The sequence below is a fragment of the Streptomyces sp. NPDC059524 genome, assembly GCF_042749255.1.
Lineage (GTDB): Bacteria > Actinomycetota > Actinomycetes > Streptomycetales > Streptomycetaceae > Streptomyces > Streptomyces xanthii.
On sequence record NZ_JBHYTK010000013.1, the window covers coordinates 26,740 to 79,439 of the forward strand.

General features: G+C 73.9%; 50 protein-coding genes, 1 pseudogene and 1 riboswitch. Of the genes and pseudogenes, 24 read left to right on the forward strand and 27 right to left on the reverse strand.

Annotated elements, in window-relative coordinates:
• The first annotated feature begins 383 nt into the window (after nucleotides 1-383).
• Nucleotides 384-1,097 (forward strand): DUF305 domain-containing protein, encoded by a 714-nt coding sequence (locus ACFW9D_RS06135; protein ID WP_384618440.1) that lies wholly within the window; start codon nucleotides 384-386, stop codon nucleotides 1,095-1,097.
• 72 nt (nucleotides 1,098-1,169) lie between these two features.
• Here ACFW9D_RS06135 and ACFW9D_RS06140 read toward each other — a convergent pair whose 3' ends face one another.
• The gene (locus ACFW9D_RS06140; RefSeq protein WP_384618441.1) at nucleotides 1,170-2,705 is read right to left on the reverse strand and encodes an MFS transporter; all 1,536 of its coding nucleotides are present in this window, start codon (nucleotides 2,703-2,705) and stop codon (nucleotides 1,170-1,172) included.
• 108 nt (nucleotides 2,706-2,813) lie between these two features.
• Between ACFW9D_RS06140 and ACFW9D_RS06145 the strand changes: the two genes are divergently transcribed.
• From ACFW9D_RS06145 to ACFW9D_RS06155, 3 genes are all read left to right on the forward strand, one after another.
• Complete coding sequence (locus ACFW9D_RS06145) at nucleotides 2,814-3,173, forward strand: ArsR/SmtB family transcription factor (protein WP_384618444.1); 360 nt, start codon at nucleotides 2,814-2,816, stop codon at nucleotides 3,171-3,173.
• A 191-nt stretch (nucleotides 3,174-3,364) separates the two neighbouring features.
• Nucleotides 3,365-4,030, forward strand: coding sequence for a class I SAM-dependent methyltransferase (locus ACFW9D_RS06150; protein ID WP_384618445.1), 666 nt, complete (start codon nucleotides 3,365-3,367; stop codon nucleotides 4,028-4,030).
• Between the two features lie 53 nt (nucleotides 4,031-4,083).
• Entirely contained in the window at nucleotides 4,084-4,938 is an 855-nt protein-coding gene (locus ACFW9D_RS06155; protein WP_384618448.1) for a universal stress protein, read from the forward strand.
• A gap of 43 nt (nucleotides 4,939-4,981) precedes the next feature.
• Here ACFW9D_RS06155 and ACFW9D_RS06160 read toward each other — a convergent pair whose 3' ends face one another.
• The gene (locus tag ACFW9D_RS06160; RefSeq protein WP_384618451.1) at nucleotides 4,982-5,593 is read right to left on the reverse strand and encodes a TetR/AcrR family transcriptional regulator; all 612 of its coding nucleotides are present in this window, start codon (nucleotides 5,591-5,593) and stop codon (nucleotides 4,982-4,984) included.
• Between the two features lie 67 nt (nucleotides 5,594-5,660).
• Here ACFW9D_RS06160 and ACFW9D_RS06165 point away from each other — a divergent pair, with 67 nt between their 5' ends.
• From ACFW9D_RS06165 to ACFW9D_RS06175, 3 genes are read left to right on the forward strand one after another with little or no spacing between them, the layout of a single operon-like run.
• Nucleotides 5,661-7,163, forward strand: coding sequence for a DHA2 family efflux MFS transporter permease subunit (locus ACFW9D_RS06165; protein WP_384618453.1), 1,503 nt, complete (start codon nucleotides 5,661-5,663; stop codon nucleotides 7,161-7,163).
• Entirely contained in the window at nucleotides 7,160-7,903 is a 744-nt protein-coding gene (locus tag ACFW9D_RS06170; protein WP_384618455.1) for an SGNH/GDSL hydrolase family protein, read from the forward strand. The genes ACFW9D_RS06165 and ACFW9D_RS06170 overlap by 4 nt, the downstream gene beginning before the upstream one ends.
• A gap of 10 nt (nucleotides 7,904-7,913) precedes the next feature.
• Nucleotides 7,914-8,189, forward strand: coding sequence for a hypothetical protein (locus tag ACFW9D_RS06175; protein ID WP_384618458.1), 276 nt, complete (start codon nucleotides 7,914-7,916; stop codon nucleotides 8,187-8,189).
• Between the two features lie 14 nt (nucleotides 8,190-8,203).
• Here ACFW9D_RS06175 and ACFW9D_RS06180 read toward each other — a convergent pair whose 3' ends face one another.
• On the reverse strand, nucleotides 8,204-9,250 hold the full coding sequence (locus ACFW9D_RS06180; protein WP_384618460.1) for a S66 peptidase family protein: 1,047 nt from the start codon (nucleotides 9,248-9,250) through the stop codon (nucleotides 8,204-8,206).
• Nucleotides 9,251-9,313: 63 nt separating this feature from the next.
• Nucleotides 9,314-10,432, reverse strand: coding sequence for a PP2C family protein-serine/threonine phosphatase (locus ACFW9D_RS06185; protein WP_384618463.1), 1,119 nt, complete (start codon nucleotides 10,430-10,432; stop codon nucleotides 9,314-9,316).
• A gap of 158 nt (nucleotides 10,433-10,590) precedes the next feature.
• On the opposite strand from ACFW9D_RS06185, the gene ACFW9D_RS06190 reads away from it, so the two are divergent.
• Nucleotides 10,591-11,400 carry a VOC family protein gene (locus ACFW9D_RS06190; protein ID WP_188335743.1) on the forward strand — a complete coding sequence of 270 codons (810 nt, stop codon included), beginning with the start codon at nucleotides 10,591-10,593 and terminating at the stop codon, nucleotides 11,398-11,400.
• Between the two features lie 48 nt (nucleotides 11,401-11,448).
• Here ACFW9D_RS06190 and ACFW9D_RS06195 read toward each other — a convergent pair whose 3' ends face one another.
• Entirely contained in the window at nucleotides 11,449-11,832 is a 384-nt protein-coding gene (locus tag ACFW9D_RS06195; protein WP_223205856.1) for a recombinase family protein, read from the reverse strand.
• A gap of 694 nt (nucleotides 11,833-12,526) precedes the next feature.
• Nucleotides 12,527-12,979, reverse strand: coding sequence for an ATP-binding protein (locus ACFW9D_RS06200; RefSeq protein ID WP_384618468.1), 453 nt, complete (start codon nucleotides 12,977-12,979; stop codon nucleotides 12,527-12,529).
• 316 nt (nucleotides 12,980-13,295) lie between these two features.
• On the opposite strand from ACFW9D_RS06200, the gene ACFW9D_RS06205 reads away from it, so the two are divergent.
• From ACFW9D_RS06205 to ACFW9D_RS06225, 5 genes are all read left to right on the forward strand, one after another.
• Nucleotides 13,296-14,162: a helix-turn-helix domain-containing protein gene (locus ACFW9D_RS06205; RefSeq protein ID WP_384618471.1), complete on the forward strand. Its 867-nt coding sequence runs from the start codon at nucleotides 13,296-13,298 to the stop codon at nucleotides 14,160-14,162.
• Nucleotides 14,159-14,410 (forward strand): DUF397 domain-containing protein, encoded by a 252-nt coding sequence (locus ACFW9D_RS06210; RefSeq protein ID WP_188335745.1) that lies wholly within the window; start codon nucleotides 14,159-14,161, stop codon nucleotides 14,408-14,410. Before ACFW9D_RS06205 ends, ACFW9D_RS06210 begins: the two co-directional genes overlap by 4 nt.
• Nucleotides 14,411-14,513: 103 nt before the next feature.
• Nucleotides 14,514-15,329 (forward strand): SAM-dependent methyltransferase, encoded by an 816-nt coding sequence (locus tag ACFW9D_RS06215; RefSeq protein WP_384618474.1) that lies wholly within the window; start codon nucleotides 14,514-14,516, stop codon nucleotides 15,327-15,329.
• Nucleotides 15,330-15,427: 98 nt separating this feature from the next.
• Nucleotides 15,428-15,970 carry a type 1 glutamine amidotransferase domain-containing protein gene (locus tag ACFW9D_RS06220; protein WP_188335747.1) on the forward strand — a complete coding sequence of 181 codons (543 nt, stop codon included), beginning with the start codon at nucleotides 15,428-15,430 and terminating at the stop codon, nucleotides 15,968-15,970.
• 41 nt (nucleotides 15,971-16,011) lie between these two features.
• Nucleotides 16,012-16,587, forward strand: a complete 576-nt coding sequence (locus tag ACFW9D_RS06225; protein WP_384618477.1) for a S1 RNA-binding domain-containing protein — start codon at nucleotides 16,012-16,014, stop codon at nucleotides 16,585-16,587.
• On the opposite strand, the gene ACFW9D_RS06230 is transcribed toward ACFW9D_RS06225, so the two are convergent.
• Both ACFW9D_RS06230 and ACFW9D_RS06235 read right to left on the reverse strand, forming a co-directional pair.
• Nucleotides 16,572-17,435: a hypothetical protein gene (locus ACFW9D_RS06230; protein WP_384618480.1), complete on the reverse strand. Its 864-nt coding sequence runs from the start codon at nucleotides 17,433-17,435 to the stop codon at nucleotides 16,572-16,574. The genes ACFW9D_RS06225 and ACFW9D_RS06230 overlap by 16 nt on opposite strands.
• A 24-nt stretch (nucleotides 17,436-17,459) precedes the next feature.
• A complete protein-coding gene (locus ACFW9D_RS06235) occupies nucleotides 17,460-18,338 on the reverse strand; it encodes a LysR substrate-binding domain-containing protein (RefSeq protein ID WP_384618483.1) in 879 nt (292 codons plus the stop codon).
• A gap of 212 nt (nucleotides 18,339-18,550) precedes the next feature.
• Here ACFW9D_RS06235 and ACFW9D_RS06240 point away from each other — a divergent pair, with 212 nt between their 5' ends.
• The 4 genes from ACFW9D_RS06240 (at nucleotide 18,551) to ACFW9D_RS06255 (ending at nucleotide 24,315) form a co-directional block, all read left to right on the forward strand.
• Nucleotides 18,551-19,732, forward strand: a complete 1,182-nt coding sequence (locus tag ACFW9D_RS06240) for a mandelate racemase/muconate lactonizing enzyme family protein (protein WP_384618485.1) — start codon at nucleotides 18,551-18,553, stop codon at nucleotides 19,730-19,732.
• A gap of 100 nt (nucleotides 19,733-19,832) precedes the next feature.
• Entirely contained in the window at nucleotides 19,833-20,759 is a 927-nt protein-coding gene (gene kdgD, locus ACFW9D_RS06245) for a 5-dehydro-4-deoxyglucarate dehydratase (RefSeq protein ID WP_384618488.1), read from the forward strand.
• A 49-nt stretch (nucleotides 20,760-20,808) separates the two neighbouring features.
• Nucleotides 20,809-22,440, forward strand: coding sequence for an aldehyde dehydrogenase (NADP(+)) (locus ACFW9D_RS06250; protein WP_384618491.1), 1,632 nt, complete (start codon nucleotides 20,809-20,811; stop codon nucleotides 22,438-22,440).
• A 126-nt stretch (nucleotides 22,441-22,566) separates the two neighbouring features.
• Nucleotides 22,567-24,315 (forward strand): serine/threonine-protein kinase, encoded by a 1,749-nt coding sequence (locus tag ACFW9D_RS06255; RefSeq protein WP_384618494.1) that lies wholly within the window; start codon nucleotides 22,567-22,569, stop codon nucleotides 24,313-24,315.
• Nucleotides 24,316-24,321: 6 nt separating this feature from the next.
• On the opposite strand, the gene ACFW9D_RS06260 is transcribed toward ACFW9D_RS06255, so the two are convergent.
• The 4 genes from ACFW9D_RS06260 to lpdA form a co-directional block, all read right to left on the reverse strand.
• Nucleotides 24,322-25,437, reverse strand: a complete 1,116-nt coding sequence (locus ACFW9D_RS06260; RefSeq protein ID WP_384618497.1) for an LCP family protein — start codon at nucleotides 25,435-25,437, stop codon at nucleotides 24,322-24,324.
• Between the two features lie 74 nt (nucleotides 25,438-25,511).
• A complete protein-coding gene (locus ACFW9D_RS06265) occupies nucleotides 25,512-26,024 on the reverse strand; it encodes a transglycosylase SLT domain-containing protein (protein ID WP_188335755.1) in 513 nt (170 codons plus the stop codon).
• 351 nt (nucleotides 26,025-26,375) lie between these two features.
• On the reverse strand, nucleotides 26,376-27,773 hold the full coding sequence (locus ACFW9D_RS06270; protein WP_384618500.1) for a purine-cytosine permease family protein: 1,398 nt from the start codon (nucleotides 27,771-27,773) through the stop codon (nucleotides 26,376-26,378).
• Nucleotides 27,765-27,865, reverse strand: a riboswitch (TPP riboswitch). Its footprint overlaps the gene before it by 9 nt.
• Nucleotides 27,866-27,961: 96 nt before the next feature.
• On the reverse strand, nucleotides 27,962-29,374 hold the full coding sequence (gene lpdA, locus ACFW9D_RS06275; RefSeq protein WP_384618553.1) for a dihydrolipoyl dehydrogenase: 1,413 nt from the start codon (nucleotides 29,372-29,374) through the stop codon (nucleotides 27,962-27,964).
• Between the two features lie 176 nt (nucleotides 29,375-29,550).
• Here lpdA and ACFW9D_RS06280 point away from each other — a divergent pair, with 176 nt between their 5' ends.
• A complete protein-coding gene (locus ACFW9D_RS06280) occupies nucleotides 29,551-30,453 on the forward strand; it encodes an endonuclease/exonuclease/phosphatase family protein (RefSeq protein ID WP_384618502.1) in 903 nt (300 codons plus the stop codon).
• Here ACFW9D_RS06280 and ACFW9D_RS06285 read toward each other — a convergent pair.
• The 13 genes from ACFW9D_RS06285 to ACFW9D_RS06345 all read right to left on the reverse strand — a co-directional run bounded on the left by ACFW9D_RS06285 (nucleotide 30,418) and on the right by ACFW9D_RS06345 (nucleotide 44,951).
• Entirely contained in the window at nucleotides 30,418-31,251 is an 834-nt protein-coding gene (locus ACFW9D_RS06285; protein ID WP_384618504.1) for a MaoC/PaaZ C-terminal domain-containing protein, read from the reverse strand. The genes ACFW9D_RS06280 and ACFW9D_RS06285 overlap by 36 nt on opposite strands.
• Nucleotides 31,248-32,432 carry a lipid-transfer protein gene (locus tag ACFW9D_RS06290; RefSeq protein ID WP_384618507.1) on the reverse strand — a complete coding sequence of 395 codons (1,185 nt, stop codon included), beginning with the start codon at nucleotides 32,430-32,432 and terminating at the stop codon, nucleotides 31,248-31,250. The genes ACFW9D_RS06285 and ACFW9D_RS06290 overlap by 4 nt, the downstream gene beginning before the upstream one ends.
• Nucleotides 32,429-32,869, reverse strand: coding sequence for a MaoC family dehydratase (locus ACFW9D_RS06295; protein WP_384618510.1), 441 nt, complete (start codon nucleotides 32,867-32,869; stop codon nucleotides 32,429-32,431). The genes ACFW9D_RS06290 and ACFW9D_RS06295 overlap by 4 nt, the downstream gene beginning before the upstream one ends.
• Complete coding sequence (locus ACFW9D_RS06300) at nucleotides 32,866-33,966, reverse strand: acyl-CoA dehydrogenase family protein (protein ID WP_384618513.1); 1,101 nt, start codon at nucleotides 33,964-33,966, stop codon at nucleotides 32,866-32,868. The genes ACFW9D_RS06295 and ACFW9D_RS06300 overlap by 4 nt, the downstream gene beginning before the upstream one ends.
• Nucleotides 33,966-34,928, reverse strand: a complete 963-nt coding sequence (locus ACFW9D_RS06305) for a bifunctional MaoC family dehydratase N-terminal/OB-fold nucleic acid binding domain-containing protein (protein WP_384618515.1) — start codon at nucleotides 34,926-34,928, stop codon at nucleotides 33,966-33,968. Before ACFW9D_RS06305 ends, ACFW9D_RS06300 begins: the two co-directional genes overlap by 1 nt.
• Entirely contained in the window at nucleotides 34,925-36,091 is a 1,167-nt protein-coding gene (locus ACFW9D_RS06310; RefSeq protein WP_384618554.1) for an acyl-CoA dehydrogenase family protein, read from the reverse strand. The genes ACFW9D_RS06305 and ACFW9D_RS06310 overlap by 4 nt, the downstream gene beginning before the upstream one ends.
• A gap of 29 nt (nucleotides 36,092-36,120) precedes the next feature.
• A complete protein-coding gene (locus tag ACFW9D_RS06315) occupies nucleotides 36,121-37,776 on the reverse strand; it encodes an AMP-binding protein (protein WP_384618519.1) in 1,656 nt (551 codons plus the stop codon).
• 15 nt (nucleotides 37,777-37,791) lie between these two features.
• Complete coding sequence (locus tag ACFW9D_RS06320; protein ID WP_188335763.1) at nucleotides 37,792-38,976, reverse strand: acyl-CoA dehydrogenase family protein; 1,185 nt, start codon at nucleotides 38,974-38,976, stop codon at nucleotides 37,792-37,794.
• A gap of 109 nt (nucleotides 38,977-39,085) precedes the next feature.
• On the reverse strand, nucleotides 39,086-39,952 hold the full coding sequence (locus ACFW9D_RS06325; RefSeq protein ID WP_188335764.1) for an alpha/beta fold hydrolase: 867 nt from the start codon (nucleotides 39,950-39,952) through the stop codon (nucleotides 39,086-39,088).
• 81 nt (nucleotides 39,953-40,033) lie between these two features.
• A complete protein-coding gene (locus ACFW9D_RS06330; RefSeq protein ID WP_384618522.1) occupies nucleotides 40,034-40,858 on the reverse strand; it encodes an IclR family transcriptional regulator in 825 nt (274 codons plus the stop codon).
• Nucleotides 40,859-41,014: 156 nt separating this feature from the next.
• On the reverse strand, nucleotides 41,015-41,719 hold the full coding sequence (locus ACFW9D_RS06335; protein WP_188335766.1) for a TetR/AcrR family transcriptional regulator: 705 nt from the start codon (nucleotides 41,717-41,719) through the stop codon (nucleotides 41,015-41,017).
• Nucleotides 41,720-41,768: 49 nt separating this feature from the next.
• Nucleotides 41,769-42,977 carry a serine hydrolase domain-containing protein gene (locus ACFW9D_RS06340; RefSeq protein WP_384618525.1) on the reverse strand — a complete coding sequence of 403 codons (1,209 nt, stop codon included), beginning with the start codon at nucleotides 42,975-42,977 and terminating at the stop codon, nucleotides 41,769-41,771.
• 30 nt (nucleotides 42,978-43,007) lie between these two features.
• On the reverse strand, nucleotides 43,008-44,951 hold the full coding sequence (locus ACFW9D_RS06345) for an ABC transporter ATP-binding protein (RefSeq protein ID WP_384618528.1): 1,944 nt from the start codon (nucleotides 44,949-44,951) through the stop codon (nucleotides 43,008-43,010).
• A gap of 350 nt (nucleotides 44,952-45,301) precedes the next feature.
• Between ACFW9D_RS06345 and ACFW9D_RS06350 the strand changes: the two genes are divergently transcribed.
• Both ACFW9D_RS06350 and ACFW9D_RS06355 read left to right on the forward strand, forming a co-directional pair.
• On the forward strand, nucleotides 45,302-47,422 hold the full coding sequence (locus tag ACFW9D_RS06350) for a glycoside hydrolase family 3 N-terminal domain-containing protein (protein WP_384618556.1): 2,121 nt from the start codon (nucleotides 45,302-45,304) through the stop codon (nucleotides 47,420-47,422).
• A 41-nt stretch (nucleotides 47,423-47,463) separates the two neighbouring features.
• Nucleotides 47,464-48,291: a crotonase/enoyl-CoA hydratase family protein gene (locus ACFW9D_RS06355; RefSeq protein ID WP_384618530.1), complete on the forward strand. Its 828-nt coding sequence runs from the start codon at nucleotides 47,464-47,466 to the stop codon at nucleotides 48,289-48,291.
• Here the strand turns inward: ACFW9D_RS06355 and ACFW9D_RS06360 are convergent.
• Complete coding sequence (locus tag ACFW9D_RS06360) at nucleotides 48,274-49,122, reverse strand: GNAT family N-acetyltransferase (RefSeq protein ID WP_384618533.1); 849 nt, start codon at nucleotides 49,120-49,122, stop codon at nucleotides 48,274-48,276. The genes ACFW9D_RS06355 and ACFW9D_RS06360 overlap by 18 nt on opposite strands.
• Before the next feature lie 160 nt (nucleotides 49,123-49,282).
• On the opposite strand from ACFW9D_RS06360, the gene ACFW9D_RS06365 reads away from it, so the two are divergent.
• A complete protein-coding gene (locus ACFW9D_RS06365; protein WP_188335771.1) occupies nucleotides 49,283-50,092 on the forward strand; it encodes an SAM-dependent methyltransferase in 810 nt (269 codons plus the stop codon).
• A gap of 116 nt (nucleotides 50,093-50,208) precedes the next feature.
• Nucleotides 50,209-50,385 (forward strand): hypothetical protein, encoded by a 177-nt coding sequence (locus tag ACFW9D_RS06370; RefSeq protein ID WP_188335772.1) that lies wholly within the window; start codon nucleotides 50,209-50,211, stop codon nucleotides 50,383-50,385.
• A 61-nt stretch (nucleotides 50,386-50,446) separates the two neighbouring features.
• Here ACFW9D_RS06370 and ACFW9D_RS06375 read toward each other — a convergent pair whose 3' ends face one another.
• Nucleotides 50,447-50,524: a 50S ribosomal protein bL37 gene (locus tag ACFW9D_RS06375; RefSeq protein ID WP_375256634.1), complete on the reverse strand. Its 78-nt coding sequence runs from the start codon at nucleotides 50,522-50,524 to the stop codon at nucleotides 50,447-50,449.
• A gap of 233 nt (nucleotides 50,525-50,757) precedes the next feature.
• Between ACFW9D_RS06375 and ACFW9D_RS06380 the strand changes: the two genes are divergently transcribed.
• Both ACFW9D_RS06380 and ACFW9D_RS06385 read left to right on the forward strand, forming a co-directional pair.
• Complete coding sequence (locus ACFW9D_RS06380; RefSeq protein WP_384618537.1) at nucleotides 50,758-51,963, forward strand: hypothetical protein; 1,206 nt, start codon at nucleotides 50,758-50,760, stop codon at nucleotides 51,961-51,963.
• Nucleotides 51,960-52,700: pseudogene (locus tag ACFW9D_RS06385) on the forward strand (hypothetical protein); the annotation flags it as partial. The gene ACFW9D_RS06380 and the pseudogene ACFW9D_RS06385, both read left to right, overlap by 4 nt.

Below are 52,700 nucleotides of genomic sequence, written 5' to 3' on the forward strand. Positions count from 1 at the left end.
TTTGGCGGCCCCCGGCGGCCCCGGCGCGCCCCGCCCCGCCCGCCCCGCGGGGGGGCCGCGGGGCGGGGGAACGGGGCGTCCCCCCCCCCCCCCCCCCCCGCCTGCCGCTGCCGTCGGCGGACACGGTTCTGGTGTTCGGCCTGGCTGCCCTGTTCATGACCTGGCTGATCGGGTGCCGGCCCGGCGCGGCCGGCCGGGCCTATCGCGGGCCGCCGTGGGGCGGCCGAGGGCTCCTGATCCAGGTGTGTGTCGCGCGGACGTGACGAGCGCCCGCCGCTCCCCCTCCCAGCCCTGCCCCAGGGCTTCCGGACGGGGACGGCGACCGCGTCATGCCCGTTCCCGCGCGCCCGCACCCGGGTGCGCCCACCCGAAAGACACCCACCATGCCCGTGAAGAACCCCTTCACCCCCGCCACCCCCCTGACTCCCGTCACCCGAACCACTCCCGTCACTCCCGTACGCCGCCGGGCCCTCGCGACCGCCGCGGCCACCGCCGTGCTCGCCCTCGCCCTCGCGGCCTGCGGCTCGTCGGAGGACTCCGGGTCCGGCCACACGTCGATGCCCGGGATGGACCACAGCGCCTCGGCCGCACCGGGCGGCGCCTTCAACGACGCGGACGTGACGTTCGCGCAGCAGATGATCCCGCACCACCGGCAGGCCCTGGAGATGGCGAAGCTCGCCGACGGCCGCGCCGCCGACCCCGAGGTGAAGAGCCTCGCCGCCGCCGTCGAGAAGGCCCAGGATCCCGAGATCAGCACGATGAACGGCTGGCTCAGCGCCTGGGGCGAGCCCCGTCCGACGGCCGGCTCCTCGCAGCACGAGGGCGGCGACATGCCCGGCATGGACCACTCGGGTGGCTCGGGCACGGCCGGGATGATGTCCGACCAGGACATGGACGACCTCGAGGCCGCCCGGGGCAAGGACTTCGACAAGAAGTTCGCCCGGCTGATGACCGCCCACCACGAAGGGGCGATCGCCATGGCCGAGGACGAGCGGAAGCACGGCGAGAACGCCGACGCGAAGAAGCTCGCCGCTGACGTGATCAAGGGGCAGAGCGCCGAGATCACCCGGATGAAGAAGATCCTCGACCGGCTCTGATCCGCCGGCCGACGCACGACGGCGGCCGGTTCCGGCACCCCGGGGAGCCACCCCGGCCCGGAACCGGCCGCTTCACCCGCCCGCCCCGCCCACCGACCGGCCCGTTGCCGTCCGCCCCCGAGGAGACGCGCCCATGGACGCCGCACTGCACGCCGTACTGCACGCCCTGGAGATCGCCGGCGCGATGACCTGGGAGGTCACCTGGGCCCTGATCCTCGGCTTCGCGCGCTTCGTCGGCACCGGCGGCCTGGGGATGCTGCGCATGATGGGCGGCGCGCCGGACGACGCGTCTACGCCCCCCGGACGGGCGTCGATCGGACCCGTGACGCGGTGGTGGGGGTGGCCGGGCGCGAGGCCGCGGCGCTCGTGATCGACGGCCGGGTGCCGGTCCCGCGCCGCCGGTTGCGCCGACGCCGGCCACAGCCGTACCGCCGTCAGGCCCGCGCCCGCCGCGAGGGCGCCGAGCGCGGCGACGGCCCAGCCGAGTCCGGCCGTGGCGCCGAGCCGGCCCGCGAGCGGATAAGTGAGCAGCCAGCACGCGTGGGACAGCGAGAACTGGGCCGCGAACGCCGCCGTCCGGTCCGCCGGGGGTGCCGAGCGCCGGATCAGGCGGCCGGTCGGCGTGAGCACCATCGAACACGCCGCGCCGAACACCGCCCACGCCGCCAGCAGGGCCGGCCACCGCCAGCTCCCGTCCCGCCCGGCCGTGACGGCGCCGGTCCCCGCGAAGGCGACCGTCAGCAGCAGGGCGCCGCCGAGCGTGACCCGACGGTCCGGCACCCGGTCCAGGACGCGCGGCACGAGCAGCGCGACGGCCATCGACCCGGCTCCGTAGCAGCCCAGGGCGAGGGAGAGGGAACCGGCGGACAGGCCGAAGACGCCCTTGACGTACACGACGGAGTTCACGGTGACCAGGGCGCTCGCGCAGGCCACGGCCAGGTTGAGCGCGAGCAGGGCGCGCAGTTGCGGGAGGCGGAGGAAGAGGCGGGCGCCCGCGGTGGCCTTCGGGCGGGCGGAGCCGGCGGCCGGCGCGGCGGCCGGCTTGGGCAGGGTGACGGAGACGACCAGGGCGGCCGAGGCCAGAAAGCCGAGGACGGTGCCGGTGAACAGCCGGTCGTACGTCACCAGGGTCAGCAGCAGCCCGGCGAGCGCGGGACTGAAGAGGCTCTCCAGGTCGTAGGCGAGCCGGGACAGCGACAGGGCCCGGGTGTAGTCGCGCTCCTCGGGCAGCACGTCCGGGATCGCCGCCTGGAAGACCGGGGTGAACGCGGCCGAGGCCGACTGCAGCAGGAAGATCAGGACGTAGACCTGCCAGACCTGGTCGACGAGGGGCAGGCACAGGGCGACCGCCGCCCGGGTCAGGTCGGCGCCCACCAGCAGGGTCCGGCGCGGCAGCCGGGCGGCGAACGCGCCGAGGGCCGGGGCGACGAGCACGTACGCCACCATCTTGATCGCCAGCGCGGTGCCGAGGACCCGGCCCGCGCCGTTGCCCGCGATGTCGTACGCGAGCAGGCTCAGCGCCACCGTCGCGAGGCCGGTGCCGGTGAGGGCGACGGCCTGCGCTGCGAACAGACGGCGGTAGGTGCGATCACGCAGGACGGACAGCATGCGGCGGCTCCCCGGGCGTCGGCGACCCCCTGAGCATAACCATCATGTGCGCATCTGCGCACATGATGGTTATGGGCATATGACGGTCCCGGGCTCTAGGGTTGCCGCATGCCCGAACGCGAACCAGTCCCAGCTGCGGCAGGTGCGCATCTGCGCGAGCCCGACGCCGCCCGGCTCACCGAGGCGACGCGCGTGTTCGCGCTGCTGTCCGACGCGACGCGACTGCACCTGCTGTGGCTCCTCGCGCTGGAGGAGTCGGACGTGAGCACGCTGACCGAGCGGTGCGCCGTGTCGCGCACGGCCGTCAGTCAGCATCTGGCCAAGCTGCGGCTCGCGGGCCTCGTCGAGACGCGCCGCGAGGGCCGGTACGTCCACTACCGGCTGACCGACGGGCACTTGAGGCGGCTGGTCATGGAGGCGCTCAGCCACGCCGACCACCGCGTCAGCGGTCAGGCGCCGCACGACTGACGGACTGTCAGGCCGTCGGGTCCCAGAGGCCGCCGGCCGCGCCTCGCTCGAGATGCTCGGTGACCGGAGCGACGCCGATCACCCGCTGAGACAACGGGAATTGGCCGGGAGCAGTCGCCGAAGCGCGGGGAATCACCCGGGAACACCTCAACGGCCGGAACGGCCCGGCCCCGCGAACTAGAGTCCCCGGCATGCCCGACCTCTCCCATCTCGCCGCCGTCCAGGAGTCCTACGACCGGGTCGCGTCCGCCTACGTCGAGCGGGTCAAGACCCCGGCGGAGCTGGATCCGCTGTCGCGAGGGATGCTCGACGTGTTCGCGGAGACGACGCGGACGGCGGGGCTCGGGCCCGTCGGGGACCTGGGGTGCGGACCGGGCAGGGTCACGGCCTATCTGGCGGAGCGGAACGTGCCGGCGTTCGGCATCGACCTCTCCCCCGCCATGGCCGGTCTGGCCCGCGCCGCCCATCCGGACCTGTGGTTCGGCGTCGGCTCGATGACCTCGCTGCCGATCAGGGACGACGCGCTCGGCGGCGTCCTCGCGTACTACTCCACGCACCACACCCCACCGGAGTCGCTGCCGCTGCTGTTCGGCGAGTTCCACCGGACACTCGCGCCGGGCGCCAGCCTGATGCTGGCCGGCCACGTCGGGACCGGACAACATCTGCGCCCCACCGAGGCGTACGGCGGCCATCCGGTCTCCTACGCGTCCTACCTGCTGCCCCCGGACCGCATCGCCGCGCTCCTGACCGGGGCGGGCCTCGCCCTCACCGCACGCCTGGTGGAGGAACCCGCCGAGGGCGCCGACCGGACCTACGCCACCTTCCTCGCCCGCAAGCCCGTGCTGCTGCGCGGCTGAGCCCGCTGTACGAACCTGGAAGGAGTGAAACGGCCGGCTTTGTGGAGGTAGTCATGACTGCCCAGGTCACGGTGGGGCTGGACGGCTCCCCCGAGAGTGTCGCCGCCGCCCGCTGGGCGGCCCGCGAGGCCGTGCTGCGCGAGGTTCCGCTGCGGCTGGCCCACGTGGTGGAGCGCAAGGACGAGGCGCCGTCCGAGGACGACCGGCTGCACGCCGAGCGGATCGACGCGCTGCTCCGGGACGAGGCCGACCGCACCCGGCGGGAGCACCCCGACCTGGAGGTCCTCACCGAGCGGCTGCACGGCCGGCCGGCGGCCGAGCTCACGGCGGCGGCGGACGAGGCCGACCTGCTGGTGCTCGGCTCGCGCGGGCTGGGGACCGTGCACGGTTTCGTCTCCGGCTCGGTCGCCCTGTCGGTCCTCGGCAGCGCCCGGCATCCGGTCGTCCTGGTCCGGGCGCGGGAGACCGAGCGGGCCGCCGCGTCCCGCGGGATCGTCGTGGGCGTCGACATCGAGCACTCCTGCGACCCCCTGCTGGCCTTCGCCTTCACGGAGGCGGCCCGCCGCAACGCCCCGATCCGGTTCCTGTACAGCCGGCCGCTGCCCACCTTCTACGGATACGGCGGTGTCATGGATCCGAAGATGGGCGAGAAGGAACGGATCGGGGCGCTCGGCAGCCTCGACGAGCGGCTGACGCCCTGGCTCGAACGGTTCCCGGACGTGGAGGCCACCGCCGGGGCCGTCGAAGGCCCCGCCGGAGACCGTCTGGAGGACTCGTCGCAGGACGCGGAGCTGGTGATCGTGGGCCACCGCCCCCGCAAGCTCCCCGTCGGCCCGCGCCTGGGCCACGTCATCCACACGGTCGTGCACCACAGCACCGCCCCGGTCGCGGTCGTCCCGATGCCCTGAGGCAGGGCGTCGGGTCGTCCCGACGATCCGGGCCGGGCGTGGCTCAGTCCGTCGCCGGAACGCCCAGGACGGCCCGCATGCCGCGCAGCGCCCAGTCCTCCGCCCGGCTGTCGCCGTGCAGGAGGCGCGCCGGGGTGATGCCGGCGGCCAGGGACTCCAGGCCGTAGACGACCTGGGCCGTGTCCGTGCCGGGCGGAAGGTCGCCCGCGGCCACGGCGGTCTCGATGTCGCGACGCAAGGTGTCGCGCCAGCGGCCGCGGCCCTCGGCGATCCGGTCGTGCACGGCGCCGGTGCGGCCGTCGTAGTCGTAGGTGACCTGGGTGAGCAGACAGCCGCCCGAGTAGCCGGGATCGGCGCCGTAGCGGACCCAGGCAGCGCAGGCCGCGAGCAGACGCGGCAGGCCGGGGTCGAGGTGGCGCACCGGCTCCCAGACCTGGGTGCGGAAGGCGTCCATGACCAGCTCCACGGTCTCCAGCTGGAGCTTCTCCTTGCTTCGGAACTGTCCGATCACGCCCGCCTTGCTCATCCCGAGCCGGTCCGCGAGGCGGCCGATCGTGACGCTGTCCAGACCTTCCACCGAAGCGAGTTCGGCGGCGGCCCCCAGCACCGATCGCCGGGTCTCGAGCGCTGCCTGAGCCGATGCACGTCCTGCCATGCGAAGGAGTTTAGCAAACGACCGTACGGCATTGACGTACGAACGATCGTACTCTTAAATCCTCGCCATGACGCCTTCCGGCTCCGCCCCGCCCGCCTCCTCGCCCGACCCTTCGGCCGCCCCTCCGCCCGACGCCTCGGCTGCCCCTTCGACCGTCTCGCCCGGCGCCTCGGCGCGCCGTGCCTCGCTCGCCCTGCTGCTCGCCTGCGCCGGCACCTTCCTCAGCTTTCTCGACGCCACCGTGACGAATCTGGCGGTGCCGCCGATCGCCGCCGACTTCGACGTCTCGCTCACCACCGTGTCGTGGGTCGCCACGGCCTACGTGATCCCGTTCGCCGCGCTGCTCGCCCCGGCCGGGCCGCTGGCCGACGCGGTGGGCCGGGCCCGCCTGTTCCTGGCCGGTGTCGCCGTCTTCACCGCCGCTTCGCTGCTCATCGCCGTGGCCCCGGACCTGCCCGTGCTGCTCGGCGCGCGCGCCGTCCAGGGGCTGGCCGCCGCCCTGCTGGTCCCCGCCTCGCTGGGGCTCGTGCTCGCGGAGATCCCGGCCGAACGCCGGCGCGCCGCGATCGGCGTGTGGAGCGCGGCGGGCGCCCTCGCCGCCGCCGCGGGGCCCGCCCTCGGCGGCGTCCTGGTCGAGGTGCTCGACTGGCGGGCCCTGTTCTGCCTCAACCTGCCGGTCGGCGTCTGGGTGCTCATCGCCGGACGCAGGCTCCCGGCCGCCGAGTCCCGAGCGGGACGGGGCCCCGACCTCGTGGGCGGCCTCCTGCTCGCCGTCGCCGTCGGCTCGGCGGTGTACGGGCTGACGCAGGGCCCCGGGCACGGCTGGACCTCCGCGTACGTGACGGCCGCCTTCGGCGCCACCGTGATCGCGGGCGCGGCGACCGTGCTGCGGGCGCTGCGGCATCCGCGTCCCGCGCTGCGGCTCGACCTGTTCCGCAGCCGGTCCTTCGCCGTCGCGAGCGGCGTCTCCCTCGCGTACGGCGCGGGGCTCTTCACCACGATGCTGCTCGGGGTGCTCTTCATGACGGACGCCTGGCACTACTCCGCCCTGGAGGCCGGCCTCGCGATGAGCCCGGCGGCGCTCGTCACGGCCCTGGTCGGAGTCGGCATCGGACGGCTCGGCATCGGCATCGCCCCGCGCACGATGGTGGTGGCGGGCTCGGCCCTGATCGCGGCCTCGGCGGCCGCGCTGGCCCTCTTCGTCGGCACCGAGCCGCACTTCTGGACGCTCTGGCTCCCGACCGGCACGGTCATGGGCCTCGGCGTCGGCCTCACCACCGTGGGTGTCTCCAGCGCGGCCGCGCTCTCCGTCGCGCCGCGGCACTTCGCCGCCGCCACCGGCATGGTCATGGCCGCCCGGCAGGTGGGGGGCGGCCTCGGCATCGCCGCCACCGCCGTGATCGTCGCGGAGGTCTCGGGTGCGGGTGCGCGCCCGTACGCCGCCGTGTACTGGTTCGCCGCCGGCGTCGCTCTGGCCGCCGCCCTCGGCGGTCTCGCCTTGCGCGGCACTCCCCCGCCGGCGCCGCGCCCCGCGGCCGCCGCCCACGCCTACGAAGGAGACCAGCGATGACCTCTCGGACCTACGGAACCTCGCGGACCTCGGAAGCCCCCCGCCGCCCGCCCGCCGATCTCGCCGCCGAACGGGCCGACCCGCACTGCATCGCCCCGGACACCGCCGCCGAACTGCTCCGCGACCGTCCGTGGCAGCGTCTCGCGGTGCTCGGCGACAGCGTCACCGCCGGCGTGATGGACCCGCTGCCCGGCTACCTCGACCGCTCCTTCGCCGACCGCTTCACCGACGCCCTCGCCGCCACCCGCCCCGGTTTCGCGGCGGTCAACCTCGCGGTGCCGTATCTCCTGCTCGACGAGATCCGCGACCGGCAGCTCGGCCCCGCGCTGGAGTTCGCGCCGGACGTGGTGCTGGTGAGCGCGGGCGGCAACGACGCGTTCCGCGCCTTCGACCCGGTGGCGCTGCGTTCCGGTCTGGCCTCGCTCCTCGCGCCCCTCGCCGGCACCGGCGCCCTCGTCGTCACGATCGGCCTGTTCGACCTCGCCCGCTCTGGCCTCGTCCCGCCGGAGCACGCCGAGGGCATGGCCCGCCGCTTCGACGAACTCGACCGGATCACCGCCGCCCTGACCCGCGAACTCGGCGGCGTCCACGTGGACACCCACCACCACCCGCTGTCCGCCGACCCGTCCATCTACGCCGAGGACCGCGTCCACGCCAACGCCCGTGGCCACGCCGCCGCGTTCGCCGCCATCGCGACGACGTTGGGGCAGGCTGCCGGTGACGGGGCCAGGCCCGCGTAGCGTGGTGCCCATGCGCAGCCCGAAGAACCGATGGCCGAAGCTCGATGAGGTGAGCGGCATCGAAGACGCGACGCCGCTCATCCTCGAATGGCTCGGCGAGCAGGGCGTCGACGCCCTGCTCCGCGTGGATGCCGCGCGCATGCGGGAGGGCCTCCCGCCGTGGACCTTCGCGGCGAGCGGTGGCCCCTTGCCGCACGGGCTGCGGGCCGACGGTGCCACCGCCGGGGAGTGTCTCGGCCGCGCGTTGCTCGTGCTGCGCGACGCGGGGGTGACCGTGCCCTTCTGAACGGGGCGGCCGGGTCAGTACGTCACGGTGATGCGCCGGGCCGGGCCGTCCACGCGGACCAGACCTCCGTAGGGGATGACCAGTTGGGGATCCGTGTGGCCCAGGTCCACGTCGAAGACGGCCATCGTGTGCGGGGCGTACGTGGCCAGGGCGCGCAGGACCGCCTCGCGCTGCTCGTCGGCGTAGAGCCGTCGGGCCTGGAGGTCGTTCGGGCGATCGAAGGACCAGGCTTTGGCACGGCCCATGAGGAGGGCGGGGAAGCGGGCCAGCAGGCCGCGTTCGCCCATGTTGCGCAGGATCCGGTGGACCTCCTCCGCGCGCGGGAGTTCCTCGGACGTCTCCAGGAACAGCATGCCGCCCTCGTAGGCCGAGACGTCCCGTTCGATCTCGCGGTCGGCCATGAGGAGCCAGGAGAGGATCTCCAGGTTGCCGCCCCAGGCGCGGCCCTCGACGGTGCGCTCGGGGCGGTGCCAGATCCAGCCGTCGGCCGGCTCCGAGTCCGGTTCCGCCTCGAAGGTGGCGGGGTCCGCCCAGTCGCGGTCGGTGTCGCGGTAGCGCTCGGCGGGGCGCAGTTCGTAGGGGCCGTGGGTGAACAGGGCGGCGCGCAGGGACTCGGCGGTCAGCGGGTGGAGGCTGTGCGGGCGGCCGAACTCCGTCATCAGGCAGCCCCCGTGGTAGCCGACGATGCCCAGGTTCCGCAGGAACAGCAGCAGGTTGGTGTTGTCGCTGAAGCCGAAGAACGGCTTGGGGTGGGCGCGGATCAGCTCACGGTCCAGGAACGGGAGCACGGTGATCTGGTCGTCGCCGCCGATGCTGGCCAGCACCGCCTTGATGTCCGGGTCGGCGAACGCGGCGTGGAGGTCGTCGGCGCGCTGCTGGGGCGTGGAGTTCATCTTCCGGGTGGACGGGTACTCGACGGGCTCCAGGCCGAACTCCGTGCGCAGCCGTTCGAGGGCGAGCTCGTACGGGAGCGGGAGGAGGCCCGGGAGCCCGGAGGAGGGCGAGAGGACCGCGACGCGGTCGCCGGGCACGGGCTTGGGCGGATACTCGGGCGGCTTCATCCGCCGAGGATAGGAATCCGGTTCCCGGCGCGCACCCGCGTTTCCCGGGCGCGGCCCGCGGGTTCAGCCCGTCTCGGGCTCGGCGGGCCGGCCGATCGCGATCATGGCGGCGTCGTCGTCGAGGCGCCCGCCCACGTACCGCAGCAGATCGCTCCGCAGGCGGTGCAGGAACCGGTCGGGGTCCTTCTCGGTCCAGCCGGTGACGCGCTCGGTGAGCGGGTAGAAGGGGCCGCCGGGCTCCCGGGCCTCGGTCACGCCGTCCGTGTAGAGCAGGAGCAGTTCGCCCGGCTCGAAGGGGAACCGGTCGACGCGGTAGCGCGCCTGCGTCAGTTCGCCGAGGCCCAGCGGGGGCGCGGGCCGGGTCGCGTCCATGGACGTGGGCCGGCCGTCGCGCAGGACGATCGGCGGCGGGTGCCCGCAGGAGATCATCTGGACGGCGCCTCCGTCGTCGGGGATGTCGAGGAAGACGGCGGTGATGAAGGTTTCCCCGGGGCGGAGCGTCTCGCCGGGCTCCATGAGGTCCCAGCACACGCTCCGGTCCAGATAGGCCACCAACTCCCCGAGGCCCGCCTGGCGATGGGCCGCGCCGCGGAACGCGCCGAGCAGCAGCGCGGCGTCGCTCACCGCGGTGAGCCCCTTGCCCCGCACGTCACCGACCATCAGCCGGGTACCGGAGGTGGTGCGTGCCGCCGCGTACAGGTCCCCGCCGATCTGCGCCTCGGCCTGCGCGGCGAGGTAGCGGGAGGCGACGCGCAGCGGCCCGATCCGGCTGGGCAGCGGAGGCAGCACACTGCGCTGGGCGGCCTCGGACACCGACCGCACCCGCATCAGCTCCTCCGCCCTGCGGTCCCGCACGACGCAGAAGACCACGAGGCAGATCCCCACCAGGGCCAGGGCGATGATCTGCGCCTGGTGATTGGCCGAGAACAGTGCGTCGGGGTCGCGCAGAACGCCGATGAGTGCCTGGGCCAGCACCGCCAGCGCGGCGATCGCCCCCACGGTCCGGGGGCCGCCGAACGACGGGGTGATCGCCGGGGCCGCGACCAGCAGCGGCCCGAGGTGGACGTCGGGCGGCGCGAGGACGTCGATCACGACGACCGCGACGATCCACGCGACCGGCACGACGACCAGCGAACGGCTCGCCCGCGCCGGCCCACGGAGCCCCTCGGATCGCTGTGGCATGACTCCTGCCTACACCGCGCCCGTCCGCCTCGCACCAGCTGGCATGCACCCGACCACGGCTCACCTGGGCGGACGTCCGGCCGGGCCGCGGCCGAGGGGCGGGTGTCGGTCCCCGGTGGCAGGCTGGGGCCCGTACGGCATCTGCGAAAGGAATGCCCATGATCACCACCGATTTCGCCCCCGGCACGCCCTGCTGGCTCGACCTCGGTGCGCCCGACGTGCCGGCCGCGGCGGCCTTCTACCGCTCCACGCTCGGCTGGGACTACGAGCCCATGAGCGGCGGCGGGGAGGACATGGAAGGCGGGATGTTCCGCAAGGACGGCAAGATCGTCGCCGGCCTGGGCAAGCTCACCGAGCAGGGTGCCCGTCCCGCCTGGATGATCTACTACACCGTCGCCGACGCCGACGCGACGACGGAGGCCGTGGAGCGCGCCGGCGGCTCCGTGCGCGTCGCGCCGAGGGACCTCGGCGAGTGGGGACGCATGGCCCAGTACTCCGACCCCCTGGGCGGGCAGTTCGCCGCCTGGCAGCCCGGTTCGGACACGGGTGTCGAGCTGGTGGACGCCCCGGGCGCGCTGTCCTGGACGGAGCTCTACACGACCGACGCCAAGGCCGCGCAGGAGTTCTACGGCGCGGTCTTCGGCTGGCAGTTCTCCGACATGGAGCTGCCGGGCGGCGGCGGCACGTACACGCTCATCACGCCCGCGGGGCTGCCCCCGGAGCGTATGCAGGGCGGGCTGATGCAGCTCCCCGCGGAGCACCTCGCCCTCGCGGACGGACGCCCGTACTGGCACCCGGTGTTCGACGTCGGCGACTGCGACGCGACGGTCGCGCAGGTGACCGGGCACGGCGGCAGCGTCCAGATGGGTCCGGACGACGCCCCGGGCGTGGGCCGGCTGGCCGTGTGCCTCGACCCGTCCCGCGCGGACTTCGTCGTGCTGACCCCGGAGGCGTCGGCCGCGAAGTGACCTGACGGGTCAGGGCAACGGGCGGGGCGGGGAACGGCGGGGCCGGTGTCAGCAGGCCTCGCCGCTCCGCGCCGTCAGGGGGGCCCACGTGTAGCGGACGCGGACGCCGTGGTCGCGCAGCCAGTCGGTCTCGCGGTGCCGGAGTTCGTGCGCGGACTCCGGTGCGATGGCGCTGGGCCAGCGCACCAGGACCGCGGTGACGTCGCCCGTCTGCACGAGCTGCTTCACCCGGCGCCAGCCCGTGCGCCGGGCCGGGTCGGGCTCGCCGTACGTGTCGGTGACGACCTCGGCGATCGTCATGCCGCGCTCCCGGGCGAACGCGTGGCCTTCGGTCCGCGCACACTGCGTGGCCGGCCCCGGCAGGCCCGGGGTCCGGTCGGCGCACACGTACAGCACGACGGGTGAGGAAGCGGTGTCTCTGTGGGGGGTCATGGGCGCCTTCTGCCGGTCGGTCGGGGAGAGGGTGCGCCCCGCCGCGCGAAGGGGACGCGGAGGGGTCGTGCGAGGACGCCGGCCGTCACCGGCCACGCCGTCAGGAACGTCCCGTCGGACTGGACGGCCAGGGACAGCCCGTCGGGCTGGACTTTCCGGGGTGGGCCGTCGGGCCGGGCTGTCAGGGCTAGCCCCTCGAACCGGGCAGTCACGGGCGGGCCACCGCGCCAGGAAGTCACGGGCGGGCCGTCGCGTCGGCCACCCAGGGGCGCGCCGCCGAATCGGACAGTCACAGGCGGGCCACCGAGCCCAACTGGCATGGGCGAGCCGTCTCCCCGGACAGTCACAGGCGCGCCACCGCGCCAGGCCGTCACGGGTGAGCCGCCGAGCCAAGCTGTCACGGGCAGGCCACCGCGCCGAACAGCCACGGGCGAGCCGCCGAACCGGACAGTCACAGGTGCGCCACCGCGCCGAACATCCACGGGCAGGCCACCGCGCCAGGCCGTCACGGGAGAGCTGTCGCCCCCGACAGTCACAGGTGCGCCACCGAGCCTAACTGACACGGGCGAGCCGTCTCCCCGGACAGTCACAGGCGCGCCACCGCGCCGAACAGTCACGGGCAGGCCACCGCGCCAGGCCGTCACGGGTGAGCCGTCGCCCTCGACGGTCACGGGCAAGCCGCCGTGCCAGGCCGTCACGGGTGGGCCGTCAACTCCGCCCAGACGACCTTGCCTTCGGCTCGTGTCGAGTGGGCCGAGCCCCAGCGGTCCGCGAGCTGCTGGACGAGGAAGAGTCCCCGCCCGTTCTCCTCTCCGGGGCCCGCGCGGTGCGCGGTCGGGTGGACCGGGACGCGGCCCTCGTCGTGAAGCTCGATGCGCAGGCGCCGCTCGTCGCCGGTCAGCGTGAGGCCGCACAGGACCCGGCCGCTGCCGGTGTGCAGCACCGCGTTCGTCGTCAGCTCGGAGACCAGGAGCACCGCGTCGCAGCACGTGTCCCCCGGCACCTCCCAGGCACGGAGCCGGTCGCGCACGGTGTCGCGGGCCGATCTCGCGCTCGTACGCAGGGCGGGCAGGCCGAACCAGTACTCCCGGGGCTGCGCGTTCGTCGCTAAGGCGGGGGCGGGGGCCGAGGGCGTGGGCAGATGCACGGATGTCGCCTTCCAGTGCCGTCCGAGGGGCGGGCGCGGTGTGGGGACGCGGGCCGCGGCTCGCGCGGTGAGCGGTGAGTGCCGGGCCGGACCCCCTGCGCCGGATCGCCGACGACGGCACCGGCATCGGGCGGCCCCTCGGGGCCGGATGCCGCGTCGAAGCTGTGACTCGACCGCTCACATGGCCACTATGCGCGTGATCACGTTCAGGCTGCAACCGACTCCCTGATAATTTCAGCAGCGCGGGTATCACCCTGGCGTCGTCTTCAAGTCACTGCCAGAATGGCGATGTTGATGATCCTTCAGGAGGTTGGGCGTGAGTGAAGCCCGGTCCGCCACCAGCGCGCCGACGGTTCTGCGCATGATCCTCGGCCGCAGGCTGCAGGACATGCGGCTGGCCGCCGGCGCCTCGCTGGACGACGCGGCGAGGGCTCTGCGCGTGAAGTCCCTGACGATCCGTCGGCTGGAGAAGGCCGAGGTCGCCCTCAAACCCCTCTACGTGGAGAAGCTCCTCGAGACGTACGGCGCGGGCCGTCAGGAGATCGAGGAGTTCGTCGACCTGGCCGAGCAGGCCAACGAGCCGGGCTGGTGGCACTCCTACCGCGACGCCGTCCCCAGCTGGTTCACCGCCTACGTCAGTCTGGAGACCGGCGCCAAGACGCTGCGCACCTACGAACCCCAGTACGTCACCGGCCTGCTGCAGACCGCCGACTACGCGCGCGCGGTGCTGCGCGGCGGGCTGCCCAACGGCAGCGAGGAGGACCTCGACCGGCGTGTGGAGCTGCGGCTGCGCCGCCAGAGCCTGCTGGCAAAGCCCGACGCGCCCACGCTGTGGGTCGTCATGGAGGAAGCGGTCCTGCACCGGGTGGTGGGCGGACCGGAAGTGATGCGCGAGCAGATCGACTGGCTCCTGGAGGCCTCCGAGCTCGCGCACATCAGCCTCGACATCGTGCCCTTCGCCGCGGGCGCGCATTTCGGGGCGTGTGCCCCGTTCACGTATTTCCGGTTCGAGGAGCCCGAGCTGCCCGACATCGTCTACAGCGAGCTGCTGTCCGCGTCCGTGTACCTGGACCAGCGCGTCGACGTCGTCGCCCATCTCGAGGCGCACTCCCGCATGGCGCTGATGACGTCGTCGGAGGACAGCAAGGCGCTCCTGAACCGCATGCGCAAGGAGTACTCATGACGATCACCGACGAGGGCGTCTACAACGGGATGCCGGCCCGCGACCTCGGGGAGCAGGGCTGGGAGCGCCCCTGGAGCGGTCCGAACGGCGGCCAGTGCGTCGAGACGAAGCTGCTCGCCGACGGCCGGGTGGCCGTACGGCAGTCGACCGACCCGGCCGGGCCCGCGCTGATCTACGCGCCGGAGGAGATCGCCGCGTTCGTGCGCGGCGTCAAGGAGGGTCTGGCCGATCATCTGACCGCCGGGTGAACCGGCGGGCACGAGGGGCGACGGCACCGGTCGCGCCCCCTGGCCCACGGGCCGAGCGACAGCCGGCGCGGAAGCCGACGGAGACACGCGTGAAGGGGAGCACATGAGCACCAGGCAGGCCGGCCGGGATCTCGACACCAGCAAGGCGCACTCGGCCCGGATGTACGACTACTTCCTCGGTGGCAAGGACCACTTCGAGATCGACAAGGAGGCGGCCCTGGTCGCCGCGCAGGCCCATCCGGGGCTGTACGTGACGGCGCGGGAGAACCGGGCGTTCATGCACCGGGCCACACGGGTCCTGGCCCAGGAGCACGGCATCCGGCAGTGGCTGGACGTCGGCACCGGCATCCCCACCGAGCCCAACCTCCACCAGGTCGCCCAGTCGGTCGTTCCGGAGGCCCGGGTCGTGTACGCGGACAACGACCCGCTGGTCCTCAAGTACGCCGAGCGCCTCATGCGCAGCACGACGCAGGGCCGTACGGCGTACGTCGAGGCCGACGTCCGGGACCCGGAGGCACTGCTGAACGCGGTACAGGACGCGGAGGTGCTGGACTTCGACCAGCCGATCGCCCTGTCGCTCAACGCACTGATGCACTTCATCACCGACCCGCACGACCCGTACGCCATCGTGCGCCGACTGCTCGACCCGCTCCCGGCGGGCAGCGCGCTGGCCATGAACCACTGCACGCCCGACTTCGACCCCGAGACGTGGAACAAGGTGGCGGAGGTGTACACGAAGTCGGGGTCGCCGGTGCAGTTCCGCAAGCACGACGACGTGCTGCGCTTCTTCGACGGGCTCGACCTGGTCGAGCCGGGCATCGTCTGCTGCCACCGCTGGCGGCCCGCGGCGCCCGCCGACGGCACGGAGCCTTCGGACGCGCAGATCAGCCTGTGGGCGGGGGTCGGCATCAAGCGCTGAGCCCACCGCTTCTCCTCGCGCTTCTCCTCGCTCGGTGTCGCCGGGACACCGCCGGGTACCCGGGGGCCCGTGGACGCCGAGCGAAGGAGAGCGGGACGATGCGTATCGCGTTTCTGACAGCGCCCGAGGGCGTGGAGCAGGTCGAACTGACCGAGCCGTGGAAAGCCGTCTCCGACAGTGGCGGCACGCCGGTTCTGGTCTCCACGGAGCCCGGCCGCATCCAGGCCTTCGACCACCTCGACAAGGCGGACACCTTCCCCGTGGACGAGGTCGTCGCCGACACGACCGCCGCCTCGTTCGACGGCCTGGTCCTGCCGGGCGGCGTGGCCAACCCCGACGCCCTGCGCATGGACGCCGGGGCGGTCTCCTTCGTACGGGACTTCTTCGGCCGGGGCCTTCCGGTCGCCGCCATCTGTCACGCCCCGTGGACGCTCGTCGAGGCGGACGTCGTCTCCGGCCGGGTGCTCACGTCGTGGCCGAGCCTGCGGACGGACATCCGCAACGCGGGCGGCACCTGGGTCGACGAGGAGGTCCGCCTCTGCGACCACGGCCCCAACCTCCTGATCACCAGCCGTAAACCGGACGACCTCCCGGCCTTCGGCGAGGCGCTGGTGAACGCCTTCAGCCGCGAGCCCGCCTGACGGCCCCCGCTCGGCAGGCCCCGCCGCGTTAGCGTCGGGGGATGAACACTCCCGATCCCTATGCCCGGCTGCGGGCCGAACTCGCCGGCCGGCGGCGGCCTGGGCCCGTGCGCGTGGTCGAGGTCGTCGGGTTCGACGGCGGTGACGTGATCGTGCGGGCGGGCGAGGACGGGGCGCCGGGGCGGATTCCCGCGGGTGAGGTCTCGATGCGGCCGGGCGGGAGCGCGCGGGAGGTCTTCGAGGCCGGGCAGCGGGTCGAGGCCGAGGAGTTCGGTGTCCGGGAGCAGGACGGGGCTCTTCTGCTGTCGGCCCGGGCGTGTGAGATTCCGGCCCTGCGGGCCTTTCTGGCCGGGCTGGAGCCCGGGCAGAGAGTCACGGGGACCGTGGCGAGTGTGCGGCCTTTCGGGGCGTTCGTGCATGTCGACGGGGAGCCCGAGGGCAGGTGCACGGGCTTGATCCGGATACCCGAGCTGTCCTCGTCGCCGGTCTCCCACCCCTGCGAGGTCGTCGAGGCGGGCCGGCGGATCACCGCCGAGGTGATCGTCGCCGAGCCCCGCACCGGGCAGGTCTCCCTGTCCCTGAAGGCTGTCGCCGGGGACGGTCAGGACGGGCCGTAGCCCGGGTATCCGTCCACGAAGGCCGCGTAGAGCAGGTAGACGGTCGCGAGTTCGACGAGGAGACCGAAGAGGACCAGGAAAACGGCCACGGCGACCGATCCGGCCTTCTGGCCGCCCGACTCGGGGATCCGTACGATGTGCGGCTTGTCCGGGTGGTAGGCGACCTCCACGGTCGCGCCGCCGCCCCGATGGTGCGCGGTCCGGCTCTCTCCGTGCAGATCCGTGTAGACGTACGTCTGGAACGTACCGCCCGCGATGCGCGACTGCCCGACCCGCCGGGCCTGGACCGTGATGCCCCGGCGCGGCAGGTACCACTGGAGGTAGAGGTCCTCGACGCCCATCCACGCGTAGGCCAGGCTCGCCGCGCCGACCGGCCCGACGAGCAGGGTCAGGAGCGCGACGATCGGCTGGCCGTGGATGCCGACGGCGAGCGCGAGGGCGAGGAAGACGGAGCCGGCCGAGGCGATGCCGATGCGCGTCCGGCGCCTGCTCCTGCGTCTTCGTTCCTCGTCCGGGGTCTCGGTCAGGGCCCGGACGACGACCAGTGCCGAGCCGTCGGCCGGCTCCGCTCCGGCATCGCGCTCGGGCAGGACCGCGGTGACCGCGTCGGCGAAGAGTACGGCGGCGGCCTCGCTCACGTCGTCCAGCCGGTGCACGGCCGGCGCCGCTCCCGCCGGTGCGGTGAGTTCGACGGCGACGGCGCGTCCTTCGGCGCGGATCCGCGCGATGACCGGGAGCGGGATCCGCGCCTCCTCGCCGGAACGGCTCAGGAGGAGTGCCCCGTCCTCGTAACGGAGCGTGGATCCACCGGAGTTGTGCAGAACGGGTATGGGTGAGGTGAGTGACATGTGCGTGATCGTAGGGCCGCGCGCTCAGAGGAGGCGCAGCAGGGCGGCGAGCGCCGGGTTGTCGTTGTCCTTGCGCCACACGAGGTCCAGCTCGACCGGGCGGGGATCGTCGGGCAGGTCCAGCGGCCGGTAGGCGACCCCGGCGTAGCGCATGCTCGTGGCCGCCTCGGGGACGAGCGCCACGCCCCAGCCGGAGTTGACGAGGGCCAGCATGCTGTGGACCTGGCTGAGGTACTGGACGAAGACGGGGCGCACGCCCGCCGTGTGGAACGTGGTGAGCAGCAGCTCGTGGAAGTAGCGGGCCTCGACGGAGGAGTACATGAGGAAGTCCTGGCCCTGGAACGCGGCCAGTTCGAGCGGTCCGTCGCCGGACGCGAGCGGGTGGTCCGCGGGCAGCGCGGCGACGAGTCCTTCGCGGACGGCGGTGCGGGAGGTCAGGTCGGAGCCGATCGCGGACGGCCGGATGAGCCCGAGGTCGAGGGTGCCCTCGCTGAGCGCCTCCAACTGGTCGCGGGTGACGAGCTCGTGGAGCAGGATCTCGACGTCGGGCAGCGCGCCGCGCGAGGTGGCGAGCAGTTCCCCGAGGGCGGAGTAGGCGCCGCCGGCGGTGAACCCGACGGCGATCGAACCGGTCTCGCCCGAGGAGACCTGCCGTACGGCAAGGGCCGCGTGCTCGGCCTGGCGGACGATGCGGCGGGCCTCGCCGAGGAAGGACCGGCCGGCCGGGGTGAGGCGCACGGTCCGGTTCGTCCGGTCCAGGAGGCGTACGCCGAGCTCGTGCTCCAGGAGCTGGATCTGCCGGCTCAGCGGCGGCTGGGTCATGCGCAGGCGCTCGGCGGCCCGGGTGAAGTGCAGTTCTTCCGCCACGGCCATGAAGCACGTCAGCTGGGTCAGGGTGAACAAGCGCGTACTCCCTCGTCGGCCTGTCGGCGGTTCCGGCCTTGACTCTGCCATGCGGAGCCGTCGATTCCGTCATGCTGTTCTTGGATCGTGACATCCAAAACTTATGTTGGACGTAAATCAATGGCGGGCCCTAGCGTCGAAGGCGTCGGCCCCGGCGGTGCCCCCCGCCCGCCCCGGTCCGATCCCCCTTCCCGCCTACCCAGGGACACGATGTGGCGACCACGACGAACACGACACCCGGCACCTTCCGGACCGCGGGCGAGGCCACGTTGGACCGGGTCGCCTGGCTGCGCCTGTCCTCGGTCACGCTGCCGCTGGCGACGCCGATCAGCGACGCGAAGGTGTTCACCGGCCGGCAGCGGCCGATGACCGAGGTGGCCTTCCTGTTCGTCGAGATCGCGACCGAACAGGGCCACGAGGGCGTCGGGTTCAGCTACTCCAAGCGGGCCGGCGGCCCCGGCCAGTTCGCCCACGCCAAGGAGATCGCCGACCAGCTCATCGGCGAGGACCCCAGCGACATCGGCCGGATCTGGACCAAGCTCGTCTGGGCCGGCGCCTCGGTCGGGCGCAGCGGTCTCGCCACGCAGGCGGTCGCCGCGTTCGACATCGCCCTGTGGGATCTGAAGGCGAAGCGGGCCGGACTGCCGCTCGCCAAACTCCTGGGCGCCCACCGCGACTCGGTGCGCTGCTACAACACCTCCGGAGGCTTCCTGCACGCGCCCACCGAGGAGGTCCTCGACAACGCCACCGCCTCCCTCGCGAACGGCATCGGCGGCATCAAGATCAAGGTCGGTCACCCGGACGGGAAGTACGACCTCGCGCGCCTGACCGCGCTGCGCGAGCACGTCGGCGACGACGTGCCGCTCATGGTCGACGCCAACCAGCAGTGGGACCGCCCGACGGCGCAGCGGATGGGCCGCGCCCTGGAGGAGTTCGGCCTCGTCTGGATCGAGGAGCCGCTCGACGCCTACGACGCGAAGGGTCACGCGGCGCTCGCCGCCTCCCTGGACACGCCCGTCGCCACCGGCGAGATGCTGGCGAGCGTCGCCGAGCACGTGGAGCTGATCCGGCACGACGCCGCCGACGTCATCCAGCCCGACGCGCCCCGGATCGGCGGCATCACCCAGTTCCTCAAGCTGGCCGCGCTCGCCGAGCACCACCAGCTGCAGCTCGCCCCGCACTTCGCGATGGAGATCCACCTCCACCTCGCGGCCGCCTACCCGATCGAGCCGTGGGTCGAGCACTTCGACTGGCTGGAGCCGCTGTTCGACGAGCGGATCGAGATCCGCGACGGCCGCATGCACGTGTCGTCCCGCCCCGGACTCGGCTTCACCCTCAGCGACCAGGCCCGCGCCTGGACCGTCGCCGAGCACGAGGCCGGCCGCCGCCCCTGAGCACCCGCGCCGCTTCCTCCAACTCCCCAGCCAGCCACCCGACTTCCGCGCCCCAGCCACGCCCCGCCCGCCCCGCCCCAGCCACCAGGAGCAGCACCCCATGACGCGCTACACCCCGGCAGAACTCGGCCGCCGCATCGGCTCCGGACTGCTGTCGTTCCCCGTGACGCACTTCGCCGCCGACCTGTCGTTCGACGAGGACGCCTACCGCGAGAACATCGCCCGCCTGGGCAAGTACGACGCCGCGGGGCTCTTCGCGGCGGGCGGCACCGGCGAGTTCTTCTCGCTGACGCCCGCCGAGGTGGACCGGGTCGTCACGGCCGCCGTGCGGAGCGCGCCCGAGGGCACGCCGATCCTCGCCCCGGCCGGCTACGGGACGGCCACCGCCGTCGAGTTGGCGGCCGCCGCGGAGCGGGCCGGCGCCGACGGCATCCTGCTCTTCCCGCCCTACCTCACCGAGGCCGGACAGGAAGGCCTGGCCCGGCACGTCGAGGCGGTCTGCCGCGCCACGTCCCTCGGCGTGATCGTCTACAGCCGCGCCAACGCCGTCTACGCGGCCGAGACCGTCGCCCGCCTCGCGGACAGCTGCCCGAACCTCATCGGTTACAAGGACGGCGTCGGCGACATCGACACCGTCACCCGCATCCACGCCCGGCTCGGCGACCGCCTCACCTACATCGGCGGTCTGCCCACCGCCGAGACCTTCGCGCTGCCCTACCTCCAGCTCGGGGTGACCACGTACTCGTCGGCGATCTTCAACTTCCTGCCGGAGTTCGCCCTCGACTTCTACGCGGCCGTCCGTGAACTGCGGCAGGCCGACGTCACCCGCATGCTCGCCGAGTTCGTGCTCCCCTACACCGAGATCCGCAACCGGCAGGCCGGCTACGCGGTCAGCATCGTCAAGGCCGGCATGACCGCCACCGGTCACCCCGCGGGCCCGGTCCGCGCCCCGCTCACCGATCTGACCCCGCAGGAGCTCGACGAGCTGACGGCCCTGATCGCCCGGGTCCGCCCCATCACGGCCTGACGCCGGCCGACGCCCCTCCCCCGCAGATCCCCACCACCGAGGAATCCCCATGAACCCCGCGTCCCCGCCCTCTCAGCCCGTTCCCCCGCCGGCCGCCGAGCTGACCGGCGCGATGTTCATCGGCGGCCGGCGCGTCACCGGTACGGGCCCCGAGGTTCGCGCGCACGACGCCCGCACCGGCGCACCGCTCGAACCCGCCTACCCGGGCGGCACCCAGGAGGACGTCGCCGCGGCCTGCGCGGCCGCGGAGGACGCCTTCGACCCGTACCGCGCCCTCCACCCCGCGGACCGGGCCCGCTTCCTGGAGACGGTCGCCGACAACCTGACCGCGCTGGGGGACACCCTCGTCGCCCGCGCCCACCAGGAGACCGGCCTGCCGGTGGCCCGGCTGACCGGTGAAGTGGCCCGCACGGCAGACCAGTTGAGGATGCTCGCCCACGTTCTCACCGAAGGGAGCTGGATGGGCGCGCGCATCGACCCGGCGCAACCCGGCCGCACCCCGCAGCCGCGCCCCGACATCCGTCAGCGGCAGATCCCGCTCGGCCCCGTCGCGGTCTTCGGCGCGAGCAACTTCCCGCTCGCGTTCTCGGTGCTCGGCGGGGACACCGCCTCCGCGCTGGCCGCCGGCTGCCCCGTCGTCGTCAAGGCCCACGACGCCCACCTCGGCACGGGTGAACTCGCCGCGCAGGCGGTCCGCGCCGCCGTCGTCGCGCACGGCCTGCCGGACGGCGTCTTCTCCCTCCTCGTCGGCGACGGCCCCACCCTGGGCGCGCAGTTGGTCACCGATCCGCGCATCCAGGCCGTGGCGTTCACCGGCTCCCGCGCCGTCGGACTCGCGCTCGCCCGCACGGCCGCGGCCCGCCCGCGGCCCGTCCCGGTGTACGCCGAGATGAGCAGCGTCAACCCGGTCGTCCTGATGCCGGGCGCGCTCGCGGAACGGGCCGCGCCGCTCGCCGAGGAGTTCGTGGCGTCGCTGACGCTCGGCGCGGGACAGTTCTGCACCAACCCCGGGCTGCTGCTCGCCGTGGACGGCCCCGGCCTGGAGACGTTCCTCGACGTGGCGTGCCGCGCCGTCACGGCGGACGCGGGCGCCACGATGCTCACCGAGCGCATCGCGCGGGCCTACCGGACCGAGGCGGACACGGTGGCCTCCCACCCCGGGGTCGAGGTCGTCGCCCGCGGCGCGCTGCCCGACTCCGCGAGCCCCGGGCAGGCCACCCTCATGACCGTCGCGGCGAAGGACGTGCTCGCCGATCCCGCGCTGCAGCGCGAGATGTTCGGCGCCGCGGCTCTCGTCGTGCGGTGCGCGGACCTGACGGAGCTCACCGAGACCGTGCGCCGGATGGAGGGCCAGCTCACCGCGACCCTGCACATGGCGCCGTCCGACACCGAGGACGCCCGCGCCCTGCTCCCGCTGCTGGAGCGCCAGGCCGGCCGGGTCCTCGCCGGCGGCTGGCCGACCGGTGTCGAGGTCGGCCACGCCATGGTCCACGGCGGCCCCTACCCGGCCACGACCGACCCCCGCACCACGTCCGTCGGCTCCCGCGCCCTCGAACGCTTCCTGCGGCCCGTCGCCTACCAGAACCTGCCGCACGACCTGCTGCCCGCCGCGCTGCGCGACGACAACCCGTACGGAGTCCCGAGGCGCGTCGACGGGGACATCGAGCTCCCCCGTCCGTGAGCCCGTACGGGCCACATCACCTCTCGGCGCCGCCCTGAGCACGGTCCGCTCACCGGGACGGCGACCCGCTGTCACCGACGGTCGCTAGGCTGCAACCCGGCACACCGACGGAGACTGTGACGGGGTATGAGCGAGTACACGGGGGAGGCGGGCGACGGGCGGCTGGTCGCCGGCCGGTATCGCGTCGTCGGACGGCTCGGCCGCGGCGGCATGGGCACGGTCTGGCGGGCGGTCGACGAGACGCTGCGCCGCGAGGTCGCGGTCAAGGAGCTCAGGTCGTTCAGCGACGCGGACGCGCAGGATCTCGCCGAGCAGCGGCTGCGGATGCAGCGGGAGGCGCGGGCCGCCGCCCGGGTGCGGCATCCCGGTGTGGTCTCCGTGTACGACGTGACCGAGCACGAGGGCCGTCCGGTCATCGTGATGGAGCTGGTCGACGGGCCCTCGCTCGACGGACTGCTGCGTGAGCACGGTGCGTTGGAGCCCGCGGAGGCGGCCCGGATCGGCGCCGAGGTGATGGACGCGCTGGCGGCGGCGCACTCCGTCGGCGTCCTGCACCGGGACGTGAAGCCTGGCAACATCCTGCTGGAGCGCACCGGCCGGGTCGTCCTCACCGACTTCGGCATCGCGGCCATGGACGAGCCCGACGACGGCGCCGCGACGCGGCTCACCCGCAGCGGTGAGGTGATCGGCTCGCTCGACTATCTGGCGCCCGAGCGGGCGCGGGGCGGCGAGCCGGGCCCGGAGGCGGACGTGTGGGCGCTGGGCGCGACGCTGTACGCGGCCGTCGAAGGGGTGTCCCCGTTCCGGCGGACCTCGACCTGGTCGACGATAACGGCGATCGTGTCGGACCCGCTGCCGCCGCCGCGTCGGGCCGGGGCGCTCCTGACGCCCGCGCTCGCCGAACTGCTGGAGAAGGATCCGCTGCTGCGCGCCGACGCGGTCCGCGCGGCCCAGGTGCTGCACGCCGTGGCCGCGGGTCAGCCGCTGCCGCCGGGGTCACCGGACACGGTGCGGCTGGGCCGTGCGGCGCCGGTGGCGCCCGCGCCCGCGCCCGCGCCCGCAGGACAGTTCGGGCCGCCGCAAGGGCCGCGGACCGCGCCGTCGGCGCCCGTTGCGGCCCCGCACGGCTCCGAGGCGGACACCGAGCGGCGGAAGGCGGGAGGGCGGCGCAGGGCCGCCGTCGCCGGGGCCGTCGCCGCGGTGCTGCTCGCCGGGGCCGGTGCGACGTACCTCGTCACCAGCCGGGACGACGGGGGCGGGGGCGGGCGCGGCACGGAGGCGGCGGACTCCGCGCGGCCGGGCGCGCGGCACAGCGCGGGCGACGACGCGGGCTCCTCGGAGTTCCCGGCGGGCGACGACGGGGACGCGAAGGGGGACGGCAAGAAGGGCGGGGGCGACAAGAAGGAGGGCGGCGCGAGCGGGGCGCCCTCCGCGGACGCCTCCGGCCCGGCGGCCTCCCGGAGCGCTTCGCCCACGGCGTCCGCGCCGGCCGGCGACAAGGGCTCGGGCGGAGACCCCTCCGACGACGGCGCATCCAGCGGATCCGGTGGATCGGGTGGCACGGACGGCGGCTCCGGCGGTGGTTCGGACGGGCCGTCCTGCGGCAGCGTCGGCGGCGGCAAGGTGAACTGCGAGGTGTGGCGCTCCGCCACGTCCTACGACTCCGGTCACCGGGCGGTCGGCACCCTCAACCAGGGCACCAACTACTTCTACTGCCAGGCGAAGCTGCCGTACCGGGAGACGTACGGGCAGTGGACGAACGTCTGGTGGGCGAAGACCGACGACGACTCGGGGAACGCGAACGTGTACGTGAGCGCCGTGTACCTCAAGGGCGGCGAGAACGACGAGCCGGTGCCGGGCCTCCCGGTCTGCTGAACTGCCCTAGGCCTCGGACGACATCGGGGAGGCGCCGCGGTCGCCGACCGAGTCGCGGGTCACGGACTCGGGGACGGGCCGGTCGTGGCGCAGCGCGTTCCACACCCGCTCGTCGGCCTTGCGCAGCGGCAGCACGCGGCCCGCGTCCTGCGGGTCGTAGGTGACGGGCAGCGTGAGCATGTGGGTGCGCTCGGGGCTGATGCCCTTCAGTTCCTGGGCGAGGCCGAGGAGCTTCTTGGCGGAGGCCAGTTCGGAGTCGGCGCTCAGGGACTTGGTCGCGGTGTCCATCAGGGCGTACGACTTGGCGGGGTGGCTGAGCGGGTCGAGGGTGTCGGCGCGCTGGATGAGCGCCTTGACGAAGGCCTGCTGGAGCTGGATGCGGCCGAGGTCGCTGCCGTCCCCGACGCCGTGCCGGGTGCGGACCAGTTCGAGGGCCTGCTCGCCCTTGAGGCGGTGCTTGCCCGCGTTCAGGGTGAGGCCGCTGTAGGGGTCGTCGATGGCCTTGCGGGTGTTGACGTCCACGCCGCCGAGTTCGTCGATGAGCTTCTGGAAGCCCTTGAAGTCGACTTCGAGGTAGTGGTCCATGCGGACGCCCGACAGGTGCTCGACCGTCTTGACGGTGCATGCCGGGCCGCCGACCTGGTACGACGAGTTGAACATGGTGGCGTGGGCGGCCGGGGCGCTGCCGCCGTCGGTGGTCCGGCACTCGGGCCGGTCGACCAGGGTGTCGCGCGGGATGCTGACGACGGAGGCCTTCTTGTGGCTCTTGTCGACGTGCAGGACCATCGCCGTGTCGGCGCGGGCGCCGGCGATGCCGTTCCCGTAGTGACCGTGCGTGCCGGCCCGGGAGTCGGAGCCGAGCAGCAGGATGTTCATGGCGCCGTCGTGCCGCGCCTGCGGACGGTCCTTGCCCAGGGCGGCGTTCACGTCGGTGCCCTTGATGTTGCCGTCGAGGTGCTGCCAGGCGTAGGCGACGCCGGTGCCGCCGGCGACGACGACGGCCGCGGCGCCCCAGGCCACCCAGCGCAGGCGCCTCCCGCGCCGCCGGTGCCGGGAGCCCCCGGTGCTCGGGGGCCCGTACTCGGGGGCCGGGTGGGGATGGTCTGCGCTACTGCCGTGCATGTGGTGCTCCTCGCCGCCCTGACGGACGGCCCGCGTCGTCGTCCCGGGTCGTGCCTCGCCCCCGTGCCGTCGGCTCAGTACGCGCCGAAGACGTTGTCGATCGAGCCGTAGCGGTCGGCGGCGTAGTTCGCGGCGGCCGTGATGTTGGCGACCGGGTCGGTCAGGGAGTAGGCGGTGCCCTCGACGTGGTAGGCGTCGAAGGTCGGCTGGATCACCTGGAGCAGACCGATGGACGGGGTGCCGTTCTGGGCGTTGATGTCCCAGTTGTTCTGGGCCAGCGGGTTGCCGGAGGACTCGCGCATGATGTTGCGGTAGAGGCCGTCGTACGAACCGGGGATGCCCTTGGCGGCCATGATGTCGAGCGACTCGCGGATCCAGCCGTCGAGGTTGTTCGCGTAGCCCTTGGCGGCGACCAGGGACGCCGTCGTCACCGAGGCGGGGGCCGCGGCGGGCTCGGCGGCCTGCGCGGTGGTGGGGACCAGGGTGAGCGCGGCGGCCACGGCGCCGGCACCGGCGATTCCGGCGACGGAGAAGCGGGGAAGGCGAGCGGTGCGGGCGGCGCCGGTCCGGGTGCGCTTGAGCTTCATGCGGGGGAACTCCCTGGTGCGTCGTGAGGCTCCGGCGGAGGATCCACCGGTCTGCCGTCCCGGCTGCTGCCTGGAACGACGCACAGCTTTAGGGGCGGTCCACACAGGACGCAAAGGTGTGACGTACTACCCGACTACGCAGTAAACGGACGTCTCGGCGAGGCGGAGCACGCCGTGGCCACGGCGTGCGGCTACTACCCGGGCCCGTAGATGACCCAGGTCACATGGCGCGGCTCACACAGGCGTGTCCAATCCGCCCTTTTCCTCCCCGCGTCATGCGGCGCCAGCCCCCTGACCTGCGCAATTTCAGGATTTGTCCCGCTTTCAGCAGGCATGGCCGGACGGGGTGGATCAAGCCTGGGCGCGCCCGCGGAGACGGACCGGGACATAGAGGACAAGAGCGACTACGAAGGCCACGTAGTAGCCGAGGTCGGCGCCGTGCAGGGCTTCGGCGACGGGCCCCACGTAGAGGGCGGTGTCCATGAACGGCACGGTGGCGGCGAAGGACCCGGCGAACGCGATCAGGGCGGGCAGCACCGGCTGCGGCCGGCTCTCCTCCGCCGCGAGGTCCACGGGCGCCCCGCGGCGGGCGCGGTGGCGGGCCAGCCAGTCGACGAGGACGACGGCGACGAAGCCGGGGATCCAGTAGCCGACGAACAGCAGGACGTTCTGGAAGCGGGCCGCGGTGTCGGCCGCGTGCATCCACAGCACGAGCGGGAAGCCGAGGAGCGCGGCGAGCGCCGCGCCGAGCGGGCGGGGCAGGCGGACGCCGACGACCTGGAGGGCGAGCGAGCCGCTGTAGTCGTTCATGGCGTTGCTGCACAGCGCGGCGAGCGCGACGGCGAGCAGTCCCAGCGAGCCGACGACTCCTCCGCCGAGGAGGGTGTCGACGCCCTGGGCGGTCTGGTCGGTGAAGACGGAGGCGCCCCACAGGCCGAGCGCCTCGACCGCGGTGAAGGAGACGGTGATGCCCGCGAGGGTGCACCAGAACATGCGGGACGGGGACGTGGTGCGCGGCAAGTAGCGGCTGAAGTCGCTCGCGTACGGGGCCCAGGACACGGACAGGCTGAGCGCGATCGTGGTGGTGAGGACGAACGCGCCGATCCGGTCGGCGCCCTGCGCGGCGCCGTGGGACGCGGGGGTCACGCCCGCGTCCGCGAGGCGCAGGGCCAGGGCGCAGAAGGCGACCGCGAGGACGGCCGTCATCCACTTCTGCAGGCGGTGGATCGCCTCGTAGCCGAACGCGCCGAGCAGGCCCTGCGCGCCCATCATGACGAGGGCCCCGAGCCAGAACGGCCAGCCGCACAGCCGGGCGAGCGCGTCGCCGCCGAACAGGCCGATGAGCGCGTCCCACGCGATGGACGACAGCCACTGGAGCGCGCCGGGGACCACGACACCGCGGCCGAACGCGAGGCGGGCGAGCGGCAGTTGTCCGGCGCCGGTGCGGCTGCCCCAGGTGCCGAGGTAGGCGGTGGGGACCGCGCCGAGGACCGTACCGAGGACGACGGCGGCCAGCGCCGTCGCGAAGTCGAGGCCGAGGGCGATGCCGACGGTGCCGGTGAAGACGCCGCTCATCGTCAGGTTCGGCGCGAACCAGACGGTGAAGAGGCGTCCGGCGCCGCCGTAGCGGTGCTCCTCGGGGACGGGGGCGATGCCGCGCGCCTCGGGGCGCCAGTCCCCCGGCGCGGTAGGCATCCGCCCGTCGAAGGCGGTGCTCCGGGGCTCGCTCGAGACATGCGGTATCGACATCGCTGACATCCCTCCGCCAGTGCTAACTGGTTCAGGTTCTACGGGTGTGATCTCAGCTCCTCGCATGTGCGGGAGCACCCCGTGTCGGGCAGTACGGGAGCGAACACTAGCCGTTCGCCGGGCGTGGGACGAAGCCGCCCCCGGCTCCGTCCCACACTCCGGTCAGCAGTCCTGACGTCGGGGGCGCGTCACATGTTGATCATGTGGCCCGCGAGTCCGTGCACCGCCTCCTTCACCGCCTCGCCGAGGGTCGGGTGCGCGTGCACGTTGCGGGCGACCTCGTGGACGGTGAGGTCCCACTGCTGGGCCAGCGTCAGTTCCGGCAGCAGCTCGGTGACGTCGGGGCCGATCAGGTGCCCGCCGATGAGCTCGCCGTGCGTGGCGTCGCTGATGAGCTTCACGAAGCCGTTGGTGTCGCCGAGGCCGTGCGCCTTGCCGTTCGCCATGAAGGGAAACTTGGCGACCTTCACGTCGTAGCCGAGGTCGCGGGCCTGCGCCTCCGTGTAGCCGAAGCTCGCGATCTGCGGCTGGCAGTAGGTGGCCCGCGGGATCATCGCGTAGTCGAGCTCCATCGTCTCGGCGCCGGCGAGGGTCTCGGCGGCGATGACGCCCATCGCCTCGGCGGTGTGCGCGAGCATCAGCTTGGCGGTGACGTCGCCGATGGCGTAGATGTGCGGCACGGACGTGCGGCAGAAGCCGTCGACCTGGATCGCGCCGCGCTCGGTGTGCGCGACGCCGGTGCCCTCCAGACCGTAGCCCGTGACGTTGGGCGCGAAGCCGATCGCCTGGAGGACCTTGTCCGCGGTGAGGACCTGCTGGGCGCCGTCCTTGCCGGTGACGGTGACGCGGACGTCGGGACCGGACTCGTCGATGGACTCGACCCGGGTCGAGGTCAGCACGTCGATGCCCAGCTTGCGGTACTGGCGGGCCAGTTCGGCCGACACCTCGGCGTCCTCGAGGGGCGCCATCCGGTCGAGGAACTCGACGATCGTGACCTTCACGCCGTACTGGTGCAGCACGTACGCGAACTCGATGCCGATGGCGCCCGCGCCCGCGATGACGATCGAGCGGGGCAGGTCGTCGGCGAGGATCTGCTCCTCGAAGGTGACGACGCGTTCGCTGCGCCGGGTGCCGGGCAGCAGCCGGGGCGTGGCGCCGGTGGCGATGATGCAGTTCTCGAAACCGATGGTGCGGGTCGTGCCGTCGGACCCGGCGACCTGGAGGGTGTGCGCGTCGAGGAAAGTGCCGCGGCCGTCGAACTCCGTGATCTTGTTCTTCTTCATCAGGTAGTGGACGCCCTTGACGCGGCCGTCGGCGACCTTGCGGCTGCGGGTGAAGGCCTCGCCGTAGTCGAAGGTGACCTGGCCGTCGACCTTGATGCCGAAGGTCTTCGCCTCGTGGTTGAAGATGTGGGCCAGTTCCGCGTTGCGCAGCAGGGCCTTGGTGGGGATGCAGCCCACGTTCAGACAGACGCCGCCCCAGTACTTCTCCTCGACGACCGCGACCCGCTTGCCGAGCTGGGCCGCCCGGACCGCGGCCACGTATCCGCCGGGTCCCGCTCCCAGTACGACCACGTCGAACCGCTCGTCCTGCTCCACCATGACCATGTCCTCTTTCATAGCTTCGTCCGTCGCGGGGATCGCCCGCCGTGTCGGATTCTGCCGCTCCGCCGGGTCGGCCACCACCGCGATCAGGCGCATACCCTCGACAGCGTCAGACATCACAGTCGGCGGACACGACAGTCGTCACCGTCGCCGGACATCGCAGGGGAGGCGAAGTGTCCCGGTCCCTCGGACGCGGGCGGCCGCTCGCGGTCGTGCTGTGCGTGCTCGCCCTGCTGCTGCTCGGTCCGAGCGCGCCCGGCGGGACGCTCGTCGCCCGGCCCGCGCTGCCGCCGGGCGCGCCGACGGCCGTCGTCGAGGGCCGGGTCATGACGTGGAACCTGTGCAATCCCTGCGGCGGCCCCGAACTCGCCGTCGGCCGGGCCACGCACATCGCCGCGTACGCGCCGCAGGTCATCGGCTTCCAGGAGGCGTGCGCGCGGGACGTCGAGCGGATCCGCGCCCATCTGGAGCGCCTGTACGGGCTGCGCTACCACGTGGCGTACGGGCCGGTGCTGCGCAACTGGGGGCGCTGCGGCGGGCTGCCGTGGCGGGCGGGCGGCTTCGGGCAGGCGATCCTGTCGGCTCAGCCGATGACGCGGCGCGGGAGCGTGGAGTACCCGGACGGCGGCTCCGAGGACCGCGGCTATCTGGCCGTCACCACCGAGGTGGGCGGCCGGCGGGTCCGCGTCTTCGACACGCATCTCGCCCAGCGCAGCCAGGCTCCGGTCCGGGCGGGCCAGGTCCGTTTCCTCGCGGCGGCCGTCTCGCGGTACGCGCACGCGATCGTGCTCGGCGACTTCAACGCCGTGCCCGGCTCGTCCGAGCTGCGCCCCATGTGGAAGGTGGCCCGGAACGCCGCGCCCGAGTGCGGCCCCTCCCCCACGACGGACTGTGCCACCACGACGGACTGGCACAGCACCTTCGACTACGTCTTCCTGCGCGGGATCGCGGCGCGCGGGCACGGGGTCCATCCGAGCCGCTACTCGGACCACGATGCCGTCCACGCCGACCTCGGGCCGGTTCCGCGGACGCCGCCCGGCTCAGCCCGCGGTGCGGAAGGCGACCCGGCCTCCTGACAGGGCCGCGCTCCCCCGCTCCGCGTCGGCCGCGGTGAACGTCAGGGCGCGCGGGCCGTCCGTCCGGCACTCCGCGATCAGCCGGTCGCCGGGGAACACCGGCGCCGAGAAGCGGGCCTCCAGGGTCTCCAGGTCGGCGGGGTGGGCGCCCAGGGTGCGGGCGAGCGGCAGCGTCGTCGCGGCGAGCGTGCACAGGCCGTGCAGGAACGGGCGGGGCATGCCGGCGGCGCGGGCGGCCTCCGGGTCGATGTGCATGGCGTGCCGGTCGCCCAGCAGGCGGTAGAGCGCGGCCTGTTCGGCGTGCGTGGGCACGGTGACGCGGTGGTCGGGCGCGGTGCCGGACGGGCGCGGCGCGGAGGGGCCGCGCTCGCCGCCGAAGCCTCCGCGCCCCGGGGCGAACAGGGACCAGGTCGCCACGAAGAACTCGCTCTCCACCTCGACCTCGTAGACGGCGGCGGCGCCCTTGTCCCACACCTCCGACACCCGTGCCGACATGGTGAGTTCGCCGCTGCGCGGCAGGGGGCGGCGCACGGTGAGGCGCTGCGCCCCGTGGACGGCGGTGGTCACGTCGAACGCGCCCGCCGAGCCGAGGGCGTCCGGCGCCCACTGGGCGAGGGTGAGCGCGAAGGTGGGAAGGACCCGCAGCCGGTCCTCGTGGACGAGGTCGAGCTCGTCGGCGCGGGCGCCGACGGCGAGCGCGTAGAGGATCGCGTCGCGTTCGGCGTAGGCGACGGTACGGGTGCCGAGGGCGTGGCCGCGCCAGTCGGCGCCGGTCAGTTCGGACACGGGTGCGTTCATCGGTCGACTCCCAGGACGAGACCGCTGGTGGGGACGCCGGTGCCGGCCGTGACGAGCACATGGCCGACGCCGTCGGGTTGGTTGCAGGAGGTGCCGCGCACGAGGCGGACCCCCTCGGCGATGCCGTTCATGCCGTGCAGATAGGCCTCGCCGAGCTGGCCGCCGTGCGTGTTGACGGGCAGCCGGCCGCCGAGTTCGAGATGGCCGTCGGCGATGAAGTCCTTCGCCTCGCCGGTGCCGCAGAAGCCGAGCTCCTCCAGTTGCGGCAGGACCAGCGGGGTGAAGTGGTCGTAGAGGATCGCGGCGTCGACGTCGTCGGGGCGCAGCGCGCTCTGTGCGTACAACTGCCTTGCGACCAGGCCCATTTCGGGGATGCCGCTGATCTCGGGGCGGTAGTAGCTGGTCATCATGTGCTGGTCGTCGCCGAGGCCCTGCGCGGCGGCGCGGATCACGGCCGGGGGGTGCGGCAGGTCGCGGGCGCGTTCGGCGGAGACGATGACGAGGGCCTGGCCGCCGTCGGTCTCCTGGCAGCAGTCGAGCAGGCGCAGCGGTTCGGCGATCCAGCGGGAGGCCTGGTGGTCGGCGAGCGTGATGGGCCGCTCGTAGTACCAGGCGGCGGGGTTGGTCGCGGCGTGCTTGCGGTCGACGACGGCGACGCGGCCGAAGTCCTCGCTGGTGGCCCCGTACTCGTGCAGGTAGCGGCGGGCGAACAGGGCGACCCACTGGGCGGGCGTGTTGAGCCCGAAGGGGGTCATCCACGCGTACGCGGCACGGTCGGCGCTGGTGTCCATGACGCGGTCGGCCTGGCCGAGCCCGTACCGCTCGCCGGAGCGCTCGTTGAACGCCCGGTAGCAGACGACGACTTCGGCGGCGCCGGTGGCGACGGCCATGGCGGCCTGCTGCACGGTGCCGCAGCCGGCGCCGCCGCCGTAGCCGATGCGTGAGAAGAAGGTGACCTCGCCCATGCCGGTGTTGCGGGCGACGTGGATCTCGGAGTTGGTCTCGGCGGTGAAGGTGACGAGGCCGTCGACGTCGGCGGGGGTGAGTCCGGCGTCGGCGAGCGCGGCGAGCACCGCCTCGCAGGCGAGCCGGAGTTCGCTGCGTCCGGAGGCCTTGGAGAACTCGGTGGCGCCGATCCCGGCGATCGCCGCGCGGCCCGACAGCGGGCTCGCGCCGGTCACCGCGGGGCTCCGGCCGGGAGGGACAGGGCGATGGTGCCGGTGACGTGGGCGCCGAGGCTGTTGGTGCCGCGCACCGCGATCTCCACGCGCCGGTCCGCGTCCGACTTGGTGACGACGGTTCCGGTCAGCACCATCGTGTCGCCGGGGTGGTTGGGGGCGCCGAGGCGGATGCGGAGAGCGCGGACGACGGCGCCCGGTCCGGCCCAGCCGGTTGCGTACCGGTCGACGAGACCGTTCGTGGTGAGGATGTTCATGAAGATGTCCTTCGAACCGCGCGCGCGGGCGAGTTCGGGGTCGTGGTGCACGTCCTGGTAGTCGCGGCTCGCCAGCGCGGTCGCGACGATCAGGCTCCGGGTGACGGGGATCTCCAGCGGCGGCAGTGCCTCGCCGACCGTCACGTCGTCGTACGTCCGGGTGGGGGCGGCCGGGGCGGTCACGCGGGCACCTCCTGCCCGGCGAGGAGGTCGCCGAGCCGGGCGAGGCCCGCGCCGGGACCGCCGAGGGTGGTGGAGAGCTGCCGGCCCCACAGGAAGTGCCGGTGGACCGGGTAGTCGGTGTCGACGCCGAGGCCGCCGTGCACGTGCTGGACCCGGTGCACGACGTTCGCGCCGCCGTCCCCGGCCCACCACTTGGCGACGAGCACGGCCTGCTCGGCGCCTTCCCCGTCCGCGAGCGCGGTGACCGCCTGCCACAGGGTCACGCGCATCGCCTCGATGTCGATGAGGCAGTCGGCGAGCTGGTGCCGGACGGCCTGGAACGTGGCCAGGGGGCGGCCGAACTGCTCGCGCGCCGCGAGGTAGGTGGCGGCGTGCGCCAACGCGCCCTGTGCGACGCCGAGTTGGAGTGCGGCGAGCGCGACGGACGCCTGGTCCACGAGCCGCTCCACGACGCCGTCGCCGGGTGTTCCGACGGCCCGGGCGCGGGCGCCGGCGAGGTCGAGGTGGGCGCTCAGGTCGTGGGTGGTGGTCTCGGCGGGCGTCCAGGTCAGGCCGGGCGCGTCGGCGGCGAGCAGGAACAGGCCCGGTCCGGCGTCGGTGGCGGCGCTCACCAGGACGTGCCCGGCGCCGGCCGGTGACGGGACGACGGCCTTGGACCCGTCGAGCCGCCAGCCGTCCTCGTCGGGGCGGGCCGTCGTCGTCCGGGGGTCGCGCGGGTCGGCGGGCCCGAACTCCTCCAGGGCCAGCGTGACTCGGGCGCTGCCGTCGGCGAGGGAGGACAGCGGCGGACAGCCGCCGTGGGCGGCCAGGGTCAGGGCGCCGAGGACGACGGGCCACAGCGGGACGGGCGCGACGCGGCGGCCCTGCTCCTCCAGGAGCACGCAGAGCGCGGGCAGGCCGAGGCCCGCGCCGCCGGCCGCCTCGGGCAGCGGGGCGGCGAGCAGGCCGGACGCCGCGAGGGTCCGCCAGAGCTCCTCGTCGGTGCGGGTGCCGGAGGTCTCGACGGCGCGCAGCCGGTCCGGGGTCGCCCGGTCGTCGAAGATCTCACGGGCGAGATCCCGCAGGGCTTCGAGTTCTTCTCCCAGGGAGAAATCCATCAGCGGGCCTCCGTCGTGGCGGGCCGGAACACCGGCAGGGACAGGTCGGGGTCGGCGTCGAGCCAGTCGAGGACGACGGGCAGGTCGATCTCGACGTCCTCGGGGGCGATGCCGGTGAGGTTGGTGATCAGCCGGGTTCCCTCGTCGAGTTCGACGAGGGCGACGACCAGCGGGTACTGGAACGCCGGGTGCCGCGGGTGGTGGTTGACGGTGAAGCTGTGGACGCGGCCGCGGCCCGAGGCCTGCACGGTGTCCCAGTCCAGGGAGCCGCAGTGCGGGCAGCACGGGCCGGGCGGATGCCGCAGCACCTTGCAGTCGGCGCAGCGCTGGACGAGCAGCCGGTGGTCCTTGGCTGCCTCGAACCAGAAGGCGTTGTCGCGGTTGACCGCCGGACGCGGGCGCAGGGCGCGGGGCGGGCGGGCCGTGCCGGGGGCGGCGGGGCGGAAGCGCAGGGTGCGCCAGCGCTGGGTGGCGACGACCTCGCCGTGCCCGTCGCGGTACGTCTTGAGGGTCGTGACGAAGCGGCCCGCGCCGAGGCCGGTCCGCTTCTCCTCGGAGATCGACTCGACGACCTCGGCGACGGACACCTCGTCACCGGGCACGAGTTCGCGGACGAACTCCAGCTCGGAGTCGGTCGCCACGACGGAGGTGTAGCCGCCCTCGTCGAGCAGGTCGACGAGCGCGTCGGCCCCGCTGCGCCCGGGTCGCGGCGCGACCGTCGCCGTGTACCCGCGCATCGTCCAGGCCTGCACCATCGAGGCGGGGGCGACGACGCCGTCCCGGCCGGTGGCGCGGGCGGCTGCCGCGTCGGTGTAGACGGGGTTGGTGTCGCCCATGGCCTCGGCCCAGTGCCGGATCATCGGCTGGTTCACGGGGTCCTGACCGGGCGCGGGATCGCTGAGGACGCGTCCGGTGAAGGCCTGGAGGCGGGCCTCGTACGCGCTGTCCGGCTCGGTGCTCATGCGGTGCGCCTCTCGCGGGGCAGGCCGAGGCCCTGGCCGGCGGCCATGTCGCGCAGGACCTCGTTGACGCCGCCGCCGAAGGTGTTGACGATGCTCTGCCGGGACAGCTGCTCGACCTGCCCGGCGAGCACGGCGCCCGGTGACTCGGGGCGGATCCGTCCGGCCGCGCCGAGGATCTGGCTCAGGGACCGCTGGACGTCGATGTGGGTCTCGGTGCCGTACGCCTTGGCGAGGCCCGCGTCGGCGCCGGTGAGGGCGCCGCGCGAGACGGCGTCGGTCATCTTCCAGTTCATCAGGCGCATCGCTTCGAGACGGGCGTGCGTGCGGGCGAACTCCTGGCGGACCCAAGGCAGTTCGGCCGTGCCGTTGCCCTTGGCCCAGTCGAGGACCTGCTGCCACAGCTGGAGGGTGCGGCCGCCGAGCGCGGCGAGGCCGATGCGTTCGTGGTTGAGCTGGGCGGTCATCAGGCGCCAGCCGTCGTGCACCTCTCCGACGACGGAGTCCGCCGGGACGCGGACGCCGCTGTAGTAGGTGGCGGTGACGGTCATGCCGCCGACGGTCCGGATCGGGCTCCAGGAGAAGCCTTCGGCGTCGGTGGGCACGATGAGCACCGAGATGCCCTTGTGCTTGGGGGCGTCGGGGTCGGTGCGGGCGGCGAGCCAGATGTGGTCGGCGGTGTTGGCGCCGCTGGTGAAGATCTTGGCGCCGTCCACGACGAAGCCGTCGCCGTCGCGGACGGCCCGGGTGGTGAGGGAGGCGAGGTCGGTGCCCGCGCCGGGCTCGGTGTAGCCGATGGCGAAGACGGTCTCGCCGGCGAGGATCCCGGGCAGGAACCGCTTCTTCTGCTCCTCGGTGCCGTACTCCATGAGCGTCGGGCCGACGGTGTTCACGGTGACGAACGGGAAGGGCAGCCCGGCCCGCTGGACCTCGTCGAAGAACACGTACTGGTCCTCGGCGGAGCGGCCCTGGCCGCCGTACTCGACGGGCCAGCCGATGCCGAGCCAGCCGTCGGCGCCGAGCCGGGCCACGACCTCGCGGAACCGGCCGCCGCCCACTCCCTCCTCGCCGGCCCTGCGCCGCTCGTCCTCGGGCAGCAGGGCCGCGAAGTACGCCCGCAGTTCCCGGCGCAGTGCGCGCTGTGCGGCGCTCTCGCGCAGGTCCATCTCGTTCTCCACTCGCGTGTCGGTTCTCGTCAGGGCAGGAAGCGGGCGCGGCCGTTGGCCAGGAACTCCTCGCGCAGCGCCGCCTTGTCCGCGTCCGTCATGAGCGCGTACGCGGGTGCGCCGCGGCCCGTCCAGCGGTAGACGGGGTCGGCGGTGCGCCAGCCCTCGGACTGCATCTCCTTCTTGCGGAGCTTGTTGGACCCGGTGGCGGGCAGGGCGTGCGAGACGCGGACGTAGCGCGGCACGCCCTTGGTGCCGAGGTCCTCCTGTCCGGCGAGGAAATCGGGCAGCTTCAGCGCTGCGAAGCCGGTGCCCTCGGGAATCTCGATCGCGGCCATGACCTGGTCGCCGCTGCGCGGGTCGGGGACGCCGAAGACGCCCGCGGCGAGTACGTCGGGGTGGCGGCGCAGGACGCGCTCGGTGAGGAGCGCGGAGGTGTTCTCCCCGTCGACGCGGATCCAGTCGCCGGAGCGTCCGGCGAAGTAGAAGTAGCCGGCCTCGTCGACGTAGCCGAGGTCACCGGTCCAGTACCAGCCGTCGTGGACGCGTTCGGCGTTGGCGGCGGGGTTCTTGTAGTAGCCCTCGAAGCGGGCGGCGCCCTCGGTGTCGACGATCTCGCCGATGGCCTCCTCGGGGTTGCGGACCCGGCCGTGGGCGTCGAGCAGGGCGGGCGGGCACACGGCGCGGGTCTCCGGGTCGACGATCCGCACGCCGTCGCGCGCGGGCACGCCGAGCGCGCTCGCCGGCCCTCCGGGCGCCTGCTTCAGCATGCCGGCGCCCTCGCTGGACCCGTAGCCCTCGACGAGCCGGCAGCCGAAGCGGCTCAGGAACGCCGCCTTGTCCTCGGGAGACGCCTCGGTGCCGAAGGCGTGGGTGAGGGGGTTGTCGGCGTCGTCGCCGCGGGCGGGCTGCCCGAGGACGTAGGCGATCGCCTTGCCGACGTACGTGAAGAAGGTGGCGCCGAAGTGCCGTACGTCGGGCAGGAATCCGGACGCGGAGAACTTCGGGGTGAGGGCGACGGCGGCGCCCGCGGCGAGGGCCGGCGCCCACAGGGCCATCAGCGCGTTGCCGTGGAAGAGCGGCATCGGGCAGTAGCAGATGTCGTCGCGGGTCACTTCGTACTTGGCGGAGTTGGCGTGGCCGAGGCCGGCGAGGCGGCCCTGCGAGCAGATCGCCGCCTTGGAGGCGCCGGTGGTGCCGGACGTGAACAGGAGCAGCATCCGGGTCGTCGCGTCGACGGCCGGGTCGCGGGCGGGCTCGGCCGCGAGGGCGGCGACCCGGTCCGCGTACGCCGGGTCGTCGACGAGGACGAAGCGCTCGGGCGGTACGCCGACGTCGAGCCCGTCGAGCAGCGCGCGCCCGGCGCGGTCCGTCACGATGAGCCGGCAGTCGGTGTGCCGGACCTCCTGTTCGAGGTAACTGCCGCGCCGGGTCGGGTTGATGCCGACCACGGCGGCGCCGGCGAGGGCGGCGCCGCCGAGCCAGAAGAGGTACTCCGGCACGTTGTCGAGCAGGACGCCGATGTGGAAGGGCCCTTCGGCGCGCAGGGTCCGGGCGAGCGCGGCGCGGGCCGCGCTCTCCCGGACGACCTCGTCCCAGGTCCAGGTCCGCTCGCGGGTGAGCAGTCCGGGCCGGGTGTCGCCGGTGCGGGCGAGCAGCAGGTCGGCGATGGTGTCGTGGGTCACCTCTCGGTCCCCGGTTCAGATCATCGAGCGCATCGGGCCCTGCGGGGGCTCGACGCCGATGTCGGTCAGCGCGGCGGCGTGGTAGACGGAGCCGGGCACGTGGATGGCGTGCGTCAGGCCGACGTGGGCGTCGCGCCAGAACCGCTGGAGGGGGTTGTCGTTGCGCATCGCGTTGCCGCCGGAGCGGGCCACGATCTCGTCGACGGCGCGCACGGCCCGCCAGGCGGCGCTGGTCTGGATCCGGCGTCCGGCGGCGCGCCGGGCGAAGTCGACGGTCTCGCCCGCCTCGACCATGTCGTACACGCGGCAGACATTGTCGAGCAGCGCCGAGCGGGACGCGGCGATCTCGGCGGCGGCCTCGCTGACCGCGTAGAGGACGTACGGGTCGTCGCGGACGGCGGTGCCGGTGATCTGCACGCGGTCGCGCTGGTAGGCGAGGTGGTGGGCGAGGGCGCCCTCGCAGATGCCGATGACGGAGGCGGTGATGCCGAGCGGGAACGCGGCCGAGAACGGCAGGTGGTACATCGGGTTGGTCAGGCCGCGCTCCTTGGCGAGCCGGCCGTCGATGACGTCCTGGAAGTCGATGACGCGGTACTCGGGGACGAAGGCGTCGCGGACGACGATGTCCTTGCTGCCGGTGCCGCGCAGGCCGACGACGTCCCAGGAGTCGGCGACGATCTCGTAGTCCGCGCGGGGCAGGATGGCGTGCATGGCCCGCGGCGGCTGGAGCATGGCGCCGTCCTCGTCGGCGAGGAAGGCGCCGAGGAAGATCCAGTCGCAGTGGTCGGTGCCGGACGAGAACTGCCAGTGCCCGTTGAAGACGTAGCCGCCGTCGACCGGCCGCAGCAGGCCCATCGGCGCGTACGGGGAGGCGATCCAGGTGTCGGGGTCGGTGCCCCACACCTCGTCCTGCACCTTGGGGTCGGCCATGGCCATCTCCCAGGGGTGCACGCCGACGACACCGGAGACCCAGCCGGTCGCACCGTCGCAGGAGGCGATCTTCATGATCGTCTCCGCGAACTCGCGGGGGTGCAGCTCGAGTCCGCCGTGCGTCTTCGGCTGGAGCATGCGGATGGCGCCGGTCTCGCGCAGGGCCTTGGCGGCCTGGTCGTCGAGGCGGCCGAGCGTTTCGTTGGCGGGACCGAGCGCGCTGATCTCCTCGGCGCGCTCGACGACGGCGTCCAGAACCGGATTGGGCATGGCGGATCACTACTTCCTTGCGAAAGGCGGGTGAAGGGGGGAGAGAAGGGCGCGGGGCGCCGCCGGCGGCCGGGCGGGACGGCCCGCGTTCAGGCCGTGCCAGCCACGGTCAGGCCGTGTCCTTGCGGGTCAGGAAGGCGAGGACCGCGCTCTCCCAGGCGGCCTTCTGCTCGATCATCACCCAGTGCCCGCAGTCGGGGAACACGTGGAGTTCGGCGTCCGGGATGGTGCGCATCGGCACGATCGACATGTCGACCGGGCTGACCCGGTCGTCCCGGCCCCAGGTGATGAGGGTCTTCGCCTTCAGGCGGTGGAGCACGGCCCAGTACGGGGGTTCGTCGGAGGCCGCGGCGGCGGCCGCCATGGCGGCGAACGCGGCGCTGCCGTACATGGAGCGGGCGGTGGCGAGCGCGTCGGGCGCGACGGCCAGCTGCCAGCGTTCCTCGACGAGTTCCTCGGTGACGAGGCTCTGGTCGAACACCATCGAGCGCAGCCAGCGGATCAGGCCCTCGCGGGTGGGGTCGTCGGTGAACTCGCTGAGCAGCCGGATGCCCTCGCCGGGGCCCGGGCTGTACAGGTTGCGGCCGATGCCGCCGATGGTGACCAGGCGGCGGACGCGGTCGGGGTGCTTCAGGGCGAACTGGGTGCCGACGATGCCGCCCATGGAGTTCCCGACGAGGTCGACCTGCTGGAGGCCCAGCGCGTCGAGGAACCGCTCCAGGGCCGCGGGCGCGGTCACCATGGGGTGGCCCTCGACCGGGTCGCTGACCCCGAAGCCGGGCAGCTCCAGGACCAGACAGCGGAAGTGCTCGGCGAACGCGGCGAGGTTGCCCCGGTAGTTGCGCCAGCCGGTGACACCGGGGCCCGATCCGTGCAGGAGGACGAGCGGCGGCCCGTCCCCGGCCTCGTGGTAGCGCAACACTCCTTGTTCGGTGACGAGTTCACGCAAGGTGGACTCGTGGGTCAGCTCCGTCATGTGCCTCGCCTCCGCCGGTTCCTTCGGTCGACAGCGCGAACGGTGCCAGGGGCGGGGGCCCAGCGGTCGGGGCCGTCCCGATCAGCGGGACAGGGCGTCCGGCCGGCCGGGATTCGCGGCCCGCTCGGGGCCCGGGTACAGGTCGCAGGAGACCTGCCGGGCGGCGTCGAGGACGAGCGGGGCGACGCGGTCGAGCGGGGCCCGGACCTCGCCCGCGAGGGAGATCGCCGCCACCGGTCCCGCGGGGCCCTGCACGGGCGCCGCGACGCACGCGATGCCGGGGAAGTAGGCGCCGTACTCGAAGGCGATGCCCTGGCGGCGCCGGATCCGGTTCAGCTCCTGGTGCAGCTTCGGCGGGACGGCGACGGAGCGGGCGGGCGGACGTTCGCGGACGGAGTCGAGGCGGGCCTCGGCCTCCTCGGGTTCGAGGCCGGCGAGCATGGCCTTGCCGAGCGCGGTCGCGTGGGCGGGCACCCGGCCGCCGACCCAGGAGGGCACGTTCGCGGCGAACGGGCCGCCGGCCTTGTCGAGGTAGTGCACCTCCGCCTCGTCGAGCACGGCGAGGTGGACGACGAGTCCGGTGCGGATCTGCAGTTCGTGCAGGCGGCCGGCGGCGGCCGAGCGGATGTCGGCGTGGGCGCCGTCGCCGCCGAGCCCGAGGGCGCGGCGGCCGAGGCCGTAGCCGGAGCGGGTGTGATCGAGCCAGCGGAGCCGGACGAGCTGTTCGAGGATCCGGTGGGCGGTGGAGCGGGGCAGGCTGGTGCGGCGTGCCACGTCCTCCAGGGTCAGCCGGGTCGTCCGGTCGGTGAACGCGTCCATGATCAGCGTCATGCGCTCGACCATCGACGGCGGCAGCTCCCGGCGGGCGGGCGCCTGCGCCACGGGCTCGGCGTCGACAACCGTCATGAGGCCCTCCATGCGGAAAGTGCGGGGTGCGGGGTGGCGGAACGCCGGCCTGAAACGGCGTCCGTTTTCCGAGTTCTAGCAGCAGGCCAGGACCGCAGGAAGGTGCCCGCAACGCGCTTTCCCACTCAGCGGGACAGGGGCGCGGAGGGCGTCGGGTCAGGTGCGGGAGGCCCGGAGTTCGACCGCGTCGAGGAGCAGGGAGAGGGTCGTCTCGAACTGGTCGTCCTCGTCCGCCTCGGCCAAGTAGGGGGCGGCCGCGGCGAGATGGGGGTAGGTGGCGGGCGGTACGGCGAGGTACTCGCGGCGCCAGGCGAGCCGGTCGCCCTCGCGGGCCCCGCTGTCGAGTGCGGCGAACGCGGCCTCGTACGAGGAGACGGCGAGCGCCGTCTGGACCAGGGAGCGGTAGTAGCGGGCGGCCTCGCGGTCGTCGAAGCCGGCCTGGCGCAGGGCGCCGATGACGACGTCGGCGCCGCGGAACTCGGCGGTGCGGCGCGAGACGCGGGAGGCGACGAGGACGGCGACCTGGGGGTGGGCGCGGCAGGCGGCCCGGACCCGGCGGGCCAGTGACTCCAGCGTGGCCCGCCAGGTGCCGGCGGGCGCGAACCCTTCGAGAGCTTCCTCGATGAGCCGCTCGGCGAGGCCGCGCAGGATCTCGTCCTTGCCGGAGAAGTGGCGCAGCACGGCGGTGTGGTTGGCGCCGAGGTCCGCGCCGAGCCGGCGCAGGGTGAGTGCGTCGGGGCCCTCGCGCTCGACGAGGGCGAGGGCGGCGTCCAGGACGACCTGCTGGTTGAGCGACGTGCTCGGGGGGCGGCCGCGCCGTGCGCGGGGCCCGGTCCCCTCGGGCGTCCCCGGTTGCGTCATGCCGGTCATCCTAGGGCGTGTCCGCAACGTCCCGTCGTCGCCCGTGGGGTCAGTCGCGGGCGTCGAGCCAGGTCACGAGCGAGGTCAGGGCGGCGACGGTCTCGGCGTCGAGCGCGTCGTCGTCGGCGACGGGCCAGGCGCCGGTCTTCACGATCACGACATCGGCGGCCGGGTCGATCCACAGGTACTGGCCGTAGATGCCCCGCCCGGTGAACGCGCGGTGCGGGCCGCCGAGGGTCCACCACTGGTTCGTGTAGCCGTAGTGGCCGGGCAGGTCGGGGCCGAGGGCGCCGGCCTGGAGGTGGGGGCGCCCGGGCGTGCGGCCGCGCTCGATCCAGTCGACGGGCACGATCTGGCGTCCGTCGCGCTTGCCTCCGGCGGCGAGCAGGGCGCCGAGCCGGAGGAGGTCGCGCACCGAGGCGTTGAGGGAGCCGCCGCCGAGCGCGGTGCGGGGGTGGGCCCGGGTGAGGAAGTAGTGGGCGTCGTGCTCGGCGCCCATCGGCTGCCACAGGCGCTCGGTCGCGTAGCGGGCCAGCGGGGTGCCGGTCGCCGCTTCGAGGGCCCAGCCGAGGACCTGGGTGTCGAGCGTGGAGTAGTTGAAGACCGTGCCCGGTTCGGCGGTGCGGGGCAGGGAGCGGATGACGTCGAGGACCGAGCCGCCGCCGGTGACGGCCCGCTCGAACCGGCTGATGGGGGCGTGCGGGTCCGCGTAGTCCTCGACGCCGCCGGCGCCGCTGCACATGTCGAGCAGGTCGCCGAGGGTCGGGCCGTCGTACGCGGATCCGGCGAGCTCGGGCACGAGCGAGACCGCGGTGCGGTCCAGGCCGTCGAGCGCGCCCTCCTCCAGGGCGATGCCGGTGAGCAGGGAGGTCACGGACTTGGTGACGGAGAAGAGCTGGAAGCGCGCGTCGGGGCCGGCGAAGCGGCCGGGGTAGGACTCGTGCACGAGCTCGCCGCGGTGCAGCACGGCGAACCCGGTGGTCCAGGTGCGCCGGTGCAGCTCGTCGAGGGTGCGGGTGCGGCCGCCGTGGGAGTAGGTGACGTCGAGCGGGAGCGGGCGGCGCGGGAGGGGGTGCGGGGTCGCGGCGCGGGTCACGGTGTCGGTCGGCATGAGCGCCGCCATGTGCGTGAACGTCCACTCGTTGACGGGCCGGGACATCGCGAGCGTCCCCTGGTTGCGCCACAGCCAGGCGGCGCCCGCCGCCAGGCCCACGGCGGCGGCTCCCGCGACCGCCCGGTTCCTCTTCGTGCCGCGCATCGCGCCCGCCCCTCCGTCGCCCGCCCCGAATTATGAACCAATGGTGACACCAGTGGTCCGCTCCGGCAAGGGTTCCGGCGAGGGCTGCGTCGAGGCGTGCTGCTCCTCCCCCGCGAACTGGGTGCGGTACAGGTCCGCGTAGCGCCCCTCGACGGCGAGGAGCTCGGTGTGGGTGCCGCGTTCGACGATGCGTCCGTCCTCGACGACGAGGATCTGGTCGGCGGAGCGGATCGTGGACAGGCGATGGGCGATGACGAGGGCGGTGCGGTCCGCGAGGGCCTCGGCGAGGGCTTCCTGGACGGCGGCCTCGGAGGTGTTGTCGAGGTGGGCGGTGGCCTCGTCGAGGATGACGACGCGCTGCCGGGCGAGCAGGAGGCGGGCGATCGTCATGCGCTGGCGCTCGCCGCCGGAGAGCCGGTAGCCGCGCTCGCCGACCACGGTGTCGAGTCCGTCGGGCAGGGACGCGACGAGGGCGTCGAGCCGGGCCCGGCGCAGCACGTCGCGCAGTTCCTCCTCGGTGGCGTCCGGGCGGGCGAGCAGCAGGTTGGCCCGGACGGTGTCGTGGAAGAGGTGGCCGTCCTGGGTGACCATGCCGAGGGTGGCCCGCAGCGAGGTCGCGGTCAGGTCGCGTACGTCGACGCCGCCGATGCGGACGCTGCCGGAGTCGGTGTCGTAGAGGCGGGGCAGGAGCTGGGCGACGGTGGACTTGCCGGCGCCGGAGGAGCCGACGAGGGCGACGGTCTGGCCGGGTTCGGCGCGGAAGGAGACGCCGTGCAGGACCTCGGCGCCGCCGCGGGTGTCGAGCGAGGCGACCTCTTCCAGGGAGGCGAGCGAGACCTTGTCGGCGGACGGGTAGCCGAAGCGCACCTCGTCGAACTCGACGGCCACCGGCCCCTCGGGCACCGCGCGGGCGTCCGGCTTCTCGTCGATGAGCGGCTTCAGGTCGAGGACCTCGAAGACCCGCTCGAAGCTGACCAGCGCGCTCATGACCTCGACGCGGGCGCCGGCCAGTGAGGTCAGCGGGGCGTAGAGCCGGGTGAGGAGCAGGGCGAGCGAGACGACCGCGCCGGCCTCCAGGGTGCCGTCGAGCGCGAAGTACCCGCCGAGGCCGTAGACGAGCGCGAGGGCGAGGGCCGAGACGAGCGTGAGGGCGGTGATGAACGCGGACTGCGCCATGGCCGTCCGTACGCCGATGTCCCGCACCCGGCGGGCCCGCTCGGCGAACTCGGCGGACTCGTCCTCGGGGCGCCCGAAGAGCTTGATGAGGGTGGCGCCGGGGGCGGAGAACCGCTCGGTCATGCGGGTGCCCATCGCGGCGTTGTGCGCGGCGGCCTCGCGCTGGAGGCGGGCCATGCGGGAGCCCATACGGCGGGCGGGCAGCACGAAGACGGGCAGCAGGAGCAGCGCGAGGAGGGTGATCTGCCAGGAGAGGGTGAGCATGACGGCGAGGGTCAGGAGCAGGGTGACCACGTTGCCGACGACGCCGGACAGGGTGTTGCTGAAGGCGCGCTGGGCGCCGATGACGTCGTTGTTGAGGCGGCTGACGAGCGCGCCGGTGCGGGTGCGGGTGAAGAAGGCGACGGGCATGCGCTGGACGTGGTCGAAGACGGCGGTGCGCAGGTCGAGGATGAGGCCCTCGCCGAGGTTCGCGGAGAGCCAGCGCGCGAGGAGTCCGATGCCGGCCTCGGCGAGGGCGATGACGGCGATCAGCAGGGCCAGCCGTACGACGTGTCCCTGGTCGTGGCCCTTCACGATGCTGTCGACGACATCCCCGGCGAGCACGGGGGTGGCCACGGCCAGCAGCGCGGTGACGATGCTGAGCAGGACGAACTGGGCGATGCGTCTGCGGTGCGGGCGGGCGAAGGCGGCGATCCTGCGCAGGGTCGCGCGGTCGAAGGGGCGGCGGTCGGGGCCGCCGTTCTGGGCGTTCATGACGCTGTGCAGCTGCGTCCAGGCTGTGGTCTCCATGCTCATGCCGGTGACGCTACGACCTCAAGCAATGTTGAGGTCAAGGGAACGGCGCGCGTCCCCCGAACGTGCCGCGCGGCGCCCGGCGAGGCTCCCTTGACCGGCCTGCGGCCGACCCATAACTTCGCACCGGATTCACCCCTTTTGCGGTGGTGGTCGACCACCGGAACCGACCGACGGGAAGCCCTCGGATGCCCCAGCTCGGCAGGCGCACGCTGTTGTCCGCGATCGGCGTCACGGCGGCGGCCGGTGCCGCCGTCGCCGCCCCGGCCGCCCGCGCGTCCGTCGCGGCGCGCTCGGCCCGCCGGGCGCGGCGCGGCCCGTACGACGGCGAGGTGCGGGCGCTGCTGCGCCGGATGACGTTCGAGGAGAAGCTCGGGCAGTTGCAGCAGTTGCCGTGGTCGTGGGAGCTCAATCCGGGGTCGGGCGAGACGAGGGAGGTCGAGGACGCCGCGCGCGCGGGCCGGCTCGGCTCGGTGCTCAGCGTCCTCGGGGCCGCCCGCACGAACGCGCTGCAGCGGATCGCCGTGGAGGAGTCGCGGCTCGGCATCCCTCTCCTGTTCGGCCTGGACGTGATCCACGGCTGCTGGACCACGTTCCCGATCCCGCTGGCGCAGGCGGCGAGCTTCGATCCCGAAGTGGCCCGCACGGACGCCGAGGTGTCGGCGCGGGAGGCCCGCTCGTGCGGGGTGCACTGGGTGTTCTCGCCGATGATGGACGTCACGCACGAGCCGCGGTGGGGCCGGATCGCGGAGAGCGACGGCGAGGACCCGTATCTGACCTCGCGGTTCGCGGCCGCCAAGGTCGCGGGCTATCAGGGCGACGGCTACCGCGACGGGCGGACGGTCGCGGCCTGCGCCAAGCACTTCGTCGCGTACGGAGGCGCCGAGGGCGGGCGCGACTACAACACCGTCGACGTGTCCGAGTCGCGGCTGCGCAATCTGTATCTGCCGCCGTTCAAGGCGGCGGTGGAGGCGGGCGTGGAGACCGTGATGGCGTCGTTCAACACCATCGGCGGGGTGCCGGCGCACGGCAACGCGCACACGCTCACCGACATCCTCCGCCAGGAGTGGGGCTTCGACGGGACGGTCGTCAGCGACTGGGCGGGCGTCCAGGAGCTGATCGCGCACGGCTTCGCCGAGGACGGCGCGGACGCGGCGCGGCGCGCGCTGAACGCGGGCGTGGACATGGAGATGACCAGTACCCACCTGCGGGCGGAGGGCCGGGCCCTGCTGGACGCCGGGCGCGTCACACGCCGCCGCGTCGACGACGCCGTGTCGCGCGTCCTGCGGCTGAAGTTCACGCTCGGCCTGTTCGAGGAGCCGTACGTGAAGGAGTCCGCGGAGATCACCGCGCCCTCCCCCGCCGCACGCCGGGCGGCACGCACGGCGGCCGCGCGCTCGATGGTGCTGCTCAAGAACGACGGCGGCGTGCTGCCGCTGCGGCGCTCGGTCACCTCGATCGCCCTCGTGGGACCGTTCGCGAACTCCACCGACCTGCTGGGGACCTGGGCCGTGCCCGCCGCGGCGAAGCGCTTCCCCGCGGCGAAGGTCCTGGACGCGGTGCGCGAGGCCGCGCCGGGTGCGCGGGTGACGTACGCGCGGGGCGTGGCCGCCGACGGCGCCGGCACGTCCGGGATCGCGGAGGCGGTCGCAGCGGCGCGGGCGGCGGAGGTGACCGTCGTGGTCGTGGGCGAGCCGGCCGCGCTCAGCGGTGAGGCGGCGGCGCGCAGTGATCTCGGACTCCCGGGCGCACAGGAGGAGTTGATCGCGGCGGTCGCCCGGACGGGCAGACCGTTCGTGGTGGTCCTGGTGAACGGGCGGCCGCTGACGGTCGGCGACTGGCTGGACGCGGCGCCCGCCGTCCTGGAGGCCTGGCACCCGGGTGTGGAGGCGGGCCCGGCGATCGCGGACGTGCTGTTCGGCGCGGTGAACCCGGGCGGCAGGCTGCCGGTGTCGTTCCCGCGCACGGTGGGCCAGCTCCCGGTGCACTACAACCACGAGTCGACGGGCCGCCCCGCCGACCCCGGCAACAAGTACACGTCGAAGTACCTGGACCTGCCGCCCTCCCCGCAGTTCCCCTTCGGGCACGGCCTGAGCTACACGACGTTCGAGCTGGGCACGCCCGAACTGAGCCGCGCCGCCGTGCCGGCCGCCGCGCTGCGCGAGGGCGCCGGGGTCGAGGTGACGGTGGACGTGCGCAACACGGGCGGGCGCGCGGGCGACGAAGTGGTGCAGCTGTACGTGCGGGACCGCGCGGCGAGCATCGCGCAGCCCGTGCGCCGGCTCATCGGGTTCGAACGGGTCACGCTGGAGCCCGGCGCGACCCGCACGGTCCGCTTCCGGTTCGGGGCGGCCGAGCTGGGCTTCTGGACGAACGACCCGGCCGGTGAATTCCTGGTGGAGGAGGGCGCGTTCGACCTGTACACCGGGACGAGCTCGACGGCGCGGGCCAGACTGACCCTCACGGTCGAGTAGTCCCGGCCGCGGTCCTGTCCGTCCCGCGAGAGGAAACCCCCGTGCCGTCCCTCAATCCCCCGCCGTCCGTCCGCGTCGAACGCGCCGGACCCGTCACGACCGTGGTGCTGTCCCGGCCCGCCGCCCGCAACGCCGTGGACGGTCCGACGGCGGCCCGGCTGGCCGGCGCCTTCCGGGAGTTCGAGGCCGACGACACGGCGCGGGTCGCGGTGCTGTGGGGCGAGGGCGGGACGTTCTGCGCGGGCGCGGACCTCAAGGCGGTCGGTACGGGGCGGGGCAACCGGGTCGCCGAGGACGGGGACGGGCCGATGGGCCCGACGCGACTGCGCCTGACCAAGCCGGTGATCGCGGCGGTCGCCGGGCACGCCGTGGCGGGCGGGCTCGAACTGGCGCTGTGGTGCGATCTGCGGGTCGCTGAGGAGGACGCCGTGTTCGGGGTGTTCTGCCGGCGCTGGGGCGTTCCGCTGATCGACGGCGGCACGGTCCGGCTGCCGCGGATCGTCGGGGAGGGCCGGGCGCTCGACCTGATCCTGACCGGCCGCCCGGTGCCCGCGCCGGAGGCCCTCGCCATGGGCCTGGTCAACCGGCTGGTGCCGCCGGGCCGGGCCCGCGGCGAGGCCGAGGAACTCGCGCGGCGGCTCGCCGGTTTCCCGCAGGCCTGTCTGCGCAGCGACCTGGCCTCCGTACGGGCCACGGCCGGAATGCCGGAGGCGGAGGCGCTGCGCACCGAAGTCCGTTTCGGGACGGGCGTGTTGCGCGAGGGCGTCGAAGGGGCGGGGCGCTTCGTGGCGGGTGAGGGGCGGCACGGCGCGTTCGGTGCGCCGGCCGGCCCGGACGCCCCGGCGCCCGGGTCAGCCGAGTTCGAGTGAGGTGACGCCGAAGACGCGTTCGGCGTGGTGGGGGCGGACCGGTCCGGTGTACATGCGGGCGGTCTCGAACCCGGCGGCGAGGCCGCGCTCCTCGGCGAGGGCGACGGCGGCCCGGTTCACGTCGGGCACGTCGAGCGCGACGGGCCCCTCGGCGGGCGCGAGCGCGTCGAAGAGGGCGGCGGCGTCCTCCGCCGTGTCGGCGAACAGCGGCCCGATCCGCGGCATGTCCCGGCCCGCCCTGACGACTCCGTACCCGGTGATCCGGCCGCCGGTGACCCGTACCAGTGCGGTGTGTCCGGCGGTGGCGAGCCAGGACTCCAGGAACCGGGGCCGGTCAGCGGGCTGGCAGGCGCTGTCGTAGGCGTGCAGTTCCGGGAGGCGGTCGCCGACGGGCTCGACGCCGTCGGGGCGCGGGGGCGCGGGCCGGCTCGGGACGCCGGTGTAGCGGACGGTGCGGTGGGCCGGGGCGAATCCGGAGCGGCGGTAGTTGTCCTGCTGGGCGACCACTCCGTCCAGGCCCACCGTCCGGCTGCCCGCGTGGGCGAGCCCGGTGCGCCAGGTGGCGATGCCGTAGCCGCGGCCGCGCAGGTCGGGCCGGACGAGGTAGAAGCCCAGGAAGGCGTAGGCGTCGCCGTAGTTGACGACGGAGACGGCGGAGGCGGGCTCGCCGTCGACGCGCCCCAGGAAGAAGCCCCGGGGGTCCTGTGCGAAGAAGCTCGCGGTGTCGGCCAGGCCCGGGTTCCAGCCCTCGGCGGCGGCCCAGCCGTGGACCACGGCCCAGTCGGCGGGCGTGGCCTGGGCGATGTCGAGCCGCCGGGAGACGTCCTGCATGCGTGCTGCTCCTGTTCGTCACGGTGTGGCCGGTGTGTCGTCGCCGCGACACGGACCGGGTGTAGGGTCCGACCTTCCCGATCACGCCCCGGTCGTCACATGCCTGCGGCAAGATGACCGGACGCAGTCGCGAACCACCAGTATTCACAAGGGAGTTGACATGACCGAACCGTCCCCCGCCGACGTCCGGATCGACACCAGCAGGCCGCATCCCGCCCGGGTGTACGACTGGTACCTCGGCGGCAAGGACAACTACCCCGTGGACGAGGCCCTCGGACGGCAGATCACCGAGATGGAGCCCACGGCGCCGTACGGGGCCCGGCACAACCGCTGGTTCATGCAGCGGGCGACGCGCATGCTCGCCGGGCGGCTCGGCATCCGTCAGTTCCTGGACATCGGCACGGGCATACCCACCGAGCCGAACCTGCACCGGATCGCGCAGACCGCGAACCCGGACGCGACCGTCGTGTACGTCGACAACGACCCGATCGTGCTCGCCCACGCGGCGGCGCTGCTGCGCGGCACCCCCGAGGGCGTCACCCGCTACCTCCAGGCGGACGCGCGTGATCCCGGGCGGATCGTGGCGCTGGCGCGGGAGATCCTCGACCTCGACCGGCCGGTCGCGCTGTCGCTCATCGCGCTGCTGCACTTCGTGCCGGACGAGGAGGGCGCGTACGAGATCGTGCGCACGCTGGTCGACGCGCTGCCGTCGGGCAGTCATCTCGTGCTGTCTCAGCTCGCCTCGGACTTCGATCCGGAGCGCACCCGGGAGGCCGTCGCCATGTACAAGGCGGGCGGAGTCTCGCTCGTGCCGCGCACCCGCACCGAGATGGCGAAGTTCTTCGAGGGCACGGATCTGCTGTCGCCGGGGATCGTGTGGCTGCCGGACTGGCACCCGGAGCTGGGGGTCGACGAGGTGCGCGACGGGACGCCGGTGCCGCTGTACGCGGGGGTCGGCCGCAAGCCCTGAGCGCGTCCGGGAACCGGGGTCCGGCGCGCCACGCCGACATGGCGAAGATCACACATGGCGATGCCCACGTGACGGACCGGAGCGAAAAGCGGCACCGATCGCCTACTCTCTTTCACATGTCCTCCACTCCTGCCCCGCACTCCGAACGGTCCGCCGACGAGGTCAACGAGCAGATCCGTGACCTGTGGGCGCGTACCGGCGGGCAGTTGACCGCCGAGGACCGCGCGGAGTACGAGGTGCTGGTGACGGAGTGGGCGATGGCGATCGGTGAAGGAGCCGTGCAGAGGGCCTGATCCGGCCTCCGGCCTCGGCCCCGACCCCGCCCCGCCGCTCAGTTCCGGTCCGCGTCCCCGTTCAGGACTGGGGACGCTTGCCGTGGTTCGCCGCGTGCTTGCGGCGGGCCTTCTTCTTACGGCGTCGCTTCGATGACATCGGGACCTCCCGGGGCGTAGCGGACACATCCGTGGCTCACCTTTCCACAGCCCGTTCGCGTGCGCGATTCCGCGATGTCACACCATGTCCCCCGTGTGTCCGCGCCCGCGGGGCGGCGCCGGATGTTCACGGCTCCTCCGCAAAGGCGTTGACGGGGCCGGAGGGGTCTGGGAGGGTCACCTGGCCCGTCGCTCCGCCACCCCCCGGTGAGGGACCGAGGAGATCCCACCCCGATGACGCACAGCCCCGCCCCCGCCTCCGAAGCCCCCGGCTCCGGCTGGCGGCGCTTCGCCCGGGCCCACTGGTCCGGGGATCCGGTGGTGGTGGCGGACGCACCCGGGACCGGCCTCACGGCGGCCGAGACGCACGCGCTGCTGGTGGCCGCCGCGGCGCGCCCCGGCCGGACCCGGCTGACCACCTCGGACGCCGTACTGCCCGCCCCCGGACCGCTCCTGCCGGGCCCGGACGATCCCGACACGGCCGCGTACGTCCGGCGCATGGCCGCCGCGCCCGAGCTGGCGGGTGACGGCTGGCTGCTCACCGCCACGGACCCGCTGGCGCACGACTTCGGCCTGTGGGCGCGGGTGCGGGACGTCCTGGACGGCCTGTGGCGGCACGTCGGGCGGCCCGCGCTGCCCGTCACGGCGGAGCTCGCCGTCGGGGACCGGCACCACGCGCCGGACCGGCCCGGTGTCCGCGCGGACACCGCGGGCCTGACCTGGGTCCTCGACGGCTCCCTCACCGTGCGGGTACGGCCCGAGCACACCGGCACCGAGTTCGTCCTGCACGCCCGCGCGGGCGATCTCGTGCACTGGCCGGCCGGCAGCCACCACCTCGACCAGCGTTCCGGCCCCTGCACGACCCTGCGCCTCTCCGTGCCCGCACGGCGCGCCTCCGCCCTCCCGTACGTCTCCGAGGTCCTCGGCGCGCTGATGCGCGACGACGCCGGGCCCCGGCCGGAGCGGCGCCCGCTCCCCTCCCCGGTGCCCGCCGCGCCCGACGGGCGGATCGCCGTGCCGGCGGCGCTGCGGGACTGCGCGGAGCTGCTGCGCGGGACGCTCGCGGGGCGCGCGCCCGAGCGAGCGCTGCTGCTGCGCTGGGCCGCGCTGCGGTCCGCAGCCGGGCTCCATCCGCCCCCGCCGCCCCGGCCGGGCATCGCCTTCTCGCCGGCGCACCGATTACGGCGCGTGGCGGAGATCGTACGGGTCGCCGACGGGGCGGACGGGCCCGTGTGGGCGGCCAACGGACACGCCTGGCCGGTGCCGGCCTCCTGCGACCGGCTGCTCACAGCGCTGCGGGGATCCGGCACCACCGTGGCCGAGCTGGCCCGCGCCGCCGGGCTGCGGCCCGCGTCCCCCGAGCTGACCGGCCCGCTGGACGCGCTGTACCGGGCCCGCGCGGTGGACGTCGAGCCGTACCCGGGCGCGGGGCGTCCGTGACCGCCGCCGGCCCGATACGCACGGCCGTCCTGGACCCGCTCGACTGGCGGGTCTTCGCGCGCGACCACTGGGACCGGCGGCCCGTCGTGCTGCGCCCCGCGGGGCCGGGCACGGCGCTGTTCGACCGGAACGAGGTGTTCGAGAGCGCCGTCGTCGCCGCGCAGTTCGCGGTGACCGCCGCGCGGGCCGAACTGACCGTCGGATCGCGGCTGCTCACCGACCCCGGGGACCTGCTGCCCCTCCAGGAGGACGGCTCGTTCGCGCGCTACGACCTGCGTCTCGCCGGGCGGACCGAGGGGCAGCCGTTCGCACTGGCCGTGCACGCCCTGCACGCGGGACACCATCCGCTGTGGGCCCGGGAGCGCTCCTTCCTCGCCGGGCTGTGGGACGAGGTGGGCCGCCCGCACGGCGGGGTGAGCACGACCCTGACGCACGGCACGCGCGAGCCCCTGGTGCCCGCGGAGGCGGCGCGGGAGGCCCGGTTCGTGTGTCTGCTGACCGGGCGGCGGCATCTGCGCGTGACGGACGGCGACGGGACCACGAGCGTCGCCGCGACGGTCCCCGGTGACCTCCTGTATCTGCCGCCGGGCCATGCCTGGTCGGCGGATCCCGCGCCCCGGCCCGTGACCACCGTCCGCGTCGGCGTCCCCCGCGACCCGCACCCGCACTGCCCGCCGCCGCATCCGCACGAGCCGGACCCGCCCGGTCGGCCGGGCGGCGACGACATCCTCGGACGC

Excerpts from the sequence above, each read along its gene's own strand:
- ACFW9D_RS06135 (WP_384618440.1), top strand. The coding sequence starts at position 384 with ATGCCCGTGAAGAACCCCTTCACCCCCGCCACCCCCCTGACTCCCGTC.
- ACFW9D_RS06140 (WP_384618441.1), bottom strand. The coding sequence starts at position 2,705 with ATGCTGTCCGTCCTGCGTGATCGCACCTACCGCCGTCTGTTCGCAGCG.
- ACFW9D_RS06145 (WP_384618444.1), top strand. The coding sequence starts at position 2,814 with ATGCCCGAACGCGAACCAGTCCCAGCTGCGGCAGGTGCGCATCTGCGC.
- ACFW9D_RS06150 (WP_384618445.1), top strand. The coding sequence starts at position 3,365 with ATGCCCGACCTCTCCCATCTCGCCGCCGTCCAGGAGTCCTACGACCGG.
- ACFW9D_RS06155 (WP_384618448.1), top strand. The coding sequence starts at position 4,084 with ATGACTGCCCAGGTCACGGTGGGGCTGGACGGCTCCCCCGAGAGTGTC.
- ACFW9D_RS06160 (WP_384618451.1), bottom strand. The coding sequence starts at position 5,593 with ATGGCAGGACGTGCATCGGCTCAGGCAGCGCTCGAGACCCGGCGATCG.
- ACFW9D_RS06165 (WP_384618453.1), top strand. The coding sequence starts at position 5,661 with ATGACGCCTTCCGGCTCCGCCCCGCCCGCCTCCTCGCCCGACCCTTCG.
- ACFW9D_RS06170 (WP_384618455.1), top strand. The coding sequence starts at position 7,160 with ATGACCTCTCGGACCTACGGAACCTCGCGGACCTCGGAAGCCCCCCGC.
- ACFW9D_RS06175 (WP_384618458.1), top strand. The coding sequence starts at position 7,914 with ATGCGCAGCCCGAAGAACCGATGGCCGAAGCTCGATGAGGTGAGCGGC.
- ACFW9D_RS06180 (WP_384618460.1), bottom strand. The coding sequence starts at position 9,250 with ATGAAGCCGCCCGAGTATCCGCCCAAGCCCGTGCCCGGCGACCGCGTC.
- ACFW9D_RS06185 (WP_384618463.1), bottom strand. The coding sequence starts at position 10,432 with ATGCCACAGCGATCCGAGGGGCTCCGTGGGCCGGCGCGGGCGAGCCGT.
- ACFW9D_RS06190 (WP_188335743.1), top strand. The coding sequence starts at position 10,591 with ATGATCACCACCGATTTCGCCCCCGGCACGCCCTGCTGGCTCGACCTC.
- ACFW9D_RS06195 (WP_223205856.1), bottom strand. The coding sequence starts at position 11,832 with ATGACCCCCCACAGAGACACCGCTTCCTCACCCGTCGTGCTGTACGTG.
- ACFW9D_RS06210 (WP_188335745.1), top strand. The coding sequence starts at position 14,159 with ATGACGATCACCGACGAGGGCGTCTACAACGGGATGCCGGCCCGCGAC.
- ACFW9D_RS06215 (WP_384618474.1), top strand. The coding sequence starts at position 14,514 with ATGAGCACCAGGCAGGCCGGCCGGGATCTCGACACCAGCAAGGCGCAC.
- ACFW9D_RS06220 (WP_188335747.1), top strand. The coding sequence starts at position 15,428 with ATGCGTATCGCGTTTCTGACAGCGCCCGAGGGCGTGGAGCAGGTCGAA.
- ACFW9D_RS06225 (WP_384618477.1), top strand. The coding sequence starts at position 16,012 with ATGAACACTCCCGATCCCTATGCCCGGCTGCGGGCCGAACTCGCCGGC.
- ACFW9D_RS06230 (WP_384618480.1), bottom strand. The coding sequence starts at position 17,435 with ATGTCACTCACCTCACCCATACCCGTTCTGCACAACTCCGGTGGATCC.
- kdgD (WP_384618488.1), top strand. The coding sequence starts at position 19,833 with ATGACGCGCTACACCCCGGCAGAACTCGGCCGCCGCATCGGCTCCGGA.
- ACFW9D_RS06250 (WP_384618491.1), top strand. The coding sequence starts at position 20,809 with ATGAACCCCGCGTCCCCGCCCTCTCAGCCCGTTCCCCCGCCGGCCGCC.
- ACFW9D_RS06255 (WP_384618494.1), top strand. The coding sequence starts at position 22,567 with ATGAGCGAGTACACGGGGGAGGCGGGCGACGGGCGGCTGGTCGCCGGC.
- ACFW9D_RS06260 (WP_384618497.1), bottom strand. The coding sequence starts at position 25,437 with ATGCACGGCAGTAGCGCAGACCATCCCCACCCGGCCCCCGAGTACGGG.
- ACFW9D_RS06265 (WP_188335755.1), bottom strand. The coding sequence starts at position 26,024 with ATGAAGCTCAAGCGCACCCGGACCGGCGCCGCCCGCACCGCTCGCCTT.
- ACFW9D_RS06270 (WP_384618500.1), bottom strand. The coding sequence starts at position 27,773 with ATGTCGATACCGCATGTCTCGAGCGAGCCCCGGAGCACCGCCTTCGAC.
- lpdA (WP_384618553.1), bottom strand. The coding sequence starts at position 29,374 with ATGGTGGAGCAGGACGAGCGGTTCGACGTGGTCGTACTGGGAGCGGGA.
- ACFW9D_RS06285 (WP_384618504.1), bottom strand. The coding sequence starts at position 31,251 with ATGAACGCACCCGTGTCCGAACTGACCGGCGCCGACTGGCGCGGCCAC.
- ACFW9D_RS06300 (WP_384618513.1), bottom strand. The coding sequence starts at position 33,966 with ATGGATTTCTCCCTGGGAGAAGAACTCGAAGCCCTGCGGGATCTCGCC.
- ACFW9D_RS06305 (WP_384618515.1), bottom strand. The coding sequence starts at position 34,928 with ATGAGCACCGAGCCGGACAGCGCGTACGAGGCCCGCCTCCAGGCCTTC.
- ACFW9D_RS06310 (WP_384618554.1), bottom strand. The coding sequence starts at position 36,091 with ATGGACCTGCGCGAGAGCGCCGCACAGCGCGCACTGCGCCGGGAACTG.
- ACFW9D_RS06320 (WP_188335763.1), bottom strand. The coding sequence starts at position 38,976 with ATGCCCAATCCGGTTCTGGACGCCGTCGTCGAGCGCGCCGAGGAGATC.
- ACFW9D_RS06325 (WP_188335764.1), bottom strand. The coding sequence starts at position 39,952 with ATGACGGAGCTGACCCACGAGTCCACCTTGCGTGAACTCGTCACCGAA.
- ACFW9D_RS06330 (WP_384618522.1), bottom strand. The coding sequence starts at position 40,858 with ATGACGGTTGTCGACGCCGAGCCCGTGGCGCAGGCGCCCGCCCGCCGG.
- ACFW9D_RS06335 (WP_188335766.1), bottom strand. The coding sequence starts at position 41,719 with ATGACGCAACCGGGGACGCCCGAGGGGACCGGGCCCCGCGCACGGCGC.
- ACFW9D_RS06340 (WP_384618525.1), bottom strand. The coding sequence starts at position 42,977 with ATGCGCGGCACGAAGAGGAACCGGGCGGTCGCGGGAGCCGCCGCCGTG.
- ACFW9D_RS06345 (WP_384618528.1), bottom strand. The coding sequence starts at position 44,951 with ATGAGCATGGAGACCACAGCCTGGACGCAGCTGCACAGCGTCATGAAC.
- ACFW9D_RS06350 (WP_384618556.1), top strand. The coding sequence starts at position 45,302 with ATGACGTTCGAGGAGAAGCTCGGGCAGTTGCAGCAGTTGCCGTGGTCG.
- ACFW9D_RS06360 (WP_384618533.1), bottom strand. The coding sequence starts at position 49,122 with ATGCAGGACGTCTCCCGGCGGCTCGACATCGCCCAGGCCACGCCCGCC.
- ACFW9D_RS06365 (WP_188335771.1), top strand. The coding sequence starts at position 49,283 with ATGACCGAACCGTCCCCCGCCGACGTCCGGATCGACACCAGCAGGCCG.
- ACFW9D_RS06370 (WP_188335772.1), top strand. The coding sequence starts at position 50,209 with ATGTCCTCCACTCCTGCCCCGCACTCCGAACGGTCCGCCGACGAGGTC.
- ACFW9D_RS06375 (WP_375256634.1), bottom strand. The coding sequence starts at position 50,524 with ATGTCATCGAAGCGACGCCGTAAGAAGAAGGCCCGCCGCAAGCACGCG.
- ACFW9D_RS06380 (WP_384618537.1), top strand. The coding sequence starts at position 50,758 with ATGACGCACAGCCCCGCCCCCGCCTCCGAAGCCCCCGGCTCCGGCTGG.